We start from the raw sequence: 57,671 nt of genomic DNA on the forward strand, positions 1-57,671 counted from the left end.
GAGCAAGGTTCTGGTCATCGGCGCAGGCGGCGTCGGGTCTGTCGCGGTTCACAAGATGGCCCAAGTCAGCCTTACGAATCCTGATATTTTCAGCCATATCACCCTCGCCAGCCGCCGCCTCGTAAGTTGCCAGAAGGTCGCCGAATCGGTCAAGGCGCTGACTGGCGCGACCATCGACGTGGCGCAGGTCGATGCCGACAATGTCGCGGAAACGATCGCGCTGATCGAAAAGGTCCAGCCAAAGCTGGTCGTCAACCTCGCCCTGCCCTATCAGGATCTGGCGATCATGGACGCCTGCCTTGCGACCAGGACCGACTATCTCGACACCGCCAATTACGAACCGCGCGACACGCCCAAGTTCGAATATAGCTGGCAATGGGCCTACCAGGAGCGTTTCAAGGAAGCCGGCATCATGGCGCTGCTGGGGTCGGGCTTCGATCCCGGCGTCACCAGCGTCTTTGCCAGCTACATCAAGAAGCATCTGCTCGACACCATCGACACGCTCGACATTCTCGACTGCAATGGCGGCGACCATGGCCAGCATTTCGCCACCAACTTCAACCCGGAAATCAACATCCGCGAAGTGACCGCGCCGTCACGCCACTGGGCGAATGGCGAGTGGGTCGAAGGGCCGGCATTGAGCCACAAGCAGAGCTTCGATTTCGACCAGGTCGGCCCAAAGAACATGTACCTCATGTATCATGAGGAATTGGAAAGCCTCGCCAAATTCTATCCCGAAATCAAGCGTATCCGCTTCTGGATGACCTTCGGCGACGCCTATCTCAAGCATCTCGAAGTCCTCCAGAATGTCGGCATGACCCGGATCGACCCGGTCATCTATAATGGCCAGGAAATCATCCCGCTCCAGTTCCTCAAGGCCGTGCTGCCCGAACCGTCCAGCCTGGGCTCCACGACCAAGGGGAAGACCAACATCGGCGACATCGCCACCGGCCGGAAGGATGGTCAGGAAAAGACCGTCTATGTCTATCAAATCTGCGATCATGAGGAAGCCTATGCCGAAACCGGCAACCAGGCGGTCAGCTACACCACCGGCGTCCCCGCCATGATCGGCGCCGCGCTGATGCTGACGGGTGCGTGGAAAGGGGAAGGCGTGTTCAACATCGAACAGTTCGATCCCGATCCCTTCATGGACATGCTCAACAAGCATGGCCTGCCCTGGCAGGTGAAGGAACTGGACGCGCCGCTGAATTTCTGACGACTTTAGTCGTCACCCCAGCGAAGGCTGGGGTCTCGTGCGGCGTCGCCGTGCCCTCTCGCCTGAGACCCCAGCCTTCGCTGGGGTGACGGAGCTATTGTTATGGAAACCCGTGCCGGCGATCCCGCCGCCTTCGCCCGCTTCGACCTCTACCGCGTCCCCTCGCCCGCCTTCGTGGTGGACGAGGCCGCGGTGCGGCGGAACCTTGCCGTCCTGCGCGACATTGGAGACCGCGCCGGTATCAAGGTGCTGGGCGCGCTCAAGGCCTTCTCCATGTGGTCGCTCGGCCCCGTGCTCGGCGAATATCTGGACGGCGTCTGCGCATCGGGCATCTATGAAGCCCGCCTCGGCCGCGAGGAATATCAGGGCGAGGTCGCGACCTATTGCGCCGCCTACAAGCCCGATGACCTGGCCGAAATCCTCAAGATTTCCGACCATGTCATCTTCAACAGCCCCGGCCAGATCGCGCGGCTGAAGCCCGTCATCGACGCCGCTCGCGCCGATGGCCACATCTTCGACATCGGCCTGCGCCTTAACCCCCTCCACCCGGAGGGCGAGGTGCCCAAATATGACCCGTCGCAGCCGCACAGCCGCCTCGGCTTCCCCGTGAACCAATTGCGCCCAGAACATCTGGAGGGCGTCGACGGCCTCCACATCCATAATCTCTGCGAACAGGATCTACCCCCGCTGGAGCGCACCTGGGCGGCGATCGAACCCCATGTCATGCCCCATGTCGCGGGCCTGAAATGGCTGAATTTCGGCGGCGGCCACCATGTCACGCGCGCTGATTACCAAATCGACGATCTCATCGCCTTCCTCCAGCGGATCAAGGCGCAGACTGGCCTTACCCTCTACATCGAACCGGGTGAGGCGATGGCGCTCGATGCGGGTATCCTCATCGGCGAAATCCTCGACGTGATCGACAATGGCATGCCCGTCGCCATCACCGACATCAGCGCCACCTGCCACATGCCTGACGTGATCGAGGCGCCCTACCGCCCCGCCATGCTGCATGAGCCGGAGGAAGGCCCGCTCACCCGTCTCGGCGGCCCCTCCTGCCTCGCGGGCGACATTATCGGCGACTATCGAATCCCCGGCGGCGCGGAACCGGGCACCCGCATCGCCTTTCTCGACCAGGCCCATTATTCGATGGTGAAGACCAACACCTTCAACGGCGTCCCCCTGCCGGCCATCTGGCTGTGGCACTCGGAAACGGACGAACTCAGGGAAATCCGGTCCTTTTCCTACAGTGATTTCAAGGCTCGCCTCTCCTGACGCACGTTTCGTAGCGGGCGGCGCAACAAAATTTTCACATGCGCTTTACAGGGGGGACCCCTCCGCATATAGCGGCCGTCCGCTGCCCCATGGGACTTCCACCGCAAGGCAGCTTCTTCGCCCATGAACGACACTGGAGGTCCCTTGAATTGCACAAGCATCCTAGCGCGCTGGGGGTAGCAACCGCCCTCAAACCGGCAGCACCGGTAACGCTGATTCGTCCCGAAGCCGCTGCTCGGGCCGCCCGATTCTTCGTCGAGAAGTTTCCGGGCCGCTCGCTCTATGCGGTCAAGGCGAACCCCTCGCCCGATTTGCTTCGGACGTTGTGGGACGGCGGGATCACGCATTATGACGTGGCCTCCATTGCCGAGGTCCGCCTTGTTGCGGAAACGCTGCCGGACGCCAAACTGTGCTTCATGCATCCCGTGAAGGCCGAAGAAGCGATCTTCGAGGCCTATCACAGCCATGGCGTGCGCACTTTCTCGCTCGACACGATCGACGAGCTGGAAAAGATCATGCGCGCTTGCCGCGACGCCACCGATCTGGAGCTGTGCGTGCGTCTGCGCGTGTCGTCCGAACATTCGGAACTCAGCCTTGCGTCCAAATTCGGCGCAGAACTGGGCGAAACCCGCGAACTGCTGATGGCCACCCGCCAGGCGGCTGATGCACTGGGCATCTGCTTCCATGTCGGCAGCCAGGCGATGAGCCCCCGCGCCTATAGCGACGCAATTGAGCGCGTTCGCGCGGCGATCGTCGATGCGGCGGTCACTGTCGACATCATCGATGTCGGCGGCGGCTTCCCGTCCATCTATCCGGGCATGGAGCCGGTCGCGCTCGAAAATTATTTCGAAGCGATCCATCGCGGTTTTGAGAGCCTGCCTGTCAGCTATTCGTCGGAACTGTGGTGCGAACCCGGCCGCGCGCTGTCGGCGGAATATAGCTCGATCATCGTGCGGGTGGAGCGCCGTCGCGGCACTGAACTCTACATCACCGACGGCGCTTATGGCGCGCTGTTCGATGCGGCGCATATTGGCTGGCGCTTCCCCGTCGCCCTGTTGCGGGAAGACGAGAGCGAGGAGGAATTGACCGCCTTCTCCTTCTACGGTCCCACCTGCGACGACATGGACCATATGGTCGGCCCATTCATGCTCCCGGCGGACATCGGCGTGGGCGACTATATCGAAATCGGGATGCTCGGCGCCTATGGCGCGGCGATGCGGACCGGCTTCAACGGCTTCACCTCGGAAGCGACGATCGAAGTGGCGGATGAGCCGATGGCCAGCCTCTATACCGAAGTCATGCCCGTGCGCCGTCGCTCGAATGTCATCAAGCTGGGCTAAACCGAATCCGGTTCCCCGGAGAGGATGCCTGTTCCCGGCCGACCATAAGCCGGGACACAAAAAACTGAAAATCCCTCGCCGCTCCTCCCCCTGCGGCGAGGGTTTTTTATCTGCGGAAGATGCCGACCATCTCGACATGGGTAGTCCAGCGGAACTGACCCACCGGCTTCACACTATCCAGCCGATAGCCCGCCGCCGTCAGATGCGCCCCATCCCGCGCGAAACTCGCCGGATTGCAGGACACATAGGCGATGACCGGCACGCTTGATGCCGCCAGTTGCAACACCTGCTCCCGCGCGCCCGCCCTCGGCGGATCGAGGATCACCGCGGCAAAGCGATTAAGCTCTTCCGGCGTCAGCGGTCGCCGGAACAGGTCGCGATGATCCGCCGCCAGCCGCCGCTGCGCCCGCCCGGCCGCCAGCTTCAGCGCCAGTATCGCATCGCGCGCGCCCTCACCGGCATAGACCGGCCGCCCGTCGCCCAGCGCCAGCGCGAACGTGCCAAGGCCCGCGAAGAGATCAGCGATCGCCCCCGTCTCCGGCAGCGCATCGCGCACCGCCCCGACCAGCGCGGCCTCGCCATCGGGCGTCGCCTGCAAAAAGGCGAAGGGCGGAAAACCAACCGGCACGCCGCCAAAACTCACCGTCGCCGCCTCCGGCTCCCAGCGCGTCTGCGCGCCGTCGCCCTCATCGATGGTCAACCGCGCCAGGCCATGCGCCCGCGCAAAGTCGCCCAGCGCCTCGTCCGCTGCGAAGCCTTCGACCTTCACGCCTTCCAGCAGCAAATCGACGCCCTGGTCGATCAGCGACATCTTCACATGCGCCGCCCGCTTGTCGGGCAGAATCGTCGCCAAAAGCCCCCGCAGCGGCGACACCAGCGCAAACAGCTGCGGATCGAGCACCGCGCACATCTCCAGGTCGATCAGCCGGTGGCTGCCCTCCTCGGCAAAGCCGATGGTGACGCGCTTGCCCGCCCGCGCGGCCCGCAAAGCCGCCCGCCGCCGCGTCATCGGCGGGGAGATGTGCGGCGGCAGCACGGTGCCGGGCACCACACCCTGCCCCGCCAGCGCGCCGATCGCCCGCCCGGTTACGAACTCAGCGTAGCTTACCTCGTCCAGTTGCTGGATCTGGCACCCACCACAGGCTGGAAAATGGATGCAGGCTGGATCGACATGATGCGGCCCGGCGATGATCGCGCCGCCGGGGCCGATCCGGTCGCCCGGCGCGGTCAGCGGGAAATGGCGGCCGTCGGCCGTGATGCCGTCGCCCTTGGCGGCGATGCGGATGATGGTGTCTAGGTCGGTGTCTGTCACAATCGCGCGGCGATAGCCGCTGGCAGGCTCTCAAGCAAATCATCCGCGACAAAGGCCGCCCCGGCCCGCCGCGCCGCTTCGCCATGCAGCCACACCGCCTCGCACGCCGCCCGGAACGGATCGCCCGTCACCGCCAGCCGCCCGGCGCAAAGCCCGGCCAGCACGTCTCCGGTCCCGGCGGTCGATAGCCAGGGCGACGCGCCCGACGCCACCGCCGCCCGCCCGTCCGGCGCCGCGATCACGCTATCCGCCCCCTTGTAGACCACGACCGCGCCCGATCTGCGCGCCGCCGCCAGCGCGCGATCGATCTTGCTGCCGGGCAAGTCGCCGAACAGCCGCTGGAACTCGCCCTCATGCGGCGTCACGATAGCGGGTGAAGGCAAATCACCCCATCCCTTTTCCGCAAGCAACCACAGGGCACCGGCATCGGCGACCATCGGAACGCCTGCCTTGGCGGCGGCGGCCAGCCTCTCCCAAGCTGCATGGTCACGGCCAAGTCCGGGGCCGACCAGAACCGCCTTGGCGCGACCGAAATCCAAAGAAGCGTGTTGCACGATCGCATGGCTCATGCGCGGAACCGGTCCATGGGCGAGCAATCTGACATAGCCCGCCCCCGATCGCGCCGCCGCTTCGGCTGACAGGCAACTGGCCCCTATCATGTCGCCGGCAACCACAGCGACGAGCCCTCGCGTATATTTATGCGCCTGCGCAACCGGCGCAGGTAGCACAGGCGCGCTCAACCGATGCACTGTAGCGGGTGTCGCGATGCCGATATCCGCCAGCACTAGTCGTCCCATATGCCCCGCCGCAGGTTGCAGCACATGGGCGGGTTTATAAGCCCCCAATGCAATGCAGGTGCCGAAAAGCGGCACGGCGGACAGTATCGCACCGCTGTCGGTCTCGATCCCGCTGGGCAGGTCGATCGCATGGCTAATCGCCGCCGCCCCGGCCAGCGCGCACAGCCGCGCCGCCACCGCGTCATCCAGCCCGCGCGTCAAACCAGTGCCGAACAGCGCATCGACCAGTTGCGTCGCCGGCGCAGCGCGCATCACATTCTCGACCGGCCCGCCCCATGCCGCCCGCGCCCGCTGGCCCGACACGGTGCAGCTCTCGCCCAGGGCCGCCACCCGCACCGGCACGCCCCGGTCGCGCAACAGCCGGGCGATCACATAGCCGTCGCCGCCATTATTGCCTGGCCCGCACAGCACAAGCGCGTCCCGCTTATGCCCGGCCCGCCAGATGATCGCCGCCGCCGCCGCGCCAGCCGTCTCCATCAACCCATATTCGTCGATCCCCGCATCGAAAGCCGCCTGCTCCGCCGCGCGCATCTGCGCCGCCGTCAGGACCGGCCCGCCGGTCATCGCCCGGAACCGGCCATCCGCGCCGGCAGCCGATAGCGATCGTCGCCTGCGACCACCTCAATCCGCTTGTCGTCCAATATGCTGAGCTTCGCCGCCTCCGCGCCATCGGCAGCCGCCAGCCCGCGCCCGTCCGCCAACACGCGAAAGCGCCGGAATCCTCCATCGGGGTGCCGCAGCGTCAGCATCTCGCCTACGCGCTCGACCAGGCAGTCGCGCGCCCACTCGCCCGACCCTGCCAGCGCACAATCCGCCTTGCCGTCATCGACCGGCGCAGCATCCGCCACAGCGGTAGAGTTATCGTGCGAAGATGCCGCCTCGCCACCACAACCCGCCAGCAGCATCAAAGCCGCCACCCCCATTCCGCCACGTATCATGCCAATCGGCTCCTGCATGCCAGCACCACCGGCCCCAATATCGCTGCGAACCGCGCCTGTCCGGCGGCATCGCCAACCAGATCCTGCCGCATCTCCACGCCCAGATAGGGGATGCCATTGGCTTCGGCATGGCGGTTCATCGTCGCATTCAGCACTGTCCCGGCATAGGGTAATTGGTCGCCGACCCTCAGCCCCGCGGCCTCCAGCAGCGGAATGGCGATCCGCGCCGCGCGATCGTCCTGATTATACAGCACCCCGATATCCCACGGCCGCTGCTGCCCCGGATCGCTCGCCAATTGCGGCGTGAAACTATGGACCGACAGGATGAAAGGAGACGTCATGCGCTCCAGCAACGTCGCCACCCGATGATGATAGGGATGGTGAAAGCGCATCATACGCGCGCCTAAATCCGCATCGCGATTGCCAGGGATCGCATGGCCATCGCTCATCACAGGCAGCAGGCCCGGCGCGTCCTCCTCACGGTTCAGGTCGATCACCAGCCGCGACACGCCGCCCAATATCGCGGTCGCGCCCAGTTGCGCGGCCAGCAGCCCGCTAACCTCCGCCACGCCGATGTCGATCGCGATATGATTGCCCAGCAGCGCCGGGTCGATGCCAAGGTCGATATCCTCCGGCACATGCGCGGACGCATGATCGCCCACGATCAGCAGGTCCAGTCCGCCGCCCTCAATCTGTGTATAGGCTTCGCTCATGCGCGCCTGATCCGCGTTTCCATCACCCACCAATCGGGCTGCGCCTGCCGCACCGCCTGCGCCGCTGCCGCCAGGGCGCGGTCGCTACGAAACAACGCGAAACAGGTCGCGCCCGATCCCGACATGCGCGCCAGCAGCACATCCTCCTGCGCCGCCAGCATCGCCAGCACATCGCCAATCACCGGCGCGATCGCCAGCGCGGGTGCCTCCAGATCGTTTCGCCCGCTGTCTCTCAGCGCTGCAAGGCTGGAGCCATCCAGCGGCCCAAGATCGACCCGGTCCCACCCGGCGAATATCCGCGCCGTCGATACGCCGACGCCCGGATTGACCAGCAGCATCGGGCATGCGTCCAGCCCCTCGACCGCATGGCGCGCCAGCCTTTCGCCGCGCCCCCCGACCATCTGCGTCGCGCTAACCACACAGGCCGGCACGTCCGACCCCAGGTCCAGCGCCAGCGCCATCAACTCCCCGTCGTCGATCCGCACATCCCACAGCCGCGCCAGCAAGCGCAGCGTCGCCGCCGCATCCGCCGATCCGCCGCCAATGCCGGACGCAACCGGCAGGTTTTTGGTCAGCCGGATCGCCGCCCCGCGCTGCTCACCAAGATAAGCCTGCAACGCCCGCGCCGCCCGCAACACCAGATTGTCCGTGCCCGCGTCCAGCGTCGCCCCGAACGGCCCGTCGATCGTCAGGTCGATCGCGCCATCGTCGCTCGCCCATCCCTGCAATCGATCGCCATCTTCGGCAAAGACAAACAGGCTCTCCAGCGCATGATAGCCATCGTCCCGTCGCGCCCGAACATGCAGCGCGACATTGACCTTGGCGTAGGCAATCTCGGTTACAGGCGTCATCAACGCCTCACCATCCAGCCCGGTGTCAGGGTGCGGCATATTCGGGCCTCATCCCCATTGTACGTTTCGCCGCCAGCCGCGTGGCGACATCGCCCTCGGCAAAGACCGATGCAGCCGCCCAGGCGTAGCGCGCCTCATAGCGCCGCCCCGCAACCCACAGCGCATCGCCCAGATGCTCGTTGATCGTGCTGTCGGTCGGTGCCGCCGCCGCCGCACGCTCCAATACCGGCACCGCCGCATCGACATCGCCCGTCACGAACTGCGCCCAGCCCAGCGAATCGGTGATCGACGCATCCTGCGGCTTCAATGCGCTCGCCTTCTTCAGCAATTCCAGCGCCGCTGCGACATTCTGCCGCCGCTCGATCTGCGCATAGCCCAGATAATTGAGGATCACCGGTTCATTGGGCGCGATTTTCGCCGCCCGCTCCAGCACCGCACGCGCCTCGTCCCATCTTTTGCCCTGTTCCAGCGCGCTGCCCTCGAACAGCAGTAGCGTCCAAGGCAGTTGATCGTCCGCATAGCCCGCCTGCGCCGCCCGGAACGCCGCCGCCGCGCCATCAAAATCGTCGCGTTGCGCCAGCAAACGCCCCAGCCGCACCTGCCGCTCCGCCTCCGCGCCCGGCTCCGCCGCCTGCGTGCGGGCCAGCGCCAGCGCGCCATCCATGTCGCCCGCAGCCGCCAGCGCGTCGATCAGTTCGGCCTGCGCGAGTGCGCCATACCAGCCATTGGCCGGCACCTCGCCCGCTTCGGCGACGCCGCCCGCCGCATGGCCCTGCGCCGTCAGCAATCGGGCCGCGACGATATGGATTTCCGGGCCAGTGGGATCGGCGAACGTGGCGATCCGCGCCAGCCGAAGCCCCAGCGTCGAACTGCCGGAATCCGACGACACATCGACCGCCAGCCGCGCCAGCAACCGCGCAAAGCCCTGCGCCGGCGTCGTCGCAGCCCCGGCCGCTTTCAGCCCCTTACCCTTTTCAATGTCGGCGCGCGCCTGCGCGAAACTGGCGCTGCCCACCGGCAACAGGGTCAAGGCTTCCGTCTTCGCGCCGCGCGCCGCAAATTGCCCGGCAAAGGCCAGCCGCAACGCCGCGCCATCGCCGCTGCGCACCGCCAGCGCCCGCCGCGCCGCGGGTGCCGCCGTCGTCAGGTCCCCCCGCGCCAGCGCCTGCAACGCCGCATGTTCGTCGGCATAGCGCAGTCCCAGCGCTGCGAAACGATCCTTGCCGTCGATCACCGGCGGCGCATATTGCCCCTCGCCCAGCGAAATCCAACTGCGGATGATGGGCGTCAGAAAGGCGAAATTGCCTTCCTCCAACATCCGGTCGGTCAATGTCCGCGCATCGGCCCAATCCCTGGCCGCCAACGCCTCCCCGATCAACAGCAGCGTGCCGTCGCGCGGCAGCGATCCCGCCCCGTCCAGTAATGCCGCCGACTGCCGCGCCAGCAGCCGGTCCCCGCTCTCCAACGCCTGCACATAGGATCGCCGGGCAATCTCGATCCGCGCCGGGTCTTGCTTCAACGCCTCGCGATAGCTGGCCACCGCCAGCCCCAGCGCACCGTCCCCATCCGCCATCCGCGCCCGCGCATAGGCGTGGAGCGCGCCATTTCTAACCATGGCGGGATCGACCGACGCCCCCGCCATGGTCGGAACCACCGCCGGGGTCGTCAACATCAATAACAGGGTCAGGCGCTTACATGTTCGGATAATTCGGTCCTCCGCCGCCTTCGGGTACGACCCAGTTGATATTCTGGGTCGGGTCCTTGATGTCGCACGTCTTGCAGTGGACGCAATTTTGCGCATTGATCTGGAACCGGGGATTGCCCTCTTCCTGACCGACCACTTCATACACGCCCGCCGGACAGTAACGCTGCGCCGGCTCGTCATAAAGGGGAAGGTTGTAGCTGATCGGGATCGCCGGATCTTTCAGCTGCAAATGGACCGGCTGGTCCTCCTCATGATTGGTGTTCGACAGGAATACCGACGACAGCCGGTCGAAACTCACCACGCCATCGGGCTTGGGATAAGCGATCTTCGCGCAGGCGTCCTTGGGCCAGATCTTCTCATTGTCGGCCTTGTGCTTCATCGTGAAGGGCAGGCCGATCTTGAGCGTCCGCATCCACATGTCGATGCCCGCCAGCAGCGTGCCGATCGTGCCGCCGAACTTGGACAACAGCGGTTCCGCATTCTTCACCAGCTTCAGTTCGTCCGCAATCCAGCTCGACCGCAGGCGCAGCTCATAATCGTCCAGCACGTCGCGCGCACGTTCATTCTGGATCGCCTCGAACGCCGCCTCGGCCGCCAGCATGCCCGACTTCATCGCCGTATGCGTGCCCTTGATCCGCGGCACGTTCACAAAGCCCGCCGAACAACCGATCAGCGCGCCGCCGGGGAAGACCAGCTTCGGAATCGACTGCCAGCCGCCCTCATTGATCGCCCGCGCGCCATAGGACACGCGGCGCCCGCCTTCGAGGAATTTGCGGATCTCGGGGTGCTGCTTCCAGCGCTGGAACTCCTCGAACGGATAGAGATGCGGGTTGCGATAGCCCAGCCCCACGACGAAGCCCAAAGCCACCTGCCCATTGGCCTGATGATAGAGGAAGCCGCCGCCATAGGAATCGGTCAGCGGCCAACCTTGCGAGTGGATCACCAGCCCCGGCTGATGCATCGCGGGATCGATGTCCCACAATTCCTTCATGCCCAGGCCATAGACCTGCGGCTCACTGTCCGCATCCAGCGCGAACTGGCGCTTCAAAATCTTGGTCAGGTGGCCGCGCGCGCCTTCGGCAAAGAAGGTATATTTGGCGTGCAGCTCCAGGCCGGGCTGATAATCGCCCTTATGATTCCCCTCGCGGTCGACGCCCATGTCGCCGGTCGCCACGCCCTTCACGCTGCCATCCTCATTATAGAGGATTTCGGCCGCCGCGAAGCCGGGGAAGATTTCCACGCCCAGCGCCTCGGCCTGTTCACCCAGCCAGCGGCACAAATTGCCCAGCGACCCGGTATAGGTGCCCTTATTGTGCATCCAGCCCGGCGTCATGATGTGCGGCATGGCGACCTTGCCGGTCTTGGTCAGGAACCAATGCTGGTTGTCCGTCACCGGCACGTCGGCAAGGCTACAGCCCTGCGTCCGCCAATCGGGCAACAATTCGTCCAGCGCCTTGGGATCGATCACCGCGCCCGACAGGATATGGGCGCCGATTTCGGACCCTTTTTCCAGCACGCAAACCGCCAGTTCCTGACCCGTATCATTCGCCAATTGCTTCAACCGGATGGCCGCCGACAGACCGGCCGGCCCGCCGCCGACGATCACGATGTCATAGGGCATCGATTCCCGTTCGCTCATTCATCCCTCCATTGGGGCGATCGGCGGGCTGCACCCCGTCCTCTCCAATCGCCGCATTAGTCCAACACTTTACCATCCAAGGCGATGAAGCACCTTGACCCCCTCGTCAACCTCTGGCCCTAACTGTTCGTGATGCGGGGATTATTGCAGGATGATGCGGCGACCGCCGACGCCTATCTGGCGTGGTGGCAGCTTGCAGGCGTGGATAGCGCCATAGGCGAATCGCCGGTGAACTGGCTGCGCCCGGTCGCCGCGCGCCCCGTCACCATGACAGCGGCCGTGGTGGAGAAACCGCAAACCCTCGAATCGTTCCTTGCCTGGCTTGCCCATGATCCCGCCCAGCCCGAACGACGCTGGGCTGGCACACCCATCGCGCCGACCGGCCCGGCGCAGGCGACGCTGATGGTCGTCACCGACCTGCCCGATCCTGCCGATATGAGCGAAGGTCGCCTGCTGGCCGATCGCGCCGGATTGCTCTTCGACGCGATGCTGCGGGCCATCGGCCTCGACCGTGACGCCATCCACCTCGCCTCGCTCTTCACGGCTCGCCCGCCCGGCGGCATGGTGGAAGCGTCCGACCTCGCCCATGCGGCCGATCGCATGCGCACCCATGTCGCGCTGGCCCAACCACGCCGGCTGCTCCTGCTGGGTGACCGGACGATCCGTGCGCTGATGCCGACGGACGGAGCATCACCGGCGAATAGTTTACGCCAATTTAATCATGATGGCGGCATTGTGCCCGCTATCGCCACATTCCACCCCCGGCTGCTGCTGACCCAGCCTGCGGCCAAGGCGGAATGCTGGCGCACCCTGCAAAGCCTGATCGAGGAAACCCGTCCGTGATTCGCGCAGCGACCCAAATGTCCCGCCTCGCCCTGATCGCCATGGGCCTCGCCGCCGCGCTTCCCGCCCAGGCCGACACCGCACCCGTCCTGCCGACCCTCGCCACCGAAACCTCCCCGCTGCAACTGAGCGACGGCGACAAGGCCCGCTACCGTGCGCTGTTCGCCGCGATCCAGGCACAGCAATGGAACGATGCCAAGGCGATGATCGCCGCGCTGGACCCGCAGGATGCCGTCCGCCCGCTCGCGCTCTCCGAAATCTACCTGGCGAAGGGATCGCCGCGGGTCGAACTGTTCGACCTGCTGGACCTCGTCAACAAGGCCGCCTGGCTGCCCAAGGCGGATCAACTGTCCCGCCTGGCGCAAAGGCGCGGCGCAACCATCCTGCCGACCCTGCCGCAAATTCAGAAGATGGTCTGGCTCGGCGCCGCCCCCCGCCGCCAATATGTCGCCGCGACCAAGACCGATGCGCTGGCCCAGGCGCTCGCCGGCCAGATCCAGACCTATGTGAAGAATGACGATCCGATCGGCGCGGAAGGACTGCTCGCCACTGGCGAAGCGGGCCTGACGTCCGAAGGGCTGACTGAGGTGCGCCAGCGCGTCGCCTGGGCCTATTATATCGAAAATGACGATGTGAACGCCCGCCGCATGGCCACGCGCGCGCTCGAAACCCGCACCGGCGGCGATTGGATGGTGCAGGCGCACTGGACCAATGGCCTCGCCTCCTGGCGTCAAAATGACTGCCGCACCGCCGCCCCCGCCTTCGCCAATGTCGCCGCGCTCGCGGGCGACGCCGACATGCGCGCCGCCGGCGCCTATTGGGCCTCGCGCGCTTATATGGTCTGCGGCGAAGCGGAGAAGGTAGCCGCCTATCTGAAGCAAGCGGCCCGCTCTGACGAAACCTTCTACGGCCTGCTCGCCCGCGAATCGCTCGGTATGCCGATGCAGGTCGCGGCCCTGGTCAGCCGTTTCAGCGACATGGACTGGCGCGTGCTGAAGGACAGTCCCAACGTCCGCGCCGCCATTGCCCTCTCGGCGATCGGCGACAATGGCCGTGCTGACGAAATCCTGCGCTATCAGGCCAAGATCGGCGGCCCTGCACAATATGATGCGATCCTGCGGCTTGCCGGCGCGCTCAGCCTGCCCGCGACTCAGTTGTGGCTTGCCCATAATGGCCCGGCGGGCAAGCAGCCGGCCAGCTTCGCTCGCTTCCCCGCGCCGAACTGGCGGCCCGATGGCGGCTGGCGAGTCGATCCTTCCCTGATCTTTGCCCATACGCTACAGGAATCGGGCTTCCGCTCCGACGTCGTCAGCAGCGCGGGCGCGCGCGGCCTGATGCAGGTCATGCCCGGCACCGGCGGCGACATGGGACTGGCATCGGCATCGCAACTGTTCGTGCCGTCGACCAACATGGAATATGGCCAGCGCTATCTGGAAACCCTGCGTGACATGAGCGCGACCGGCGGCCTGCTGCCCAAGGTCATGGCCGCTTACAATGCTGGTCCGCTACCCGTCAGCCGCTGGAACACGCAGGTCCATGACAAGGGCGATCCGCTGCTCTTCATGGAATCGCTGCCCTATTATGAAACCCGCGCCTATGTGAACATCGTGATGCGCAATTACTGGATGTACCAAATCCAGGCGAAGGGCAGCGCCGAGTGCCTCACAGGCATGGCGCAGGGTATGTGGCCGACCTTCCCCAATGCCAAGGGCGTGAAGCTGGTGCGTATCAGCAAGGCGGACGGACGCGCTCTTTCTACAGCCTCTATGGGCGGCGGTTCCGACTGATGCCGATCGATGAGGGCCGGGCCTTCATTCCCGTTCGGATCGCCGTCCTCACCGTCTCCGACACGCGCGGCCTCGCCGAGGACCGCTCCGGCGACGCCTTGATCGAACGGCTGGAGGGTGCGGGGCATATCCTCGCCGACCGTTACATCGAGCGCGACGACCGGTCTGCCATCGTCGCCCGCCTCCACGCCTGGATCGACGATCCGCAGGTCGACGTTATCCTGACCACCGGTGGCACGGGCGTCACCGGCCGCGACGTCACGCCCGAAGCGCTCGCCCAGGTGCAGGACAAGGAAATCCCCGGTTTCGGCGAACTGTTCCGCTGGCTCAGCTACCAAAGCATCGGCACGTCCACCATCCAGTCCCGCGCCACCGCATGCGTCGCGCGCGGCACCTATATCTTCGCGCTCCCCGGCTCGACCGGCGCGGTGAAGGACGCCTGGGATGGCATCCTGGTCACCCAGCTCGACAGCCGCTTTCGCCCCTGTAACTTCGTCGAATTGATGCCGCGCCTGACCGAGCGATAAGATTGGGCATGAATTTAATTAGTTAGCTAATTAATGAAAATGAGCAATATGATTCTATTGTCGCACTTGTTGTCTCATTTGACATTTTGTTCCCTTCATGTTCTCATGCTCTATGGCGATCGAGAAAGGCAGAGGCGCAACGCTGAACGGCGACAGCCACCGTTTCAACCTGCCCCAGCGGGAGGCTGACGGCGACTGGCTCGATGCGGTCGAGCATCTGGACGGCCCCGTCCCCCGCCGCCGCACACAGGTCACAATCGAACATCCCCGCACCATCCTGACCCGCAACGCCAGCCCCGACATCGGCTTTTCCCAATCGATCAACGCCTATCGCGGTTGCGAACATGGCTGCATCTATTGTTTCGCGCGCCCGTCCCACGCCTATCACGACCTCTCGCCCGGCCTCGATTTCGAAACCAAGCTGTTCGCCAAGCCCGACGCCGCGAAACTGCTCCGCGCCGAATTGTCGAAGCGTAGCTATGTCGTCGCGCCGATCGCCATGGGCACCAATACCGACCCCTATCAGCCGATCGAAAAGGATTGGCGGATCACGCGGGACATATTGGAACTGCTGGTTGAAACCCGGCACCCGACCTTCATCACCACCAAGTCCGACCGCATCCTGCGCGACATCGACCTGCTCGCAGATCTGGCCCGCGACGGCCTGGTGGCGGTCATGCTCTCCGTCACCAGCCTGGACCCCGCCATCGCCCGCACCCTGGAACCCCGCGCGCCGCATCCGCTGCGCCGGATCGAGGCGATCCGCCAGCTATCGGCGGCCGGCATCCCCGTCACCGCCAGCATCTCACCGGTCATCCCGGCCATCACCGACCATGAGATCGAGGCCTTGGTCGCCCGCGTCGCACAGGCCGGCGCACGCGAGGTGACATTCATCCCCGTCCGCCTGCCGCACGAAGTCGCCCCTCTGTTCCGCGCCTGGCTCGACACCCACTATCCCGACCGCGCGGCCAAGGTGATGGCGATCATCAACGACCTGCGCGGCGGCCGCGACAACGACCCCGATTTCGGCACTCGGATGCGCGGTCAGGGCGTCTGGGCCGACCTCCTCCGCACCCGCTTCGTCAAAGCCCGCAAGCGCGCAGGCCTTGGCGCGGAACGGCTGACGCTGCGCACCGACCTCTTCCGCCCGCCGGAAGGCGCGCAGATGCGGTTATTTTAGGGCTCGTTCTTTTCGTCACCCCAGCGAAGGCTGGGGTCTCGTGCGGAGGCACGCGACCGTCGAACCTGCACTTCCAAAACCTATCGCGCCATCGCCTGAGACCCCAGCCTTCGCTGGGGTGACGGTCATCGGGCCTTCGCCTTCCGTAGGCCTGCCCGCCACCCGCCATCGAAAAATATCACCCCACCAACCGCATCGCCGTCCGCCGCGTCCGCGTCTTATACCCGTCCGCCTTCACGTCCATCCGCTCGAAGCTATGGATGCTCAGCCCCTTGATCGTAGAGATCGCGTCCACCTGATCCGCGCCCAAACTATATTGATCGCCCAGGAACAGCCGCGCCGCCTGCCCGGCGCTCACCGGCGCACGCAGGAACACCTCGCTCCGCCCGCCACTCGCCCCGGCCAGCAACGTCGCCAGCGCCTCGACCGCCTGCGGCGTCTCGACGTCGACCGTCAATTCCATGCGCGACGCGCTGGCGATCGCCCGGAACGGCTCGACCCCGCGCACCGTCACGCGCGGCGTTTCCTCGCCCGGCAATCGGTCCAGTTCCACCACCAGCAGCGCGCAATCGCCGTCCGCCGCCAGTTCCTCGATCGCCTTGCAAGCGCCCTCATCGAAACAGCTCGCCTGAAACTGGCCGCTCTGGTCGGAGAAGGTGGCGTTGGCATAGCGCGCCCCGCGCTTGGTTTCGCGCCAGCGCACATCCTCGACCATCGCCGCCATGATCGTCATCGCGCGCCCGTCCGCATTGGGCGCGGGCATCGGCGCCTGACACACCGCGCCATAGCTGCGCGCGCCCCGCGCTTCGGCCAAATGCTTGTAGCGGTCGACCGGATGGGCCGAGAAATAAAAGCCGAAAGCCTCCTTCTCCTGCGCCATGCGGTCCGCCACGGTCCAGGCCTGATGCGGCGGCACACGGACATCGGCGTGCGGCGTTTCGACATCACCAAACAGGCCACCCTGCCCGCTTTCACGCGCCGCCGCGTTGCTTGACGCGACCGATAATATGGTTTCCGCTGCCGCATGAACCCCCGCGCGATCGGTATATATGCCATCGAACGCACCCGCCGCCGCCAGGCTTTCCAACTGCCGCCGGTTCAGCAACCGCGGCTCGATCCGGTCGGCGAAATCGTCCAGCGACTTGAACGGCCCCGCCGCCTCGCGCTCGGCGACCAGCTGCTCCATCGCCTTCTCGCCCACGCCTTTCAGCCCGCCCAGCGCATAGCGCACGGCAAAGCCCAGCCGCTTGTCCTCACCCTCACAGGGCACGGCCTCGACCGTGAAGTCCGCCTGGCTGCGGTTGAGATCGGGCGCCAGGCATGTCAGCCCCATGCGCCGCATATCGTCCACGAACACGGTCAGCTTCTCGGTCAGATGAATGTCGAACGCCATCGACCCGGCGTAAAATTCTGCCGGATAATGCGCCTTCAACCAGGCCGTCTGATAGGCGAGCAGCGCATAGGCCGCGGCGTGCGACTTGTTGAAGCCATAGCCCGCAAACTTATCGATCAAATCGAACAGCTCATTTGCCTTGGCCGGCTTGATGTCGCTCGCGGCGCAGCCCTCCACGAAGCGGGATCGCTGGGCGTCCATCTCCGCCTTCACCTTCTTGCCCATCGCGCGGCGCAGCAGGTCCGCGTCGCCCAGGCTGTAGCCGGCCAGGATCTGCGCGGCCTGCATCACCTGTTCCTGATAGACGAAGATGCCATAGGTTTCTTCGAGGATCGGTTTCAGCAATATATGCGGATATTCAATTTCTTCCTGGCCGTTCTTGCGCCGACCGAACATCGGAATATTGTCCATCGGGCCGGGGCGATAGAGCGAGACAAGCGCAATGATATCGCCGAAATTGGTCGGCCGCACTGCCGCCAGCGTCTTGCGCATCCCTTCGGATTCCAGCTGGAACACCCCGACCGTGTCGCCGCGCTGGAGCAGGTCATAAACCGCCTGATCATCCCACGCCAACGTATCGAGATCGACGGTCACGCCCCGCGCCGCCAGCAACTGCACCGCTTTTTGCAGCACCGACAGGGTTTTCAACCCCAGGAAGTCGAACTTCACCAGCCCCGCGCCCTCGACATATTTCATGTCGAACTGCGTCACCGGCATGTCCGATCGCGGATCGCGATACAGCGGCACCAGCTGCTGCAACGGCCGGTCGCCGATCACCACGCCCGCCGCATGGGTCGAACTGTGGCGCGGAAAGCCCTCCAGCTTCATGGCATAGTCGATCAGGCGACGAACCTGCTTGTCATTGTCATATTCCGCCCGGAACTCGGCTACCCCGTTCAGCGATCGCTCCAGCGTCCACGGATCGGTCGGATGGTTCGGCACCAGCTTGGCCAGCCGGTCGACCTGGCCATAGCTCATCTGGAGCACCCGCCCGGTGTCCTTCAACACCGCGCGCGCCTTTAGCTTACCGAAGGTGATGATCTGCGCCACATGGTCGGCGCCATATTTCTGCTGCACGTACCGGATCACCTCGCCGCGCCGGGTTTCGCAGAAATCGATGTCGAAGTCGGGCATCGACACGCGTTCCGGGTTCAGGAAGCGTTCGAACAGCAGACCCAGTTGCAACGGGTCCAGGTCGGTAATCAGCAGCGCCCAGGCGACGACCGACCCCGCGCCGGAACCACGACCCGGCCCCACCGGAATGTCATGATCCTTCGCCCATTTGATGAAGTCGGCGACGATCAGGAAATAGCCCGGAAAACCCATCTGGATGATGATGTCCGTCTCGAACTTCAGGCGCTCGATATAGGGTTGGCGTACTTCATCCGCGATGATGCCCAGCTTCGCCAGACGCGCGTCCAGTCCAGCGCTCGCCAAATCGCGCAGCATCGTCGCCTCGCCCTCGATATCGCCGGCCAGGCTGGGCAGGATCGGCTTGCGCTTGGGCGCGGCCACGGCGCAGCGCTGCGCGACCACCAGCGTATTGGCCAGCGCTTCGGGCAGATCCTCGAACAGGCGCTTCATCTCGCCCGCCGGCTTCATCCAGGCATCGGGCGAACTCGTGCGCCGGTCGGGCATGTCGACATAGGCGCTGTCGGCGATGCACAGCATCACATCATGCGCTTCATGGAAATGCGGCTCGGTGAAACAGGTGGGATTGGTCGCCACCAGCGGCAGGTTGCGATCATAGGCCAGGTCGAGCAGATGCGGCTCCGCCTTGCCCTCAACCGGGTCGAGCCGGCGGCAAATCTCGACATAGAGCCGATCGGGAAACAGCGCCTCCAGCCGCTTGACATAGGCGATGGCTGCGTCGGGCTGATCCTCCGCGAACAGCCGCGCCAATGCGCCCTCTCCCCCCGCCGTCAGCGCGATGACGCCATCGGTCCGCCCGGCCAGCGCCTCCATCGTCACATGCGGCACTTCCTCGACCGGCCGATCCAGATGCGCCATCGATACCAGCGCGCAGATATTGTCATATCCTGCGGCGTCCTGCGCATAGAGCGCCAGCCAGTCATGCATCGGCGCATTGGCGGGCCGCCCCGGCCGCAACACGCCCAGCATCGCGCCGATGATCGGCTGCACGCCCTCATCCTTGCACCCGTCGGAAAAGGCCATCGATCCATATAGCCCATTGCGATCGGTGATCGCCGCGGCCGGAAAGCCCAGAGCCTTGGCCTGCTTAGCGATCTTCTTGGGATCGATCGCCCCTTCCAGCATGGTGTAGGAGGAAAAGACGCGCAGCGGTACAAAGGGAGCATGGGGCATGCCGACCAATCTAGGGGCGATGGCTGATTCGTCCCACCCCTTCGACGACGAAATCTGTGGGTAAGCCACAACGACCCAATGCTTAACAGATTACCAACCTGTCGCCGCTATCGCTGCTGCTATCATGCGTCTCTCCACGATCACCAACTGGGCTTATGGGGCCACCGTCGCCCTCACCCTCTTTTCCGGCGTCACCATGCTGATGGCGTCGAGCGCCGAGGAGCGTGAGCGCGCCGCGGTCGCGCAACGCGCGACCTTCGACCAGGCGACCGCCACGCTGGAGGAGGATGTCTATCGCCTGACCGAACAGGCCCGCGGCTTCGTCATCAGCGGCGATCCCAGCCATCTGATCGCCTATCGCCGCGAAAAGGAAGCGCTGCGTTCGGTCGAACAGCGGATCGCCCATCTGCGCGATGTCGGCGCCAGCGAAGCCGAACTGACCGCCCTGCGCCAGGCGATGCACTGGGCCGACGCCCTGACGGATGAGCAGGAAACCGCGATCCGGGCCGCGCAGGCCAGCGACGCCGGGACCGCCCGCACCATCTTGTTCGGCGACGAATATGGCCGGGAACTGGACCGTGTCGCGGCGCAAGTCGGCAAGTTCCAATATATGCTCGACCAGCGCACCGATCATGCGGTGACACGGGCGACCGACACCGCCCGGCAATGGCGCACCATGTCCGAAATCATGCTGGGCATGACCGCCCTGCTGTTCCTGTGCGTTCTTTATTTCGTGTTGAAACAGCGTATCCTGCGACCAGTGGTGCGGCTCAGCGACGTCGTCACCCGCCTCGCCGCGCAGGATTATGACGCCATCCCGCCCGATACCGCCCATGTCGATGAAATCGGCGACATGGCGCAGGCGATCCGTATCTTCCGCGAAAACGGGTTGGAGCGGCAACGGCTGGAGAAGGAACGCGACGCCGACCGCATGATGCGCGACCTGATCTCGCGCCTGACGCAACGGCTCCAGGGCTGCGACAATGTCAGCGACCTGGTCGACGTCGTGCGCCGCTTCGCCCCCGAAATCGCGCCTGATTTTCCGGGCCGGCTCTACATCCACGACAATCGACGCAACGCCATGACCCAGGCCTGCGGCTGGCTCTCCCCCGTTTATTCGCGCGGCGAATTTCCACCCTCGGCCTGCTGGGCGCTACGCCGCGGCCAGACCCACCGGCCGATCGGCGAGATGGTCGACATACCGTGTGAGCATCTGGGCGTGACGGATAGCGTCAGCACCATCTGCATCCCGCTTGCCGCGCAGGGGGAAAGCATCGGCATGCTCTATTATGAGGAACCGACGAACAGCAGCGCCGATCACCGGGAACGGACCGGCCAATATCTGGAGATGCTGGCGGAAAATATCGGCCTGGCGCTCGCTAATCTGCGCCTGCGCGATGCGCTGCGGGAAATGGCGATGGCCGATGCGCTGACCGGCCTGCCCAACCGGCGCCAGTTCGACGCCATGCTCCAGACCTTGGTGCAGGACGCCGATCGCCACGGCACGCCGCTGGCTTGCCTGATGGTCGATATCGACCATTTCAAGCGGTTCAACGACAGCTATGGCCATGATGCGGGCGACGCCGTGCTGCGCGCGGTGGGCAATGTGCTGGGCGACTCGCTGCGCGAACATGGCCACGCCTTCCGTTTGGGCGGCGAGGAGTTCGTTATCCTGATGCCGGGCTTCACCCTCGATCAGGCGTTGGGCCGCGCGATGCAGATCCAGCGGCGCATTCAGGATTTGCGCCTGGGCCATAATGGCAAGGAACTGGGACCGATCACAGCCTCCTTCGGCCTGTCCGCCTTCCCCGATCATGGGCGGCCCGACCGGCTGCTTCAAACCGCCGACGCCGCCTTACTACGCGCCAAGTCGGAAGGCCGGGACCGCATCCTGGTGGCGACCGTGCGGGATGGGGCGTCCGCGGCGGCTTAAGCGCCCTGCAACACGCCCTCGTGCAGCCGAACGACGCGGTCCATCTTCTGCGCCAGCCGCTCATTATGCGTCGCCACCAGCGCGGCGGAACCTTCCCCCCGCACCAGCCGCAAAAACTCCGACAGCACGACGTCCGCCGTGCGCTCGTCCAGATTGCCGGTCGGCTCGTCCGCCAGCACCAGCGCGGGCCGGTTGGCGAGCGCGCGGGCGACGGCGACGCGCTGTTGCTCGCCACCCGACAACTGGCTGGGCCGATGGTCGAGCCGATGGCCCAGGCCCAGCGCTGTCAGCAGCGATTCCGCCCGCGCCTTCGCGCTCGCCATCTCCACGTCGCGGATCACCTGCGGCAGGATGACATTCTCGGTCGCGTTGAAATCGGGCAGCAGATGGTGGAACTGATAGACGAAGCCCAGCGCATCGCGGCGCAACCGGGTGCGACCGTCATTGTCCAGCTTCGCCGCTTCCTCGCCGTCGATACGGATCGACCCGTCGAACCCGCCCTCCAGCAGGCCGACCGCCTGCAACAGCGTCGACTTCCCCGAACCGGACGGCCCCAGCAGCGCGACGATCTCGCCCGGCCCGACGGTCAGGTCGATGCCGCGCAGCACATCGATGGTGACCCCGCCCTGGGTGAAGCTGCGGGCAAGGCCCGTGACCTTCAGGATATCATTCATAACGCAGCACCTGGACAGGATCGGTATTGGCGGCCTTGAAGGCCGGATAGAGCGTGGCGAGGAAGCTGAAGACCAGCGCCATGATGCAGATCACGGTGATCTCCACCGGATCGGGCTGGGAGGGCAGTTCTGTCAGGAATCGGATCGAGGGGTCCCACAGATTCTGCCCCGTCACGAACTGGATCGCATTGACCAGGCTCTGGCGGAAGAAGAGGAAGGTGAAGCCCAGCACCATGCCCGCCACCATGCCCAGCGTGCCGATGGTGACGCCCACCGTCATGAAAATCTTGACCAGCCCCACCCGGCTCGCCCCCATCGTCCGCAAGATCGCGATGTCGCGCGTCTTTGCCCGCACCAGCATGATGAGCGATGACAGGATGTTGAAGACCGCCACCAGCACGATGATGGACAGCACGACGAACATCGCCACCCGTTCCACCGCCAGCGCTTCGAACAGCGATGCGTTCATCTGCCGCCAGTCGGTGATGGCCGCGCGACCGGCGACCTTGCCCGCCAGCGGCTCCAATATCTGTCCCACCTTGTCGGGATCAACCGTCTCGACCTCGATCATGCTGACGACGTCGCCCAGCAGCAACAGCGTCTGGGCGTCCTCCACCGGCATGACCACCATGGCCTTGTCATAATCATAGATGCCGACTTCGAAGATCGCCGACACCTGATAGGCGACCTGCCGCGGCACCGTGCCGAACGGCGTCGATCGCCCCGCCGGATTGATGATGGTCAGGCTGTCGCCCAGCTGGATGCCCAGATTTTCGGCCAGCCGCGACCCGATGCCGATCTTGCCCGCATTGGCAACCAGATTGTCCAGGCTACCGGCCAGAACCTTGCCCTTGAGCGTTTTATTGGCGCGAATGTCGGGCACGGTCATGCCCCGCACCAGCACGGCCTCCACCCGGCCATTGAACGTCGCGAGCAGCGGCTGTTCGATCATCGGCGTGGCGCTGGTGACGCCGGGCGTCGCTCTCGCCTGCTTCAGCACGGACTGCCAGTCGGGCAGCCGCCCGCCATAGCCCTGCACTACGGCATGGCCGTTCAAACCGACGATCTTTTCGAACAGTTCGGCGCGAAAGCCGTTCATCACGCTCATCACGATGATGAGCGCGGCGACACCCAGCATGACGGCGGCCAGGCTGATGCCGGCGACGAGGAAGATGAACCCCTCCCCCTTGCCCGGCAACAGGTAGCGCTTGGCGATCATGCGTTCGTAACGGGATAGAATCATGTGGCGCGAACGGCCCCTTGCAGGATGGTCTGCCTGACGCTCTAGGCATGGAGGCCTATAACGGCAAGCATTGCCCGATTGTTGCATCGTGGCAACAGCGACGAACGGAAAATAGCACGGCCCAGATTTTGGCCGTGACTCGGCTCCGCGTCGGTCATAGCAAGACAATCGAAGCACAGGTAAAAGGCCGTGGTTCAGGGATACTGCATCCCGCTTCGAGCTTAGGGGGCTGAGAAGCGGTTGAGGCAGGCCAAGGGGGAGACGAGCAATCGTCCATTAAACACCCGGATCGTGAAAACACGATCCGGGTGTTTTTTATTGCCCCTTCTTTACGGCATGATGACGGTGCGGGCGATGGGACAAAGCGTCCACCCCCTGCCTTTTGCAACTGCGGGTCGGGTCGCGCCACCCTCTTGAAACCCCGGATGATCAAACCATATCCGGCCTGTGCAGTCGCCTACATGGGACGGCACATCATAGCGCCGGACGCCTGATTCAGGGTTCGGTCCGTTCATTTTGCTCTTTGGGAGATTATGACAATGCGTGCTTTTGACCTTACCCCCTATCGCCGCTCCACCGTGGGTTTCGATCGTCTGTTCGACCTGATCGAAAACAACGCCCGGCTGGCGCAGGGTGACAATTATCCGCCCTTCAACATCGAACGCCTGTCGGAGGATCGCTATCGCGTGACCCTGGCCGTCGCTGGCTTCCGCCCGGAAGAGATCGACATCACCGCCCAGCAGAACCTGCTCCAGGTGATCGGTCGCAAGGATGAAGCCCCGTCGGCGGACCGCTCCAAATTCCTGCATGTCGGCATCGCCAACCGCAGCTTCGAGCGCCGCTTCGAACTCGCCGATTTCGTTCGGGTCGAAAAGGCTGACCTGGCCGACGGCCTGCTGATCGTCGAACTGGTCCGCGAAGTGCCCGAAGCGATGAAGCCCAAGAAGATCGCCGTCAATGGCGGCCAGTTGGTCGACATCAGCATCAAGGATCGCAACGCCGCCTGATCCCGGCATCGATGCGAAAATGAAGGGCGCGTGCCATAAGGCCGCGCCCTTTTCATATCTCGACCTGGCTGCCTAGTTCCACGACGCGGTTGGTGGGCAGTCGGAAAAACTCCATCGCGCTTTCCGCATTGCGCAACATCCAGGCGAAAATCTTCTCCCGCCACAACGGCATCCCTGGCTTGGCCGATGGCAGCAGGGTCTGGCGGGCCAGGAAGAAGCTGGTGTCCATCATCTTGAACGCCTGCCCGCAACCGGTGACATTCTTGAGCGCGGCGGGAACGTCGGGTTCCTGCATGAAGCCATATTGCAGCACCATGCGGAAGAAGCCCCGGCCCAGATCCTCCAGCTTGCACCGGCCGTCATCCTCGACCACCGGCACGTCCCTGATCTTGACCGTCAGCAATATGACCCGCTCGTGCAGCACCTTGTTGTGCTTGAGGTTGTGGAGCAGCGCATGGGGCACGCCATCGGGCGTTGACGTCATGAACACCGCCGTGCCGGGCACCCGCACCGCGCTATTGGCGGCGGACGCGACGAAAACGGGGATCGGCATCGCCGCTTCCCGCAGACGGTCCTGCACCAGGCGGCGGCCACGCGACCAGGTGGTCAGCAGGGTGAAGATGACGAAGCCGATCAGCAGCGGGAACCAGCCGCCGTCCGGCACCTTGGTCAGGTTCGCCGCCAGATAGGCGCCGTCCACGAGGTAGAAGATCGCCAGCACGGGCGCTGCATAATACCATTTCCAGTGCCACAGGCGGTACAGCACGACGGTCAGCAGCACATTGTCGATGAACATCGCGCCGGTCACCGCTATGCCATAGGCCGCGGTCAGGTTGGACGATGTCTTGAACGTCAGCACCAACAGGATCACCATCACCATCAAACCCCAGTTGATGAGGGGGATGTAGATCTGGCCCGCGGTCGATGCGCTGGTATGTTCGATTCGCAGGCGTGGCATGAAACCCAGCTGGATCGCCTGTTGCGTCACGGAAAAGGCGCCGGAAATCACGGCCTGCGATGCGATAATGGCGGCGAGCGTCGCCAGCACGATCAGCGGCAATTGGCCCCATTGCGGCGCCAGATTATAGAAGGGGCTATGCAGCGCGGCGGCACCCTCACGGAACAGCAGCGCGCCCTGCCCCATATAGTTCAGCATCAGCGCGGGCAGCACGAAGGCGAGCCAGGACACACGGATAGGGTTGCGGCCGAAATGGCCCATATCGGCATAGAGCGCCTCGGCCCCCGTCACCGCCAGCACGACCGACCCCAGCGCCAGGAAGGCCGGCAGCGGATCGGTGACAAAGAACATCACCGCCCAATAGGGGTTGAATGCGAAGAGGATGCCCGGCGTCTTGATGATCGAAAGGACGCCCAGCGCCGCGATCGTCACGAAATAGAGCAGCATGATCGGGCCGAAAAAGGCCGCGACCTTGTTGGTGCCCAGCCCCTGAATCCAGAACAGGCCGACCAGGATGACCACCGCCACCGGCAGGATCACGGGTGCCAGGTTTGGATTGTAGACGGTAAGCCCCTCGACCGCCGACAGCACGGACACAGCCGGGGTAATCATCGAGTCGCCATAGAAAAGCGCGGTAGCGAATACGCCCAGCAGCACGATACCGCGTGACCATCGCTGCGTCTTGGTCTGGCCGTTGATCAGCGCCAGCAACGCCAGGCTGCCGCCCTCGCCCTTATTGTCGGCGCGCATGATGATGCTGACATATTTCAGCGTCACCACCAGCATCATCGACCAGAACATCAGGCTGATGACGCCCAATATATGATCGGGGTCCAGCGTCAGCTTGTGATGGCCGGCGAAAGTTTCGCGAAAGGCGTAGAGCGGACTGGTGCCGATGTCTCCGAACACGATACCGATCGCGCCGACCACCAGTTTCAGCGTAGCCTTCTGCCGCGCATGACCATGACCGCCCTGATCCTCGTCATCGGAAGCCGGGGCAGTATTGGGAAGGAGGTCAGCCATGAAGGATCATGCTCTTATCGACACCCATAGGGGGGCGACGGCGGAATAGTCCGCTTGTCCCCTGTAAACCGCCGCGCCCTATCATGGCTCCGGGGGGCGCGCAATGCGAACGCTGCACTGCATCATGGCCGGGCCGGAGCACCCGCCGCCAACATCGAATCGATACGCGCGATATTGGCCTCCAGTTCCGCTTTCACCTTGCTCCCGGTCGGCGCGCTGGCGGCCAGCGGTGCCCACAGGTCGCGCGCCGCGTGCAACTGGCCATTGCGGGCCAGCGCCAGGCCATAGAAATAGCGTGGCGCCGGCCCTTCCGGGTCCAGCGTCAGCGCACGGCGATAGGCAAAGTCCGCGCCGGGCGACACCACGCCGTCGGCATGGGCGACCAGCGCATTGCCGAGCCCCAGCCAGAGATTGGGATCATTGGGCGTCGCGCGCAGGCCAGACAGCAGCACATTGGCCGCCTCGCGAGTCTTGCCCTGTCGACCCAGGCCATCGGACATCATCAGCCATTGGCCAGCCGGGCCATAGCGTTCGGCCAGCCCGCGGCGTTGTTCGGCCAGCTTCTCGTCGAACTTGTCGCCCGCGCTCTCCCTGCTGGCGCGCGGCGCGCCTGCCACCCCCGGATTACCCTGCCAGGCATAGCCGGCCAAGCCCAGCAGCAGCGCCGCCGCGCTGATCTCCCGCGTCGATCGCGGAATCCGGCCAATCACCAGCAAGGCGATAAATCCGACAGCGGCGAGTGCGAAGGCGATGAACCAGCCGGTCATGCCCGTTTCCTCCGTTTGATCCGTCCACGCAACAGCAGCAGGCCCAGGCCCAGCAGCAGCACCGGCGCAGCCCAGAGCGGCCACAGGATCGGCGCGGCGGTCGGTTCATAGCTGACCCAGTCGCCATAGCGGGCGATCAGCCAGTCGCGGATCGCTTCGGGCTGCTCGCCCGCCATAATCCGCTCGCGAATCTGCGATCGCATGTCGCCCGCCATGCTGGCGCCGGAATCGGCGATCGACTGGCTTTGGCATGTCAGGCAGCGGATGGTTTCCATCAGCGCCTTCGCCTTGCGCTCCAGCGCCGGGTCGGCGATCTGCCGGTCGGCATAGGGGGCAGGCGGCAGCGCGGTCTGCGCGCCAAGCGGCGTGACGAACAGCGCGAGCATAAGGGCGACGATCAGCCTCATTGCGCGTCCTTCAGCTTTTGCAGGATCATCGGCACGTCGTCGGCGCGGATGTCGCCGATATGCTGATGGGCGATCCGCCCCCGGCCATCGATCACGAAGGTTTCCGGCACGCCCGACGATCCGAGCGCCATCTGCACCGCGCTGCGGGCGTCCAGGCCGATGCGGGCATAGGGATTGCCGTTGCGTTTCAGGAAGGCGTCCACATCCGGCCGAGCGTCGCGGATGGCGATGGCGTCGATCTGCGCCCCGGCTTGTCGGAGCGCTTCGAGTTGCGGCGCTTCGGCGGCGCAGGGCACGCACCAGCTGGCGAAGATGTTGAGCAGCCGCGGCTTGCCGGTGGCGAGTTGGGCGCTGGTCAACGCCGGACGGTCGCTGGCCGCCGCGGGCAGGCTGAAGGCCGGGAGGGGCTGGCCGACCAGACGCGAATGAATGACGCGATCGTCGGGCTTGAACAGGCCGCTGGCGAACAGGCCAATGAAGCCCAGGAACAGCGCCAGCGGCAACCAGATCAGCAGCCTCCTCATCGCCGCGCCTCCCGCGCCCGCCATTTCATCAGCCAACCGCGCCGTTCGCGACCGACCAGCGCCAGCGCGCCGCCCAGCGCGATCATGATGCCGCCCAGCCAGATGAGCGTAACGAACGGCTTCCACCAGATGCGCAATTGCCAACGGCCGCCCTCCACTTCCTCGCCCAGCACGACATAGAGCTGGCCGTCCCAGCGGGTCAGCAGGGCCGCTTCGCTGGTCGTGGTCGGCGGTGAGGCGAAGAAGCGCGATTGCGGGCGGATCAGCACCGAAGACCCGCCGCGGCTGGCATCCATGTCCGCCTGCAACGCGGTCCAGTTGTCGCCCGCGATCGGTATGATCTGGCGGAAGCGGAGCGACCAGCCGGCTGTCTGGATCATGTCGCCGGGACGGGCGGCCACCAGCTTTTCGACCGTGAAGGCCGAATCGCAGGCCATGCCCGCTAGGCTGACCGCGCAGCCCAGATGGGCGACGACCATGCCATAGGTGAAGAGCGGCGTGCGCAGCAGCTTGCGCTTCCACAGCGGAGCAAGGCTGCTGACGCCCACCGCGACCGCGATGACGAGGCCGAGGAAGGGCAGGATGCCGATGCGACCCCAGGCGAAAAGAGACAGCGAGATGGACACCAGTAGCGCGATGCACAACGGGATCAGCAATCGTTTTCCAACAGCCCGCGCCTGATCCTTGCGCCAGCGGGTGAGCGGCCCCGCCGCCATCGCCACCATCAGCGCCAGCGCGATCGGCCCGGCGATCCGGTCGAAATAGGGCGCGCCGACCGACACTTTATGGCCGAAGGCCTCGGTCATCAGCGGATAGAGGGTGCCGATCAGGACCAGGCCCAATATGACCGTCAGCAGCAGATTGTTGACCACCAGCATGGTTTCGCGGCTGACCAGTTCGAACGGCGCGCCTTCACGTACCGATCCGATCCGCCAACCGAACAGCGCCAGTGCGCCGCCGATGTAGAGGGCGAGCAAGCCCAGGATGAAGCTGCCCCGCGTCGGATCGACGGCGAAGGCGTGGACGCTGGTCAATATGCCGGAGCGCACGAGGAAGGTGCCGACCATCGACATGGAGAAAGCGACCACCGCCAGCATCACCGTCCAGGCGCGCAAGGCGTCGCGGGTGGCCAGCACGGTGACGCTGTGGAGCAGCGCCGTCGCCGCCAGCCATGGCATCAGCGACGCATTCTCGACCGGGTCCCAGAACCACCAGCCGCCCCAGCCCAATTCATAATAGGCCCAATAGCTGCCCGCCGTGATGCCCAGCGTCAACAGCACCCAGGCCCCAAGCACCCATGGCCGCATCGCGCGGGCGAAGGCGGCGTCGACCTGCCGCGTGAGCAACGCGCCGATGGCGAAGGAGAAGGCGACCGACAGGCCGACATAGCCCAGATAAAGCGTAGGCGGGTGGAAGGCGAGGCCGGGGTCTTGCAGCAGCGGGTTCAGCCCCTGCCCATCCGCCGGTGCCGGATCGATCCGCGCGAAGGGATTGGAGGAGAAAAGGAGGAAGGCATAAAAACCGAGCGAAATCGCGGCCTGCCCCCCCAACGTCGCCATATGGGCGTTCCGCTGCAACGCGCGCTCGAACAGGGCTACGGCTGCGCCCGCCACGCCCATCACCGTCACCCACAGCAGCATCGAGCCTTCATGATTGCCCCAGGTGCCGGCGAATTTGTAGAGCCACGGCTTCATCGAATGGCTGTTGGTGACGACCAGCAGCACCGACATGTCTGAGCGCAGGAACAGCGTGATGAGCGACGCAAAGGCGATCGCGGTCAGCACGCCCTGCGCCACGGCGGCCGGACGGACGGCGGCGAGCAGGTCGGGCTTGCCGCCCTTGAGGCCCGCAAAGGCCAGGACGAGTTGGAGCAACGCTAGCGACGCGGCGAGCCAGAGCGCGGCGAGGCCGGTTTCGGCGATCATGGATGCGATGCCACGGCAAAACCACCCGTCATCCCCGCGAAGGCGGGGATCCATCTCCAGACCTCTGCACCATCAGGCACCGTCAGGAGATGGTTTCCCGCCTTCGCGGGAATGACGAAAAGGAAAAGAGCGCTCACCGTTCCGCCTTCATCTCATGCGTGCTTTCATTATAATTCATGCCTTCCAGTTCGCGGGGCATGTAGCGTTCGTCATGCTTGGCGAGCAGGTTGGTAGCGACGAAAGTGCCTTTGGCATCGAACGATCCCTCCGCCACGACCCCGCTGCCTTCCTTGAACAGGTCGGGCGCGATGCCGCTGAAGGTCGCCGGGACGGTCGCCTTGCCGTCGGTTACGTCGAACCGGATGGTGACGCCGTCGGCCGCGCGCTTGAGGCTGTTCTTGACCACCATGCCGCCCAGCCGGACGGCCTTGCCCGGTTCGACACCCTTCGTCCTGACGTCGTTGGGCGCGTAGAAATAAGCGGCCTCATCTTTGAGCGCCGATGCCGCGAGCAGCCCCGCCCCCACCAGCGCCACCAGCGCCGCGAGCGCCAGAATGAGTCTTTGATGTTTCGCCTTCATGTCCGGTCAGACACCTGATCGGCCCGCTTTTCAGCGCCACGCATCGCGCGCCAACTGACGACACTAACAATCGCCGTGCCCGCCAGCGTCACCGCATAAGCGGCGATCACAAAAGCCCATTGGTTCATCATTCTAACCTCTGGCCAGACGCTGCATCCGCGCCTCGACCTTGTTCTGCGCCAGGATCGCGCGCATCCGCATCAGCACGATCGCGCCGAACAACAGGGTGAAGCCCAGCAATGTCAGGCCGAGCGGCCAAAGCAAAGATCCGTCGATGCTCGACCCGCGCAGGGTGATGGACGGGCCCTGGTGCAGGCTGTTCCACCACACCACCGACCGATTGATGATCGGAATGTTGATCGCGCCGACCAGCCCGAAAATGGCGGTGACATTGCTGACGCCGCCTTGCTGCGCCTGCCGGGCGCTGGCGTTACCCAGCGCGATATAGCCCAGATAGAGGAAGAAGAGGACCAGCATCGACGTCATACGCCCGTCCCATTCCCACCACGTCCCCCAGGTCGGACGGCCCCAGATGGAGCCGGTCATGAGACAGATGGCGGTGAACAGCGCGCCCGGCGCGGCGATGGCGCGCCCGGCGACGGCGGCGAGCGGATGCTTCCAGACCAGTTGCATAAGTGCGGCGATCGCGATCCCGCTCCAGCCGCCCATGCCAAGCCAGGCGGCCGGCACATGGATATAGAGGATGCGCACCGTCTGCCCCTGAAGATAGTCGGCCGGCGTCACGAACAATCCGCAGGCCGATCCGGCGAGCAGCAGCAGCAGGCCGGGCCAGAACAGCCAGCCCGTCAGCGGACGCGCGATCTTCAGAAAGCGGGCGGGATTGGCGAAGCGGTGCATCAGGGCTGCGTCTTTAGCCGGGCGCGCAAGGCAACGCCAGTGGGGCATTTTGCCGATAGCAAAGCCCGCAAAACGCAGTCTTACCTCGGCCCATCACGCTTTTTTATGACAGGAGGGCGACAAAGCGGACGGAAGTCCCTATATGCGCGCCCAAAGACGGCCCTTGGGGCATGTCAGGAACGGCTATGGAACCGCTCGCACCCATGATTACGACAAACCCCTTCGACGACGACAAGTTGCGCGAGGAATGTGGCATTTTCGGTGTTTCCCGCGCGGAAACGGCGTCTGCCATCGTCGCGCTTGGCCTTCACGCCCTGCAACATCGCGGGCAGGAAGCCGCAGGCATCACCAGTTGGGACGGGCATGATTTCCATACCCACCGGGCGATGGGCCATGTGGCCGGCAATTTCGACCGGGACGAGGTGATTCGCGGCCTGCCCGGCGATACCGCCTGCGGCCATGTCCGCTATTCCACCACCGGCGAAACGTCACTGCGCAACGTCCAGCCGCTTTATGCGGAACTGAACTCCGGCGGTTTCGCCATTGCCCATAATGGCAATATCTCCAACGCGATGAAGCTGCGCCGCGAACTGATTCGCCGTGGCTCGATCTTCCAGTCGACCTCCGACACCGAAGTCATCATTCATCTGGTGGCGACGTCCAGCTATCGCACCCTGCTCGACAAGTTCATCGATGCGTTGAAGCAGGTCGAGGGCGCTTATTCGCTGATCGTGATGACGCCTGAAGGCATGATCGCCTGCCGCGACCCGCTGGGCATCCGCCCGCTGGTGATGGGCACGCTGGGTGAAACGACCATCTTCGCGTCGGAAACCGTCGCGCTCGACGTGGTGGGTGCCGACTATGTCCGCACCATCGATCCGGGCGAACTGGTGATCGTCACCAACGAAGGCGATATCCGGTCGCACCGCCCCTTCGGCGATGTGCATCCGCGCCCCTGCATCTTCGAGCATGTCTATTTCAGCCGTCCCGATTCGATCGTCGACGGCTCCAGCGTCTATTCGGTGCGCAAGGCGATCGGCGCGCAATTGGCGATCGAAAATCCGGTGGATGCGGATTATGTGATCCCCGTGCCCGACAGCGGCGTGCCCGCCGCGATCGGCTATGCCCAGCAATCGGGCATCCCGTTCGAACTGGGCATCATCCGGTCGCATTATATCGGCCGCACCTTCATCCAGCCGGGGGACAAGGTCCGCCATCTGGGCGTGAAGCTGAAACACAACGCCAATCGCGCGCTGATCCAGGGGAAGAAGATCGTGCTGATCGACGATTCGATCGTGCGCGGCACCACCAGCTTGAAGATCGTGCAGATGATGCGCGAAGCTGGCGCGGCGGAGGTCCATATGCGGATCGCATCGCCGCCAACCCGGCATAGCTGCTTCTACGGCGTCGATACGCCCGAACGCACCAAGCTGCTGGCGCACAAGCTGGACGTGGGCGGGATGCAGGATTTCATCCATGCCGACAGCCTGTCCTTCATTTCGATCGACGGCCTGTACAAGGCGCTGGGCGAAGCCAAGCGCGCCGACATCCGCCCGCAATATTGCGACGCCTGCTTCACCGGCGATTATCCCACGATGCTCACCGACCAGGATGACGTGGTGGTGACCAACCAGCTGGAACTGCTCGCAGAGCGCGTGGTCTGACGGCCCTGGGCGGTTCCTGACCGGGCCGCCCATTCCCTTTCATCCTTCATGCGGTTCCGATTGCGATCGGGACGACTAGGAATATCATGTCCGACCTTCCTCTTCCTGGCCCACTTTCCGGCAAATTGGCGCTCGTCACTGGGGCGAGCCGCGGCATCGGTGCCGCTACGGCCGAAGCGCTGGCCGCGGCGGGCGCGCATGTCGTACTGACCGCGCGGACCACAGGCGGACTGGAAGAGGTGGAGGATCGCATCCATAAGGCCGGCGGCCATGCGACCATCGCGCCGCTCGACCTGACCGATGGCGAGAGCATCGGCCGGCTGGCGCAGGCGATCGGGGGTCGCTGGCAGGCGCTCGACATTCTCGTGCTCAACGCCGCGACGTTGGGCGCGCTGGCCTCCGTCCCGGCGATCGACGCCAAGGAATTTGCCCGGCTGTTGACGCTCAACATCGCCGCGCCGCAGGCGCTGATCGCCGCCTTCGACACCATGTTGCGCGCCAGCGGCGATGCGCGTGTGGTGGCGCTCACCTCCTCGGTCGTGACACCCCGCGCCTATTGGGGTGCCTATGGCGCGTCGAAGGCGGCGCTGGAAACGCTGGTCGGGGCCTATGGCGAGGAGATGAAGAACATCTCCGCCATCCGCACCCATATCGTCGATCCGGGCGCGACCCGCACGGCGATGCGCGCCCGCGCCTTCCCTGGCGAAGATCCGGCGAGCCTCAAGGGGCCGGAGGTCGTGGCCAGCGCGATCGTCGATCTGGTGACGGCGGATACGCCGACCGGGCACAAAACTCGGGTTGAATAAAAAGAGGAGCGAGTAAAACTCGCCCCTCTCATTCAGAGATCGCGATCCAGCAGCAACGAACATCGATTTTGCGTCACTGAAGAGAAAGCTTCGGAGATAAAAATGTTCAGCGTTTCACAACCTATCGAACGCCTTGCAATCGCTCGTCAGGTGCAGGTCTAAATCGCAGCAAGGTACGTCGATTTTGATCTGCCTAACGAGTATGGAAGAATCGCAAATCAGGCACAATAGAAAAATGCCTGAACATCGATTATCTAGTTTTTGACCAGCGTCACCTGCGCTACGTCGATGCCGCCACCGCGAAAACCGCCTTCGCAATACATCAAATAATAGCGCCATAAGGCCACGAAATGCTGGTCGAAACTGGCGGGCAACTGGCCTTCCTCGATCGCCCGGTCGAACCGCTCGCGCCAGCGGCGCAGCGTTTCGGCATAGTCCTGGCCGAAACGGCGCACGTCGTGCCATTCCAGCCCCTGCTGCTCCGCCAGCGCACGAAAACGGCTTTCCGACATCAGCATCCCGCCGGGAAAGATATAGGCCTGGATGAAGTCTGCGCCGCGGGCATAGCGTTCGAAAATGGCGTCATCGATCAATATATATTGGATCGCGGCCTTGCCGCCGGGCTTGAGCAACCGATGGATAGCGGCGAGATAGGCGGGCCAATAGGCTTGTCCCACCGCCTCCACCATCTCGACGCTGGCGATGGCGTCATATTGGCCCTGCGCATCACGATAGTCGGTCAGCAAAATCTGCGCGCCCGATCCCAGTCGGTCGCGGGCATAATCGGCCTGTTCGGTCGACAGGGTCAGTCCACTATAGGCGATCGCGCACCGCTCCATCGCCTGCTCGGCCAGCCCACCCCAACCGCAGCCGATTTCCAGCAGCGACGCGCCGTCCGTCAGGTCCAGCCGGTCGAGAACCGCATCGACCTTGCGCCGCTGCGCCTGCTCGAAATCCTCATGTCGATCCGCAGAATTAAGGAACAAGGCACTGGAATAATGCATAGTTTCATCCAGCCAGAGCCGGTAGAAATCATTCCCCAGATCATAATGATAGGCGATGTTGTGCCGCGATCCGGTTCGGCTGTTACGCCGCAGCCAATGCGTCGCGCGCCCGATCCAGCGCACCGGACCCCGCGGCCGCGCCGCCTGCCCAAGTGCCGCCGCGTTGCGCATGAACAGGGCGAAGAGCGGCACCGGATCGGGGCTGGCCCACTCCCCCGCCGCCCAGGCGCGATACCAGCCGGCCGATCCGCCCACAGCCAGCCGCACCAGCGCCCGCCAGGAACGCAGGTCCACCTCGCAATGCGGTCCCGGCACCCGGCCGCCCAGCAGGCGGCGCGTACCGTCGGGGAGCGAGGCTTGCAGTCCGCCTTCCGCCAGACCCTGATCGATCCGGTCGAGCAGACGATGGAACAGCGGCGCCAGCGCGCGCGACGCCAGGCCGGGTGCGCCCGACCGCGGCGGATGCTTGACTGATAATGCGCGCCGGCCGCGCCGGGGAGTGATAGCGTTCATGACGCCAATCCTGCCGCAAGCCGCCCGTCGCTGCAATCACCCGCTGCAATCACCCCTTGCTATGACGATAGGCAGCCAATGCCCGTTCGCGCCCCTCGCGATGGTCGATGATCTTGGCAGGATAGGCGGCCGGGCGTGCACCATGGGCATCGGGATCATGAATCGCCCCGTCGGGCAGGCCCGCCAGTTCCGGCACCCAAGTCCTTATATAGTCGGCCGCGTCGAACTTGTCGGACTGGGTCAGCGGCGCCATGATTCGCGTGAACAGATTGGCGTCCACGCCGCTGCCCGCGACCCATTGCCAATTGACGCTGTTATTGGCGTAATCGGCGTCGACCAGCGTGTCCCAGAACCAGCGCGCCCCATGCCGCCAGTCGATCAGCAGGTGCTTGATGAGGAAGCTGGCGGCGATCATGCGCACGCGGTTATGCATCCAGCCGGTCGTCCACAGCTGCCGCATGCCAGCGTCCACGATCGGATAGCCGGTCCTGCCCGTCTTCCACGCGGTAAAATCGCCCCCCGCCTCCCGCAGGTCGCGCCACGCCAGCGCATCGAAATCCCGTCGCGCATTTTCGGAGCCATAGACGGGCAATTCGCAAATCTGGACATGCGCATAATCGCGCCAGATCAGTTCCTTGAGGAAGATCGTTGCATCATGGCCTGAAGATTCGATCCGGTGCCACAAATAGGCCGGGGACACTTCCCCGAAATGCAGATGCGGCGACAGGCGCGACGTCCCCTCGATCGAGGGCAGGTTGCGGGCGGTCGGATAATCGCCGACCTCGTCCAGAAAATCCGCGACATTGGCGCGCGCGCCCTGCTCGCCCGGCGTCCAGTCCGCCGCGAAGCCCTGCGCCCAGTCCGGCTTCGTCGGCAGCAAGGCCCAGTCTTCCAGCGAATCGCTCGTCGGCCAGTGCGCCGGCCCGTCGATCCGATGCGGCGCAGGATGCGGCGCGGCGGGAGGCATATGCTCCATCACCGCGCGGGAAAAGGGCGTGTAGATGCGATACATGCCGCCCGCCCCGGTCCGCACCGCCCCCGGCGGCAACAGCAGGCCGCCGTCATGCAGGCAAAGGTCGAGCGTCTTGCCCACCGCCTTTTCCGCGTTACGCCACCAAGGTTCATAATGACGCAGCGCGTGGACGCGCGACGCCCCCGTTTCCTCCGCCAACGCAGCCAATATCTCCGCGCTGCGCCCGCGCCGCAGGATCAGGCGCGATCCTTTGGCGCGCAGGCTTTCATCCAGCCGCGCAAGGCTATGGTGCAGCCACCAGCGCGCCGCGCCACCCATCGCCCACTGGCGCGGGGCTTCATCATCCAAAATATAGACCGGTATCACTGGCCCTTCGCTGACGGCGGCGGCTAGCGCCGGCTGATCGGACAGGCGGAGATCCTGGCGGAGCCAGAGGATAAGGGGGGCAGACATATCGAGGCAATGCGCCGCACCGTCGCCGGTTCCAAGCGGCTATTGGGGCATATTGCCTTCATCCCATCGTTCATCGCCTTTTCCAACGTCTCACCACAAATCGACAGGCGAATGATTCGACCGATGGACGCGGAGCCTTCCGCTGCCTATTCTGACCCAAGCGTCGGGAAGCGGCGCCAATGGCGGTCTTTGCGGCGAACAACGCCCGAAACCGGAATCTTTTGGGCCGAAATCTTTTGGGGATCACATGGCTTCGATGCCGAACGATACAGAATTGCCATACCGCCCCTGCGTCGGGATCATGCTGGTGAATATGGACGGCAAGGTGTTCGTCGGCCAGCGCCTGGATAATGTGGTCGAAGCGTGGCAGATGCCGCAGGGCGGGATCGACGAAGGTGAGGAGGCCAAGGCGGCCGCGCTGCGCGAATTGCAGGAAGAAACCGGCATCCGCCCCGACCTGGTCGAGATCATCGCCAAGGCGAAGGACGAGCATTTCTACGATCTGCCGCCCGAACTGGTCGGCAAATTATGGGGCGGCAAATATCGCGGCCAGCGCCAATATTGGTATCTCGCCCGCTTCATCGGCCAGGACGGCGATATCGATATCCAGACCAGACACCCGGAATTTCGGGAATGGAAGTGGGCGGCCCCCGACACGCTGCCTGACCTGATCGTGCCATTCAAGCGCAAGCTGTACCGCGACATATTGCAAGAGTTCCGCGCGCTTATCTGAACGGACTGGCGTTTGGGGGCTTAAAATCCCCGGTCGGTTGGCTATGACGGGGCTATGCATGCCCGCCTGATCCCCCTGTCGTTGCTGATCGCCGCCCTGCCCGCCACGGGCCAAGCGGCCGAATCGGCGCTGTTGCCGCCGGCCGTCCGCGAGATGATGGAGGCGGCGATCGCCAACGGCAATGAAACGGACATCGCCACCGTTTCCAAAATCGCCAAGCAGACCAACCCCGGCTCGTCCGATGAAATCCAGCGCATGGTCAACAGCTGGAAGGAACGGACCAAGGCGACCCACGACACGGTGATTCGCGAGGCGCGCTTCAACGAATTATGGACCGGCCGGGTCGAAGCGGGCGGATTTCGATCGACTGGTTCGACCAGCGAACTGGGCATAACCCTGGCGGCCACAGCGACTCGCGCCGGGCTGCAATGGTCGCACAAGCTGACCGCCGCCGCCGATTATCGCCGTGCCAATGGCGTCACCTCACGCGAACGCTATTTTGCGGGTTACGAACCCAAATATGAATTTGATCCGCGCGGTTTCATCTATGGCTTGGCGCAATTCGAACGGGACACGTCGATCGGCTATGACGAGCGCTACACCACATCGGTCGGCGTCGGTTACAAGCTGATCGTCAGCAAGCCGGTCGATCTGTCGGCCGACATCGGTCCATCCATCCGCCACGTTAAATATATGATCGGCGAGCGGGAAACCAAATTGGGCGTCCGCGGATCGATGGCGCTGGCCTGGCGCGCGACGCCGACGCTGACGTTCAAGCAGACCGCATCGGGCTATGCCGAAAGCGACGTCTATACGCTCAACGCCCTGTCCTCGGTCGAAACCAAGGTCAGCACGCGGCTGTCTGCGGCTTTCTCCTACAACGTCCAATATGAATCAGAGACATTGCTCTCGACCCGCGACCTCGACACGCTGAGCCGTTTGACCTTGACCTATGATTTCTGAACCACGCAATTTTATTGCGGGGGTGGAGACGCGCGCGGCGCTCTGATAGATCAGGGCGGATGACGGATTTTTCATCGCAGGAACGGATGCTGCTCGACCGCGCTGCGGCCGCGCCGATGTTGGCGCAAACGCAGGCGTGGGCGGCGATTAACAGCGGAACGCGCAATCTGGCCGGGCTGGCCCGGATGGCGGATGTTCTGGCGGACGCCTTTTCCACGCTGCCCGGCGCGATCCGCCTGGCCGATCCCGCCCCGGTCGAAAGCGTATCACCGGACGGGCGTGTCCAGACCATCGATCATGGCCGCCATCTCCATCTGTCGGTGCGCCCCACAGCGCCCATCCGCCTGCTCCTGACCGGGCATATGGACACGGTGTTTCCCGTCGATCACCCCTTTCAGCAGCAGCGCTGGCTGGAGCCGGGCGTCCTCAACGGCCCCGGCGTCGCCGACATGAAGGGCGGGATCGCGGTCATGCTGGCGGCGCTCCATGCCATCGAGGGATCGGACGCCGTCGCCACGCTCGGCTATGACGTCATCATCAACAGTGACGAGGAAGTGGGCAGCGCATCATCCGCGGCACTGTTGCGGGAAATGGCGGCGGGCAAGCTGGCGGCCTTCACCTATGAACCCTCCGCCCTACCCGACGGCACGCTGGCCGGCGCGCGCGCGGGAAGTGGCAATTTCTCGATCGTCGTCACGGGCCTGAGCGCTCATGCCGGACGCAATCCCGATGACGGCCGCAACGCCCTGCTCGCCGCCGCCGACCTGGCGTTGCGGCTGAAAGCGGGGAGCGGCGTGGGATTTTCCTGCAACCCCGCGAAGATCGATGGCGGCAGCCCGAACAATGTCGTACCCGACCATGCCGTGCTGCGCGTCAATTTCCGGCCGCGCACGCCGGCGGACGAGATCGCAGCCCGCGCCCTGATCGACCGGGCGATGGCCGATGTCGCGCGCGACCATGACGTCAGCCTGCACCTGCACGGCGGCTTTGGCCGCCCGCCAAAGCCGATGGATGCCAAGGCGCAGGCGCTCTTCGGGCTGGTGCGGCAATGCGGCGCGGACCTCAGCCTCGACATCGGCTGGCGCGATACCGGCGGCGTGTGCGACGGCAATAATATCGCGGCCTGCGGCGTGCCGGTGGTCGACACAATGGGCGTGCGCGGCGGCAGCATCCATAGCGACGCGGAATTTCTGCTGACCGACAGCCTGCCCGAACGGGCGCAATTGTCGGCGCTGGCGCTGTGGCGGATCGCCCAGGGACAATTCAAAAGAGAGGGGATCACCGCTTGAGCTTCATCATGCGCATCGCGCGCGCCGACGATTTACAGACGCTCTATGAGATGGCGAAGCTGACCGGCGGCGGCTTCACCAACCTGCCGCCCGATCGCACCGCGCTGTCCGCCAAGCTGGAGCGCACCGAACAGGCGCTCGCAAGAGACAGTGAAGGCATCGAGGACGAACTGATCGTCATGGTGCTGGAAAATGTCGAGACGGGCCAGGTCCGCGGCACCTGCCAGATATTCTCGACGGTGGGGCAAAGCTGGCCCTTCTACAGCTACCGCCTGGGCACGCTGACCCAGCATAGCCGGGAACTCGGCCGCACTTTCCGCGCGCAGATGCTCTCGCTCACCACCGATCTGGAAGGATCGGTCGAGGTCGGCGGCCTGTTCCTCCACCCGCGCGAGCGGGCCGAGGGGCTGGGATTGTTGCTGGCGCGCAGCCGCTATCTCTATATCCGCAGCCATCGTGCGCGCTTTGGCGACAAGGTGATCGCCGAATTGCGCGGCGTCATCGACGAAGCGGGCGGATCGCCCTTCTGGGACGGGCTGGCCGGGCGTTTCTTCGGCATGAATTTTCAGGAGGCGGACGAGTTCAACGCGGTGAACGGCAACCAGTTCATCGCCGACCTGATGCCCAAGACGCCCATCTACACCGCGATGCTGACCGACAGCGCCCGCGCCGTCATCGGCCTGCCCCACCCCAATGGCCGCGCCGCGATGCGGATGCTGGAGACGGAGGGGTTCGACAATGCCGGCTATGTCGACATATTCGACGGCGGTCCGACCATGGTGGGGCAGGTCGATCAGTTGAAGACGATCGCGGCGGCGCGCGACGTCACCCTGTCCGCCACCCATGAAAAGGGCGGGGACAAGATGCTGATCGCGACCGGCAAACTGGCCGATTATCGATGCACCTGGGGTTTCGTGCAGGAAGATGATAATGGCGCGGTATCGATGGATGCAGCCAGCGCGGCGCGCATCGGTCTCGATATCGGCGGTTCCTTCACCATGGCGGGGCGGGCATGAGCGTCAGGGAAATCAATTTCGACGGGATCATCGGTCCCAGCCACAATTATGCGGGCCTGAGCCTCGGCAACCTCGCTTCCGCGCGCAATGCTGGCGCAGTGGCCCACCCCCGCGCGGCGGCGCTTCAGGGGCTGGAGAAGATGCGCGGCAATATCCGCCTCGGCCTGGCCCAGGGCATCTTCCTCCCGCAATGGCGCCCTGACGTCGCTTGGCTGACGAAGCTGGGCACCGATGTCGGCGACGCCGATCCGCATATCCGGGCGGCCGCCATGTCCGCCTCCTCCATGTGGGCGGCCAATGCCGCCACCGTCTCGCCCGCCAGCGATACGGCGGACGGGCGCACGCACCTGACCGTCGCCAATCTGGTGACGATGCCGCATCGCAGCCATGAATGGCCGCAAACGCTGGCGCAGCTGCGCATCGCCTTTTCCGACGCGCGCGCCTTTTCCGTGCACGATCCCATCCCCGCCCCCTTCGGCGACGAAGGCGCGGCCAATCACATGCGCCTGGCCGAACGGCACGACCAGCCGGGCGTGGAGGTCTTCGTCTATGGTCGGTCGGGCGGCGCCTTCCCCGCCCGCCAGCATAGGGAGGCGAGCAAGGCCGTCGCCCGCATCCATGGCCTCAACCCGGCCCGCACCCTTTTCGTGGAGCAATCCGAAGCGGCGATCGCAGCCGGTGCCTTCCACAACGACGTCGTCGCGGTCGCAAACGAGCGCGTGCTCTTCACCCATGAACAGGCCTTCGCCGACAAGGACGCTTTCTACGCCGATTTGCGCGCCGCCCTGCCCTGCGTCGAGATTGTCGAGGTGCCCGCCAGCGCGGTCAGCCTGGCCGATGCGATCAAATCCTATCTGTTCAATGCGCAGCTCGTCACCCTGCCTGATGGCGGCCCCTCGACTTCGCTCGGGACAGGCATGGCGCTGATCCTGCCGACCGAGGCGCGGGATACCCCTGCGGTCTGGACCTGGCTGGAACAGATGATCGCGGGCAACGGGCCGATCCGCCGCATCATACCTGTCGATGTGCGTCAATCCATGGCCAATGGCGGCGGCCCCGCCTGCCTGCGGCTGCGCGTCGTCGCCGATCCCCTGGACATCGATCCCCGTTTCCTGGTGGATGAGGCGCAGTTGGATAATATTGCGCAGATCGTGTCCCAATATTGGCCAGAATCGATCGCACCCCAGGATTTGAGCGACACACGGCTGATTGCCCGCATCGAGCAATCATGGTTAACGCTTGTTGACCATTTGCAGCTGTCGGGCGATCTTTCGCCCTGACGGCGGGGGCAACGCCGGATGGAATCGATATGGAACGGATCAAGAGCCTCTTCATCATCAAGACCAAGTTCGAGGCGTTCCTGGTGATCTATGCCCTGGCGCTGGGCGCGGCCGAGCGCGGTCATGTCTATATGCAGCAATATCCCGGCACCGGCGGTCATCTGCTGGCGCTCGCTTGTTCGGGCGCGGTCTTCATGGCGGGGGGCAAGATCCTCGACGCACTGGACTATCAACGCGGCATATAACGCCGCGCTTGTTCCGAAATGGATCGAACTCGACCACTATAACCGGCCTCCCTGCATTATCCTTCCTCCGTTCACGATGAAGGAGTGACGACACATGCTGGACGATCGACGCAGGCGCAGCGTGCCCGCCGCCGAACTGGTGCGCAATTTCGCCCATTGGCGCGAAGTCGGATCGCATGAGCCAGTGATGGTGACCCATCATGGTCGGGAAACCCATGTCTTCATCGGGCTCGACCGGTTCCGCACGATGACGGTCAACGACGAAGGCGCGGTGGCGCCCGACCGTACCTTCGAAATCGCCGCTCGCATCCATCAGGGCCTGGTCCTGTGCCGCGCAGACCTTTCCATCGACTATGTCAATGGCGTCGCGCTTGCGATGGCCAAGCGGTGGGACCGGCATCTGGAGGGACAGTCGCTGTGGGACGCCTTCCCCGAACTGGCCGGCACATTGACGGAGGCGCATATCCGTCACAGCCTGGCCTCTGGCGAGGCGAGCGCGGCCGATATTCCCTCCCCCTTTCGCGACGATGTCTGGCTGCATGTCCAGACCTTTCCCTTTGCCGGCGGGGTCGCGCTGCTGCTGCGGGACATCACGGCCGACATGCAGCGCCACCGGCTGGCCGACGTCAAATCGGCCATCCTCAAGGCGATGGGCGTGCATGGCGGGGTCGGCTATGTGCGGGTATCGATGCGCGGCTTCATCGATGTGGTGAACGACAGCTTCTGCGCGATGGTCGGCCTGACCGCCGATCGACTGGCCGACGCGCCGGTCGCCGACTTGGTGGCGCTGCCCGTCCGCCCCCATTTCCGTGAGCAGATGGAGCGAGTGCTCCGCGGGGAAGGCGACATGCGTTTCGCGACGCAGTTGCTGACCAACGATGGTTCGGTCGCGCCGATCGACGCGGCGATCGCCCGGTTGCACGGCATTTACGGGACGGAGGGCGCGGTGATTGTCATTACCCCCACGAACGCCCCCTGAATGTGCGACAACAACGTCCATATCGGAGGATGCCGGGCGAATCTGCGCAAGATTTACCGGAAAGGGCGGCTTTCTGCTCCTGAGCGCCGCGCCTGGCCATGTAAAACCCGCCAACCACGGACTTGGCGCAGCACACCCGAAATTGAACAGCGCCCCGTAGCATCGTCGTCATGTCCCACGATAACGCCCGCTCCACCGCCCGATCGCGTCGACCGCTGGCCGCGCTGCTGCGCCATCAGGCGGGCAGCAGCCTGATCGAGGCGGCCTTCGCCCTGCCGCTGCTCATCCTACTGCTGATGGGCATATTGGCCTATGGCAGTTGGTTCATGACCGCCCACAGCCTCCAGCAGGCGGCGAATGATGCCGCCCGCGCGTCAGTGGCCGGGCTGAACGCGACCGAGCGCCGAACCCTGGTCGATCAAAGCGTCGTCGCCGCCCGCGCCGCCTTTCCGGTCCCCGGCGCCCAGACGATCGGCGTCAGCACCGGCGAAAGCAGCGGCTATTATACCGTGACGCTGCGCTACACCCTCGCCAGCGCGCCCCTGTTCTCGGCGATGCCCTTCCCGATGCCCGGCAATGTGCTGGAACGCACCGCCGTCGTGCGGATCGCCAGCCAATGACCGGCGCGCGCTTCCACCGGGCGCTGGAGCGGGACCGGCGCGGCGGCGTGACCGTCATCCTTGCCGGATCGCTGTTCATGCTGGCGGGTGCCGCCACCGTCGCGGTCGATCTGGGTTCGGTCTATCTCGCCCGCCGCCAGTTGCAGGGCGTGGCGGACGCCGCCGCGCTGGCCGCCGCCGATGGCGGACGCACCGCCGCCGAACAACTGGTAGGGCGCAGCGGGATCAGCGGCGCGGCGCTCGCGACCTACGACAGCGGCAGCTATATCGCCGACTCCTCCATGCCAATGGACCAGCGCTTCCGCGCGGGCGATCCCAATGGTGGAGCGATGCGCGTCGAAGTACGCCGCCGCGCGCCTCTGTTCTTCGGCCGCTTGCTGGTCGGCCGCGACGGCATAGATCTCAGCGCCCGCGCCACCGCCGCCCGCACCGACGCCGCCGCCTTTTCCCTGGGCACCGGCCTTGCCTCCATCAGCGGCGGATTGCCCAACATGCTGCTGTCCAATCTTGCCGGCACCGAACTCAACCTGTCCGTGATGGACTATAACGGGCTGGCCAGCGCCAATCTCGACCTGCTGCATATCGCCGATGCGCTGCGCGTGCGGACCGGACGCGATGGGGAAGCCTATGGCGCGCTGTTCGATCGGCAAATTCCGTTGTCCGACTTGCTCGGCGCAATGGCGGACAGCGCCGGGACCAGCCCCGCCGCCGCCACGCTGCTGGCGCTGTCGAGCCGCATACCCGGCCGCTCCATCCGCCTCAGTGACATTGTCGACCTTGGCCCGATGCGCGGCGCGGCCAATGCGACCGGACAACCCAATATCCTGCTCGACGCCTTCTCCATGCTGCGCATGCTACTCAGCCCGCCATCGGGGACGAGCGTGCCTATGGACCTGCGCGTCACCGTGCCGGGCCTCACCAGCACCCGCCTGATGCTGGTCACGGGCGAGGGACAGGCGCGATCGCCGCTAATGAGCATCACCGCCAAGCGCGACGTGGTGCTGCGCACCGCCCAGACGCGCATCTATCTGGAAAGCACGGTCGCCACTATCCTGTCCGGCATAGCCTCTGTGCGCGTGCCGCTTTATGTCGAACTGGCAGCGGCGGAGGCGCGCCTGTCGGATATCCAGTGCGGCGCCAACGGCGGCGTCACCCTGGCGGTCACGCCCTCGGTCGGCACCGCGGCGTTGGGCGACGTCGATATGAATGCGCTCACCAACTTCTCGGTCCCCGCCAATCCGCGCGCCGCCCTGCTCGCGCAGACGCTGGGCACGCGCGTCACCGGCTATGCCAATATCAGCCTGGGCGGCACCCAGACCCACAATGTCCATTTTTCTCCGTCGGAGATCAGCGCGCAGCAGGCCAAGACCGTCAGCACGCAGGATCTGACGCAGGGCATCGCCGCCAGCCTGGCCAGTCAGACCCAGATCCAGGTGTCGCTGCTGGGCATCACCATCGGCAACAGCCCGCTCAGCCCGCTGGTCGGCGCCGTGCTGGGCACCACCGCGCCGCTGCTGGATGGCATCATCAATAGCGTCACCGCCACGCTGGGCGTCAGGGTGGGGTCCGCCGACGTGCGCGTGCACGAACGCCGCTGCGGCATGGCCGCTATCGTAGCCTAACCCTTGCCTTCGCGGCGCTCCCCCGTCAGGAGCGATCCATGGGCGCTATCATGTTGCAGGGAACCGGATCGGACGTCGGCAAATCGGTGCTGGTGGCCGGGCTATGCCGCGCGCTGCTGCGCCGGGGCTATCGGGTGCGCCCGTTCAAGCCGCAAAATATGTCCAACAACGCCGCCGTCACCAGCGACGGCGGCGAGATCGGCCGGGCGCAGGCGTTGCAGGCGATCGCCTGCGGCGTGCCCCCGCATACCGACATGAACCCGGTGCTGCTCAAGCCCCAGGCCGACCGCACGTCGCAACTGATCGTCCATGGCCAGGTGCGCGGCACGCTGGGGTCGGGCAATTTCCGCAGCGCGCGCGGGCAGTTGCTGGGCGCAGTGCTGGAAAGCTATGAACGGCTGCGCGACCAGTGCGACATCCTGGTGGTCGAAGGGGCGGGATCACCGGCGGAGATCAACCTGCGCGCCGGCGACATCGCCAATATGGGTTTCGCCCGCGTGGCCAATGTGCCCGTCATACTGGTCGGCGACATCGACCGGGGCGGCGTGATCGCGGCAGTGGTCGGCACCCGCGCGGTGATCGACCCCGACGACGCGGCGATGATCCGCGGCTTCCTCATCAACAAATTCCGCGGCGACCCGGCGCTGTTCGAGGATGGCTATGCCCAGATAGAGGCGCTGTCGGGCTGGCGCGGCTTTGGCGTGGTGCCCTGGCTGGACGCCGTCACCCGGCTGCCCAGCGAAGACGCGGTGGTGCTGGAACGGCGTAGCTTCTCGACCGCTGCGCCTTTGATCGTCGCCTGCCCGGTACTGCCGCGCATCTCCAATTTTGACGATCTCGACCCGCTCAAGCTGGAACCGGGGGTAGACCTACGCATGATCGGGCCGGGCCACGCGATCCCCGGCGATGCGGCGCTGGTGATCCTGCCCGGATCGAAGGCGACGGTCGCCGACATGCGCGCCATGGTCGCCCAAGGGTGGGACATCGACATTCGCGCCCATCACCGGCGCGGCGGCGCGGTATTGGGCCTGTGCGGCGGCTATCAGATGCTGGGGCGCATGATCACCGATCCCGAAGGGCTCGAAGGACCGGCTGGGTCCGTCGCGGGTCTGGGCCTGCTGGACATAGAAACGCGCCTGTCCGGGGCCAAGACGCTGGAGCAGGTGCAGGGCCGTGCGCTCGATGCCGACTTTACCGGCTATGAAATGCATATGGGCGCAACCCACGGCCCGGACTGCGCCCGCCCCTTCGCCCTGATCGACGGCGCGCGCCCGGATGGGGCGATCAGCCGCGACGGGCGCGTGATGGGCAGCTATGTCCACGGCCTGCTCGCCAGCACGGCGCTGCGCAATGCGCTGCTGCGGCGGCTGGGCGGCGCATCGGCGGGCGTCGACTATGACCAGTCGGTCGAGGATGCCCTGCACGAAGTGGCCGTACTATTGGAAAGCCATGTCGATATCGACGCCATGGTGGCGCTGGCGACGGCCTGACCTTCATCACAAAAAAGGCGGCCAGACGCCGCCTTTTATTCGATCATAATATGGTGCACCCAGAGCGATTCGAACGCCCGACCCTCAGATTCGTAGTCTGATGCTCTATCCAGCTGAGCTATGGGTGCGAAGAAAAGACAATCGGACCGCGGCTATAAGCCCGGACCAAAAGCCCTTCTGAAACTATGGTGCACCCAGAGCGATTCGAACGCCCGACCCTCAGATTCGTAGTCTGATGCTCTATCCAGCTGAGCTATGGGTGCGTGGAGACGCGCAGATAGAAGCGCTTGGCCGATTGGGCAAGCCCCTTTTTTGCACTTTTATGGCCTAGCAACCTTTATCCCCCATCCCTCGTTCAGTGGGGCAGGAGGACGCCATGATGAGCTTCAATCTGAACGAGGTTGCGTTACTGCTGGTGGTGCTGGTCATCGGCTGGCTGCTGGGCTTGATGATGAGCGGGCGCGGCAAATATCGCCGCCTGTGGCAGGACGAACAGGCGGTGCACCGCAGCGCGATCAAGGACCGCGACGCCCGCATCGAAGCGTCCAACGCGCGGATCGCCGAACTGGAGCGGCACTCGGCCGCCCCGATCGCCGCCGGCGCTACCACGACGGCCGCGGGCGTAACCCACGGCCGCGACGATCTGAGCCGGATCGGTGGCGTAAGCCAGGCGCAGGAAATCGCGCTGAACGACGCGGGCTATCATCGCTATGGTCAGATCGCCGCGCTCAATGCGGAGCAGGAAGCGACACTGGAGGCGCGACTGGGCCTGAAACCGGGCACCATCGCGCAGGAAGATTGGCGTGGCCAGGCGCTGGCGCTGGAACGGGACGGCAGCAAGCCCGGCCTGCTCAGCCGCCTGACGGGATCGCACTGAAACGAAAAAGGGCGGGGTTAATACCCCGCCCTTTTGCTATCCCTTCCTGGCAAGCGCCGCCTGCGCCGCAGCCAATCTCGCGATCGGCACGCGATAGGGCGATGCCGACACATAATCCAGGCCCGTCGCCTCGCAGAAGGCGATCGAGGCCGGATCGCCGCCATGTTCGCCGCAAATGCCGAGCTTAATGCCCGGACGGGTCTTGCGGCCACGCTCGGCGGCGATCTCGATCAGTTCGCCCACGCCTTCCACATCGATGCTGACGAAGGGGTCGCGGGCGAAGATGCCCTTGTCCACATATTGCGTCAGGAACCGGCCGGCGTCGTCGCGGCTGATGCCGATCGTCGTCTGGGTGAGGTCGTTCGTGCCGAAGGAGAAGAACTCGCCGACTTCCGCAATCTCACCAGCCTTCAGAGCCGCGCGCGGCAGTTCGATCATCGTGCCGACCAGATATTCGACACTCTCGCCCTGCTCCTTGAACACGTCGGCCGCCACGCGATCCACGATCGCCTTCATCAGTTCCAGTTCTTTCCGCGTGGCGACCAGCGGGATCATGACTTCTGGGATCGGCGCTTCGCCGCCCCGCGCCTTGACGATCAGCGCGGCTTCGAAGATCGCGCGCGCCTGCATCTCGTAGATTTCGGGATAGGTCACGCCCAGGCGGCACCCGCGATGGCCCAGCATCGGGTTGAACTCGTGCAGTTCGTTCGCCCGGCGCTTGAGCGTATCGACGCTGACGCCCGCCGCCTTGGCCACGTCCTCAAACTCCGCTTCGCCATGCGGCAGGAATTCGTGCAGCGGCGGATCGAGCAGGCGGATGGTGACGGGCAGGCCGGCCATCACCATGAATATCTGCGCGAAATCGTCCCGCTGTTCCGGCAGCAGCTTGTCGAGCGCCAAGCGGCGGCCCTTCTCGCTGTCGGCCAGGATCATTTCGCGGACCGCGGTGATGCGCGCCGCGTCGAAGAACATATGTTCGGTCCGGCACAGGCCAACGCCTTCCGCCCCGAACTCCCGCGCGACCTTGCAATCCTGCGGCGTTTCGGCGTTGGCGCGCACCTTCAGGCGGCGGACCTTGTCGGCCCACACCATCAGCACGCCGAAGTCGCCGGCCAGCTCAGGCTGTACCGTCGGCACTTCGCCCGCCATCACTTCGCCGGTCGACCCGTCGATGGTCAGGATGTCGCCTTCCTTCAACTCACGGCCGCCGACGCGCAATATCTTGGTCTTGTTTTCGATCGATATGCCGCCCGCGCCCGAAACGCAGGGACGGCCCATGCCGCGCGCCACCACGGCGGCGTGCGACGTCATGCCGCCGCGTGCGGTCAGGATGCCCTTGGCCGCATGCATCCCGTGAATGTCTTCCGGGCTGGTTTCGACGCGCACCAGGATGACGGCGTCGCCCATTTCTGCGCGCCGCTCGGCGGTATCGGCGTCGAACACGATCGCACCCGAAGCCGCACCCGGCGAAGCGGGCAGCCCCTTGGTCAGCACGTCGCGCGGTGCCTTGGGATCGAGCGTGGGATGCAGCAACTGGTCAAGCGCCGCGGGATCGACGCGGGCGACCGCCTCTTCCTCGGTGATCAGGCCCTCATGCGCCATATCGACCGCCATCTTGAGCGCGGCCTTGGCGGTGCGCTTGCCCGACCGGGTCTGGAGCATCCACAGCTTGCCTTGCTGCACCGTAAATTCGATGTCCTGCATGTCGCGATAATGGGTTTCGAGGATCTGGAAAACGCCTGCCAGTTCGGCATAGGTTTCCGGCATCGCCTCTTCCATCGACAGCGGCTTGGCCCCTGCCCGTTCGCGCGCCGCGAGCGTCAGATATTGCGGCGTACGGATGCCCGCGACGACATCTTCACCCTGCGCGTTGATCAGAAATTCGCCATAATAGACATTTTCGCCGGTCGACGGATCGCGCGTGAAGGCCACGCCCGTCGCGGACGTTTCGCCCATATTGCCGAACACCATCGCCTGCACATTGACCGCGGTGCCCCATTCGCCGGGGATATTGTTCAGGCGGCGATAGACTTTCGCGCGCTCAGACTGCCACGATCCGAACACGGCCGAAATCGCGCCCCACAACTGGTCATGCACATCCTGCGGGAAGGGCCTGTTCCACAGCTTCTCCACCAGCGCCTTATATTCGGCCACCAGCATTTTCCAATCGGCGGCGGTCATCTCGGTGTCCAGGCTATAGCCCTGGTCTTCCTTGGCGATTTCCAGCGCTTCCTCGAACGCGCCATGGTCCAGTTCCAGCACGACGTCCGAATACATCTGGATGAAGCGGCGATAGCTGTCCCAAGCGAAACGCTCGTCGCCGCTGGTCGTGGCCAGGCCGATGACGGTTTCGTCGTTCAGGCCCAGGTTCAACACCGTGTCCATCATGCCCGGCATCGACGCGCGCGCACCCGAACGGACCGACACCAGCAGCGGATCGGCCGCATTGCCGAACGTCTTGCCGGTGATCCCCTCGATATGGGCAAGGCCGGTGGCCACTTCGGCCCGGACGCTATCGGGATAGACGCCGCCATCTTCATAATAGCGAGTACACATGGCCGTCGTGATGGTGAAACCCGGCGGCACCGGCAGGCCGATCGCGGCCATGCCGTCCAGATTGGCGCCCTTGCCGCCCAGCAGGTTGCGGTCACCCTGCCCGCCATCATCCACACCGCCGCCGAAACGATAGACATAGCGCGTCGCGGTGCTGTTCATGATGGCCTCTTGTGTCTTAAGCATATGATCCGGCTCTCCCTGCACTGATTGCCGTGGATATTGTGCGCTGCAACAGTCTGTACAAAAGACAGGCGAATATTGCACCTGCCTTTATTGGGATTTCGTCGTCATATCGTCATTTTTATGGACAGATATGTCCGACTTATCCCTCAGCCCGTAATTTTCGAAAAGTCCGCGACGCCATGCACCGCCACCCGCAACCGGTCGAGCAGCGCGAGACGCGCCGCCCGCTTTGCCGGATCGGCGTCATTGACCATGACGGAATCGAAGAAGGCGTCGATCGGCGCGCGCAGCGTGGCAAGCGCGGTCATGGCGTCCTCGAACCGTTCATCGGCCACGGCCTGCGCCGCGCGGGGTTCGGCCGCGTCCAGCGCGGCGAGCAGCGCGGCTTCGGCGGGTTCGGGGGTGTAATCCCAAACCCCGTCATTCCCGCGAAGGCGGGAAGCCATCTCCGGCGCTGCGTCTCGCTGCTCGGCTGGGAGATGGGTCCCCGCCTTCGCGGGGATGACGGTAGTGGGTTGGACGCCAGCCCCTTCCTTCTTGAGGATATTGGCCGCCCGCTTGTATCCGGCAAGCAGGTTCGCGCCATCATCGGTCGCGACAAATGACTGCAACGCATGGACGCGGGCGAGCAGGCGAACGAGATCATCCTCGCCCCCAAGCGCGAACACCGCATCGATCAGGTCGTGACGGACCCCCGCTTCCTTCTGCTGAACCTTGAGACGGTCTGCGAAAAAAGGTGCAATGTCATTAGCTTCAACACGAAACAAATCTTGGCCTGCCGCATAATGTAAGCCGTCAATCGAGCAACGGAGATTATTTGCCAATATCAATTGAATAATGCCTAGCGCGGCACGCCTAAGAGCAAACGGATCTTTCGATCCGGTCGGCTTCTCCCCGATTGTGAAAAAGCTAACAATACTATCCAGCTTATCCGCCAAACTCACCGCCACCGTCACCGGCGCGGTGGGCACGTCGTCGCCGTGCCCGACCGGCTTATAATGGTCGCGGATCGCATCCGCCACTGCATCGGGCAGCCCTTCGGCGCGGGCGTAATAGCCGCCCATGACGCCCTGCAATTCGGGGAACTCGCCGACCATTTCGGTGACCAGGTCGGCCTTGCACAGGCGCGCGGCCTGTTCGGCTAGATCGGCCAATTCTTCCCCGGCACGGGGAGGGGGACCAGCCGAAGGCTGGTGGAGGGGGCTATCGGTTGAGGACGACGTCGAGAGGCCAGCGTCAGGACGCGCCCCCCCTCCACCACTCGCTTCGCTCGCGGTCCCCCTCCCCGTATCGGGGAGGATTATCCCCTCTTCCACCAGCCACCGCGCCAGCTTGGCGACCCGCTCGACCTTGTCCGCAACCGTGCCCAGCTTCTCGTGAAACGTAATCCGTCCCAGCTTCTTGGCATGGTCCTCAAGCCGCGTCTTGCGGTCCTGTTCCCAGAAGAAGCGCGCATCGCTCAGCCGCGCGGCCAGAACCTTGCGGTTGCCCGCGATGATCGCCGCGCCGCCATCCTTCGCCTCGATATTGGCGGTGCAGATGAAGGCGGGCGCCAGTTTGCCGGCCGCGTCGTGCAGCACGAAATATTTCTGGTTGATCCGCAGCGTCAGTTGGATGACTTCAGGCGGCACTTTCAGAAAGGCCGGGTCGAAATCGCCCAGCAGCGGCACCGGCCATTCGGTCAGCCCCGCATTCTCCGCGACCAGCCCCTTGTCCTCGATCACGGTGTAACCATGCGCCGCAGCAGCCTCCGCCGCCTTTTCCGCGATGATCGCCTGCCGCTCCTGATGGCTCACGATCACATGGCAGGCGCGCAGCTTTTCGACATAATCGTCCGCGCCGCCGATGGTGATGACGCCGGGATGGTGAAAACGATGGCCCAGCGTCGCATAGCCCGACCGCACATGCTCGACCGCGATGTCGACCAGTTGCTCGCCGAAGATCGCGACGATGCCCTGCAAGGGGCGTACCCAGCGCAGACTTTCGGTCGTCTGGCTGGCCACCCCCCAGCGCATCGCCTTGGGCCAGGGGAAGGCGCGGATGACGGCGGGCACGGCCTGCGCCAGCACATCCATGGTCGCGCGGCCGGGCTTGTTCACTTGCCCGAACCAGACACCGTCCCGGTCCTCCAACTGATCTTGGGTCAGGCCGGTCTTGCGTAAAAAGCCTTCAAGCGCCTGCGGCGGCGCGGAAATGCGTGGCCCCTTGAACTCCTCGCTCACCGCCGCGGTTTCTTGGCTCAGGCCTCGCGCGATCAGCGCCAGCCGACGCGGCGTCACGAAACTGTCGATCGCCGCGGGCTTCAGGCCAGCCTTGGCCAGCTCTTCCGTGAACAGGCGAGCCAGGTCGTCGGACGCCTTGACCTGCATACGCGCGGGAATTTCCTCGCAGCGCAATTCGAGGAGGAAATCAGTCATATTTCATTTTTCCGTTCGTCTCGAGCGAAGTCGAGAGACGTGGAGGACAGGCCGCGCGAGCGTGTCTCGACTTCGCTCGACACGAACGGCTGTTGGGTGCAGGTCGACCCGCTCACGCCACCCACCCCGGAAATTTGGCGCTCCATGCGTCGCTATTGCTGGCGATCCACGCCTCGCAACTTCCCTTCGCCATGTCGCGCACCTGGCCCATATAGCTGGCGCGTTCCTGCACGGAAATCACGCCGCGCGCCTGGAGCAGATTGAACACATGGCTGGCCTTGATCGCCTGGTCATAAGCGGCCAGCGGCACGTTCGCCTCGATGCATTGCGCATATTCGGCCTGGCAATCCTTGAACCAGCGGAACAGCTTGTCGGTGTCGGCGACCTCGAAATTCCATTTCGACATCTGCTGCTCGTTGGCCAGGAACACGTCGCCATAGGTGACGCCGGCGTCATTGAATTTCAGGTCGTATACGCTGTCGACGCCCTGAATATACATGGCGAGCCGCTCCAACCCGTAGGTCAACTCCCCCGCGACCGGCTTGCAGTCGTAACCGCCCATCTGCTGGAAATAGGTGAACTGCGTGACTTCCATGCCATCGCACCACACTTCCCATCCCAGGCCCCAGGCGCCCAGCGTCGGGCTTTCCCAGTCATCTTCGACGAAGCGGATGTCGTGGACCAGCGGATCGATGCCGATCTCCACCAGGCTCCCCAGATACAGTTCCTGCAAGTTCGCGGGCGATGGCTTCATGATCACCTGATATTGGTAATAATGCTGCAACCGGTTGGGATTTTCGCCATATCGGCCGTCCGTGGGCCGCCGGCTGGGCTGGACATAGGCGGCGTTCCAGGGCTGCGGCCCCAGCGCGCGCAGCGTGGTCGCGGGGTGGAATGTGCCTGCCCCCACTTCCATGTCATAGGGTTGCAGGATGACGCAGCCCTGTTTCCCCCAATAGGCATGGAGGGTCAGGATCAGGTCCTGGAAGGAAAGCGCTTTGCCTTCGGCCACGAAACGTCCTTATCGAAAGTGCTGATTTACGTGGCCGCGCCTTGGCCCATGGGGCCGATAGGGTCAAGGGCCAAGGGTTAGGGGCCAAGGGTTACGGGCCAAGGGTTAGGGGAAAGCCGCCGTAAACAGGGTTAAGCGGCTTGCCCTCCCGCCGCGCGCTCCCCATTGAAGGGGCCATGACATTGCTTCCCACCCTGTTGCGGGCGTTTGGCGCCGCCTGGCTGCTGATCGGCGGCGTCCCTGCACATGCCCAGCCTACCGCCGCCACCCCGGCGCTGTGGGCGGTGCGGGATGCCGACACCACCATCTATCTGTTCGGCACCGTCCATGTGATGAAGCCGGACATCGACTGGTTCCACGGCGACATAAAACGCGCCTTCTACCGCTCGGACGAGTTGGTGCTGGAGATTATCGAGCCGGACGATCCAAACGCGATCGGCGCGACCATGACGGGCATGGCGCTGGCCAAGGACGGGGTAAAGCTGTCCGACCGGCTGACCCCGGACGCGCGAGCGAAATATCAGGCGGCGATGGACGCCAACAGCCTGCCCTGGCGCACGTTCGACCTGTTCAACCCCTGGATGAGCGGCATGGCCCTGTCAGTCGCCCCGCTCGCAAAGCTAGGCTATAAAAACGACCTGGGCGCGGAGAAAATCCTGCGCAGCGCGGCGGAAGGCGCGGGCAAGAAAGTCGCCGCGCTGGAAACCGTCGAGCAGCAGGTCGGCTTCTTCGCCAGCCTGCCGATGGCGCAGCAGGTGCAATTCCTCAACGCCACCGTCGACGGCCTGCCGGATATGGAGAACGAGTTCGGCGACCTGCTGCGCTACTGGCAGGCGGGGCAGCCGGACAGACTGGCAAAATCGATGAACGAATCGCTCGAAGCGACGCCGGAACTCGCGCAGGTGCTGCTGACCGGCCGCAACGCCAATTGGGCCAAGTGGATCAAGGCGCGGTTGGATCAGCCCGGCACCGTCTTCGTCGCCGTGGGCGCGGGCCATCTGGCCGGCAAGGGCAGCGTGCAGGATCAACTCGAGACATTGGGCTTGCGCGCCCGCCGCATAAAGGACGTAAAACCATGATGCGCGTCGTCACCCGCCTCCTCGCCCTGTTCGCGCTGACTATGGTCGCGGCCTGCGGACAGAATGACACGCCCACCGCCAAGGCGCAGGGCGGCCCGGCCCTGTGGCAAGTGCAGCGCGGCGAACTGAACGGCTGGCTGTTCGGCACCATCCATGTCCTGCCCAAGGGGCTGTCCTGGGACACGCCGACGATCACCGAAGCGATGACCGCGTCCGACCGGCTGGTGCTGGAAGCCGCGGACTTGCAGGACGAGCAAAAGACGCTGTCGCTGTTCGAGAAAATGGGCCGCAGCGCCGGCCTGCCGCCGCTGGAACGGCGCGTGCCGGACGAGGAAAAGACGGCCCTGGTCAAGGCGATGGCGGACGGCGGCACCAACAGCCAATTGCTGTCCGGCTATGAAAGCTGGGCCGCCGCGATGCTGCTGTCCGCGTCCAGCCAGCAGGGGCTGGGCGTCAGCCAGGATGACGGCGTCGAACCCGTGCTGATCGAGCGCTTCAAGAAGGCCGGCAAGCCGATCGGCGGGCTGGAGACGGTGGAACGGCAATTCGCCGCCTTCGATACGCTCCCCGAAGCGGCGCAATCGCGCCTGCTGGTGCAGACCATCCATGAAGCCAAGGGCATGAAAGCGCTGTACGACCGCATCCTCACCGCCTGGGGCAAGGGCGACATGGACGCGATCGCCAAGGAAGACCAGATCGGCGAGCAGCCCGACCCGATGGTCGAGGAAGCCGTGCTGGTCGCCCGCAACCGCGACTGGGTGAAGGCGATCGAGCCGATGCAGGGCCGCCCCTTCATCGCGGTGGGCGCGGGTCACCTGACCGGCCGGGAAAACCTCATCGAACTGCTCAAGGCCAAGGGATTCACGGTGACGCGGGTGCAGTGATTCACCATCAACGGCCGTTCGTCCTGAGTAGCCATTGAGCGAAGTCGGAGTCAAAGACGACCGAAGGGCAAATGGCGTATCGAAGGATAGGTTTGCCTACATCCTTCGATACGAGGCTTCGGCAAGCTCAGCCTCTACTCAGGACGAACGGATGTTGCTCGCGCCCCACCCTTGCATTCCCGCCCTTTTCTGCTAAAGGGCCGCCTTCCCGCTATGGTCATCCCTGGAGGCGTGGTGGGAACGTACATCAATTTTGCTTTTGGAGACACGCAATGAGCGAGCAGCTTACGCTGTCGGCCGAGGCACGCGATCGGGCAGGCAAGGGAGCCTCCCGCGCCCTCCGCCGTGAGGGCCGCGTACCCGCCGTCATCTATGGAATGAACGAAGAACCCCTGTCGATCCACGTCGAGGAAAAGCTCCTAAACAAGCAGCTCGGCACCGGCCACTTCTTCAATTCGGTCATCATGGTCGAAGTCGGCGGCAAGACCGTCCGCACCCTCGCCAAGGACGTGGCCTTCCACCCCGTCAGTGACCGTCCGCTGCACGCCGATTTCCTGCGCGTGTCCGAACATGCCACCGTTCACGTCCATGTGCCTGTGCGCTTCGAAAATGAAGACGCCTCGCCGGGCCTGAAGAAGGGCGGCGTGCTGAACGTCGTCGCGCATGACATCGAACTGGAAGTCGACGCCGCCGAAATCCCCGACGAAGTCGTGGTCGACCTGACCGGCCTGGAAGTCGGCGATTCCATCCACATCAGCGCCGTGACCCTGCCCAAGGGCACGAAGGCGCTGCACGCGGACACCGACTTCTCGATCGCGACCGTCGTCGCCCCGTCGGCGCTCAAGAGCGCCGAAGGCGAAGCGGAAGACGAGGCTGGCGAGGCCGAATAAGCCTCTAGCGCCTCAACCTCTTAAACCTCCGTTCGTGCTGAGTATGGACTGAGCTTGTCGAAGGCCCGTATCGAAGCATTGGTCCCAAGGACCGATCCTTCGATACGCCATTTCGACTTCGCTCAATGTCTACTCAGGATGAACGGAGGTTTTTGATTCGGGAAGAAAAGCCATGCAAATCTGGGCGGGCCTGGGCAATCCGGGGCAGCAATATGCGATGCACCGGCACAATGTCGGCTTCATGGTCGCGGACCTGATCGCGGACCTGCATCGCTTCTCACCACCCAAAAAACAGTTCCAGGGCTGGGTGCAGGAAGGGCGGATCGGGCCAGAAAAGATCATCCTCCTGAAACCCGCCACCTTCATGAACGACAGCGGCCGGT

General features: G+C 64.7%; 49 protein-coding genes and 2 tRNA genes (2 of these 51 only partly in view). 26 read left to right on the plus strand and 25 right to left on the minus strand.

Translation table 11 applies throughout. From position 1 onward, the window contains the following. The 3 genes from HHL08_RS16190 to HHL08_RS16200 all read left to right on the plus strand — a co-directional run. Positions 1-1,216, plus strand: partial view of a saccharopine dehydrogenase family protein gene (locus HHL08_RS16190; RefSeq protein ID WP_169574102.1) — the 3' portion only. The gene continues 2 nt to the left of window position 1, outside the view; 1,216 of the gene's 1,218 nt are visible here — the last part of the coding sequence; the start codon is cut by the window's left edge — 1 of its three bases falls inside, at position 1; it ends in the stop codon at positions 1,214-1,216. Positions 1,217-1,318: 102 nt separating this feature from the next. After that, a complete protein-coding gene (locus HHL08_RS16195) occupies positions 1,319-2,491 on the plus strand; it encodes a carboxynorspermidine decarboxylase (RefSeq protein ID WP_169574103.1) in 1,173 nt (390 codons plus the stop codon). Positions 2,492-2,640: 149 nt separating this feature from the next. Then, entirely contained in the window at positions 2,641-3,831 is a 1,191-nt protein-coding gene (locus HHL08_RS16200; RefSeq protein ID WP_169574104.1) for a type III PLP-dependent enzyme, read from the plus strand. Positions 3,832-3,937: 106 nt separating this feature from the next. On the opposite strand, the gene HHL08_RS16205 is transcribed toward HHL08_RS16200, so the two are convergent. The 7 genes from HHL08_RS16205 to HHL08_RS16235 are packed head-to-tail and all read right to left on the minus strand — an operon-like array spanning position 3,938 to position 11,786. Continuing rightward, on the minus strand, positions 3,938-5,143 hold the full coding sequence (locus HHL08_RS16205; protein WP_169574105.1) for a class I SAM-dependent RNA methyltransferase: 1,206 nt from the start codon (positions 5,141-5,143) through the stop codon (positions 3,938-3,940). Then, complete coding sequence (locus HHL08_RS16210) at positions 5,140-6,504, minus strand: NAD(P)H-hydrate dehydratase (protein WP_169574106.1); 1,365 nt, start codon at positions 6,502-6,504, stop codon at positions 5,140-5,142. The genes HHL08_RS16205 and HHL08_RS16210 overlap by 4 nt, the downstream gene beginning before the upstream one ends. Continuing rightward, the gene (locus HHL08_RS16215; RefSeq protein ID WP_169574107.1) at positions 6,501-6,878 is read right to left on the minus strand and encodes a hypothetical protein; all 378 of its coding nucleotides are present in this window, start codon (positions 6,876-6,878) and stop codon (positions 6,501-6,503) included. The genes HHL08_RS16210 and HHL08_RS16215 overlap by 4 nt, the downstream gene beginning before the upstream one ends. Beyond that, positions 6,875-7,591: an N-formylglutamate amidohydrolase gene (locus tag HHL08_RS16220; RefSeq protein ID WP_169574108.1), complete on the minus strand. Its 717-nt coding sequence runs from the start codon at positions 7,589-7,591 to the stop codon at positions 6,875-6,877. The genes HHL08_RS16215 and HHL08_RS16220 overlap by 4 nt, the downstream gene beginning before the upstream one ends. Then, positions 7,588-8,481, minus strand: a complete 894-nt coding sequence (locus HHL08_RS16225; protein WP_169574109.1) for a 4-(cytidine 5'-diphospho)-2-C-methyl-D-erythritol kinase — start codon at positions 8,479-8,481, stop codon at positions 7,588-7,590. Before HHL08_RS16225 ends, HHL08_RS16220 begins: the two co-directional genes overlap by 4 nt. Next, the gene (locus tag HHL08_RS16230) at positions 8,468-10,114 is read right to left on the minus strand and encodes a tetratricopeptide repeat protein (protein ID WP_169574110.1); all 1,647 of its coding nucleotides are present in this window, start codon (positions 10,112-10,114) and stop codon (positions 8,468-8,470) included. The genes HHL08_RS16225 and HHL08_RS16230 overlap by 14 nt, the downstream gene beginning before the upstream one ends. Before the next feature lie 19 nt (positions 10,115-10,133). Continuing rightward, entirely contained in the window at positions 10,134-11,786 is a 1,653-nt protein-coding gene (locus tag HHL08_RS16235) for an electron transfer flavoprotein-ubiquinone oxidoreductase (protein WP_169574111.1), read from the minus strand. A gap of 132 nt (positions 11,787-11,918) precedes the next feature. Between HHL08_RS16235 and HHL08_RS16240 the strand changes: the two genes are divergently transcribed. The 4 genes from HHL08_RS16240 to HHL08_RS16255 all read left to right on the plus strand — a co-directional run bounded on the left by HHL08_RS16240 (position 11,919) and on the right by HHL08_RS16255 (position 16,123). Further along, positions 11,919-12,629 (plus strand): uracil-DNA glycosylase family protein, encoded by a 711-nt coding sequence (locus HHL08_RS16240; RefSeq protein WP_169574160.1) that lies wholly within the window; start codon positions 11,919-11,921, stop codon positions 12,627-12,629. Next, positions 12,626-14,416, plus strand: coding sequence for a lytic transglycosylase domain-containing protein (locus HHL08_RS16245; protein WP_169574112.1), 1,791 nt, complete (start codon positions 12,626-12,628; stop codon positions 14,414-14,416). Before HHL08_RS16240 ends, HHL08_RS16245 begins: the two co-directional genes overlap by 4 nt. Further along, positions 14,416-14,943 (plus strand): molybdenum cofactor biosynthesis protein B, encoded by a 528-nt coding sequence (gene moaB, locus HHL08_RS16250; protein WP_169574113.1) that lies wholly within the window; start codon positions 14,416-14,418, stop codon positions 14,941-14,943. The genes HHL08_RS16245 and moaB overlap by 1 nt, the downstream gene beginning before the upstream one ends. 112 nt (positions 14,944-15,055) lie before the next feature. Next, positions 15,056-16,123 carry a PA0069 family radical SAM protein gene (locus tag HHL08_RS16255; RefSeq protein ID WP_169574114.1) on the plus strand — a complete coding sequence of 356 codons (1,068 nt, stop codon included), beginning with the start codon at positions 15,056-15,058 and terminating at the stop codon, positions 16,121-16,123. A gap of 178 nt (positions 16,124-16,301) precedes the next feature. Here HHL08_RS16255 and dnaE read toward each other — a convergent pair whose 3' ends face one another. Continuing rightward, complete coding sequence (gene dnaE, locus HHL08_RS16260) at positions 16,302-19,841, minus strand: DNA polymerase III subunit alpha (RefSeq protein ID WP_169574115.1); 3,540 nt, start codon at positions 19,839-19,841, stop codon at positions 16,302-16,304. A gap of 124 nt (positions 19,842-19,965) precedes the next feature. Between dnaE and HHL08_RS16265 the strand changes: the two genes are divergently transcribed. Then, a complete protein-coding gene (locus HHL08_RS16265) occupies positions 19,966-21,774 on the plus strand; it encodes a diguanylate cyclase (RefSeq protein ID WP_169574116.1) in 1,809 nt (602 codons plus the stop codon). On the opposite strand, the gene HHL08_RS16270 is transcribed toward HHL08_RS16265, so the two are convergent. Together HHL08_RS16270 and HHL08_RS16275 are read right to left on the minus strand one after the other, a co-directional pair. Further along, a complete protein-coding gene (locus tag HHL08_RS16270; RefSeq protein ID WP_169574117.1) occupies positions 21,771-22,448 on the minus strand; it encodes an ABC transporter ATP-binding protein in 678 nt (225 codons plus the stop codon). The two genes, HHL08_RS16265 and HHL08_RS16270, sit on opposite strands and share 4 nt — an antisense overlap. Next, positions 22,441-23,691 (minus strand): lipoprotein-releasing ABC transporter permease subunit, encoded by a 1,251-nt coding sequence (locus HHL08_RS16275; RefSeq protein ID WP_169574118.1) that lies wholly within the window; start codon positions 23,689-23,691, stop codon positions 22,441-22,443. The genes HHL08_RS16270 and HHL08_RS16275 overlap by 8 nt, the downstream gene beginning before the upstream one ends. Before the next feature lie 533 nt (positions 23,692-24,224). Here HHL08_RS16275 and HHL08_RS16280 point away from each other — a divergent pair. Then, a complete protein-coding gene (locus HHL08_RS16280; protein WP_206377922.1) occupies positions 24,225-24,698 on the plus strand; it encodes an Hsp20 family protein in 474 nt (157 codons plus the stop codon). A 52-nt stretch (positions 24,699-24,750) separates the two neighbouring features. On the opposite strand, the gene HHL08_RS16285 is transcribed toward HHL08_RS16280, so the two are convergent. From HHL08_RS16285 to ccmC, 8 genes are all read right to left on the minus strand, one after another. Continuing rightward, positions 24,751-26,679, minus strand: a complete 1,929-nt coding sequence (locus tag HHL08_RS16285; RefSeq protein ID WP_169574120.1) for a potassium transporter Kup — start codon at positions 26,677-26,679, stop codon at positions 24,751-24,753. A gap of 122 nt (positions 26,680-26,801) precedes the next feature. After that, positions 26,802-27,446 (minus strand): tetratricopeptide repeat protein, encoded by a 645-nt coding sequence (locus tag HHL08_RS16290; protein WP_169574121.1) that lies wholly within the window; start codon positions 27,444-27,446, stop codon positions 26,802-26,804. Beyond that, the gene (locus HHL08_RS16295; RefSeq protein WP_169574122.1) at positions 27,443-27,853 is read right to left on the minus strand and encodes a cytochrome c-type biogenesis protein; all 411 of its coding nucleotides are present in this window, start codon (positions 27,851-27,853) and stop codon (positions 27,443-27,445) included. Before HHL08_RS16295 ends, HHL08_RS16290 begins: the two co-directional genes overlap by 4 nt. Continuing rightward, on the minus strand, positions 27,850-28,377 hold the full coding sequence (locus HHL08_RS16300) for a redoxin family protein (protein WP_206377923.1): 528 nt from the start codon (positions 28,375-28,377) through the stop codon (positions 27,850-27,852). Before HHL08_RS16300 ends, HHL08_RS16295 begins: the two co-directional genes overlap by 4 nt. Then, positions 28,374-30,302: a heme lyase CcmF/NrfE family subunit gene (locus HHL08_RS16305; RefSeq protein WP_169574124.1), complete on the minus strand. Its 1,929-nt coding sequence runs from the start codon at positions 30,300-30,302 to the stop codon at positions 28,374-28,376. Before HHL08_RS16305 ends, HHL08_RS16300 begins: the two co-directional genes overlap by 4 nt. Positions 30,303-30,435: 133 nt before the next feature. Next, on the minus strand, positions 30,436-30,882 hold the full coding sequence (gene ccmE / locus HHL08_RS16310) for a cytochrome c maturation protein CcmE (RefSeq protein ID WP_169574125.1): 447 nt from the start codon (positions 30,880-30,882) through the stop codon (positions 30,436-30,438). Beyond that, positions 30,879-31,013 carry a hypothetical protein gene (locus HHL08_RS25965; RefSeq protein ID WP_268932723.1) on the minus strand — a complete coding sequence of 45 codons (135 nt, stop codon included), beginning with the start codon at positions 31,011-31,013 and terminating at the stop codon, positions 30,879-30,881. Before HHL08_RS25965 ends, ccmE begins: the two co-directional genes overlap by 4 nt. Before the next feature lies 1 nt (position 31,014). After that, the gene (gene ccmC, locus HHL08_RS16315) at positions 31,015-31,740 is read right to left on the minus strand and encodes a heme ABC transporter permease CcmC (protein ID WP_169574126.1); all 726 of its coding nucleotides are present in this window, start codon (positions 31,738-31,740) and stop codon (positions 31,015-31,017) included. Between the two features lie 203 nt (positions 31,741-31,943). Between ccmC and purF the strand changes: the two genes are divergently transcribed. After that, positions 31,944-33,404 (plus strand): amidophosphoribosyltransferase, encoded by a 1,461-nt coding sequence (purF, locus tag HHL08_RS16320; RefSeq protein ID WP_235955095.1) that lies wholly within the window; start codon positions 31,944-31,946, stop codon positions 33,402-33,404. An 86-nt stretch (positions 33,405-33,490) separates the two neighbouring features. Beyond that, the gene (locus HHL08_RS16325) at positions 33,491-34,210 is read left to right on the plus strand and encodes an SDR family NAD(P)-dependent oxidoreductase (RefSeq protein ID WP_169574128.1); all 720 of its coding nucleotides are present in this window, start codon (positions 33,491-33,493) and stop codon (positions 34,208-34,210) included. Between the two features lie 254 nt (positions 34,211-34,464). Here HHL08_RS16325 and HHL08_RS16330 read toward each other — a convergent pair whose 3' ends face one another. Beyond that, positions 34,465-35,727 (minus strand): SAM-dependent methyltransferase, encoded by a 1,263-nt coding sequence (locus HHL08_RS16330; RefSeq protein ID WP_169574129.1) that lies wholly within the window; start codon positions 35,725-35,727, stop codon positions 34,465-34,467. 49 nt (positions 35,728-35,776) lie between these two features. Beyond that, entirely contained in the window at positions 35,777-37,153 is a 1,377-nt protein-coding gene (locus HHL08_RS16335; RefSeq protein WP_169574130.1) for a cryptochrome/photolyase family protein, read from the minus strand. A 247-nt stretch (positions 37,154-37,400) separates the two neighbouring features. Here HHL08_RS16335 and HHL08_RS16340 point away from each other — a divergent pair, with 247 nt between their 5' ends. The 10 genes from HHL08_RS16340 (at position 37,401) to HHL08_RS16385 (ending at position 47,390) form a co-directional block, all read left to right on the plus strand. Further along, the gene (locus HHL08_RS16340; RefSeq protein ID WP_169574131.1) at positions 37,401-37,886 is read left to right on the plus strand and encodes an RNA pyrophosphohydrolase; all 486 of its coding nucleotides are present in this window, start codon (positions 37,401-37,403) and stop codon (positions 37,884-37,886) included. A 54-nt stretch (positions 37,887-37,940) separates the two neighbouring features. Continuing rightward, a complete protein-coding gene (locus HHL08_RS16345; protein ID WP_169574132.1) occupies positions 37,941-38,849 on the plus strand; it encodes a DUF481 domain-containing protein in 909 nt (302 codons plus the stop codon). A 59-nt stretch (positions 38,850-38,908) separates the two neighbouring features. Then, positions 38,909-40,138 (plus strand): hydrolase, encoded by a 1,230-nt coding sequence (locus tag HHL08_RS16350; RefSeq protein WP_169574133.1) that lies wholly within the window; start codon positions 38,909-38,911, stop codon positions 40,136-40,138. Continuing rightward, complete coding sequence (locus HHL08_RS16355) at positions 40,135-41,154, plus strand: arginine N-succinyltransferase (RefSeq protein ID WP_169574134.1); 1,020 nt, start codon at positions 40,135-40,137, stop codon at positions 41,152-41,154. Before HHL08_RS16350 ends, HHL08_RS16355 begins: the two co-directional genes overlap by 4 nt. Beyond that, positions 41,151-42,434 carry an N-succinylarginine dihydrolase gene (locus HHL08_RS16360; RefSeq protein WP_169574135.1) on the plus strand — a complete coding sequence of 428 codons (1,284 nt, stop codon included), beginning with the start codon at positions 41,151-41,153 and terminating at the stop codon, positions 42,432-42,434. The genes HHL08_RS16355 and HHL08_RS16360 overlap by 4 nt, the downstream gene beginning before the upstream one ends. Positions 42,435-42,463: 29 nt before the next feature. Beyond that, a complete protein-coding gene (locus HHL08_RS16365; RefSeq protein WP_056693773.1) occupies positions 42,464-42,679 on the plus strand; it encodes a hypothetical protein in 216 nt (71 codons plus the stop codon). Between the two features lie 94 nt (positions 42,680-42,773). After that, positions 42,774-43,658 carry a PAS domain-containing protein gene (locus HHL08_RS16370; protein ID WP_169574136.1) on the plus strand — a complete coding sequence of 295 codons (885 nt, stop codon included), beginning with the start codon at positions 42,774-42,776 and terminating at the stop codon, positions 43,656-43,658. Positions 43,659-43,828: 170 nt separating this feature from the next. Further along, positions 43,829-44,278: a TadE/TadG family type IV pilus assembly protein gene (locus HHL08_RS16375; RefSeq protein WP_169574137.1), complete on the plus strand. Its 450-nt coding sequence runs from the start codon at positions 43,829-43,831 to the stop codon at positions 44,276-44,278. Continuing rightward, positions 44,275-45,900, plus strand: a complete 1,626-nt coding sequence (locus tag HHL08_RS16380) for a pilus assembly protein TadG-related protein (RefSeq protein ID WP_169574138.1) — start codon at positions 44,275-44,277, stop codon at positions 45,898-45,900. Before HHL08_RS16375 ends, HHL08_RS16380 begins: the two co-directional genes overlap by 4 nt. A 38-nt stretch (positions 45,901-45,938) precedes the next feature. Next, on the plus strand, positions 45,939-47,390 hold the full coding sequence (locus tag HHL08_RS16385) for a cobyric acid synthase (protein WP_169574139.1): 1,452 nt from the start codon (positions 45,939-45,941) through the stop codon (positions 47,388-47,390). Between the two features lie 51 nt (positions 47,391-47,441). Here HHL08_RS16385 and HHL08_RS16390 read toward each other — a convergent pair. Both HHL08_RS16390 and HHL08_RS16395 read right to left on the minus strand, forming a co-directional pair. Then, positions 47,442-47,518 (minus strand) — tRNA-Arg (locus HHL08_RS16390). 58 nt (positions 47,519-47,576) lie between these two features. Then, positions 47,577-47,653: transfer RNA gene (locus tag HHL08_RS16395), tRNA-Arg, on the minus strand. Positions 47,654-47,769: 116 nt separating this feature from the next. Here HHL08_RS16395 and HHL08_RS16400 point away from each other — a divergent pair. After that, positions 47,770-48,267 carry a hypothetical protein gene (locus HHL08_RS16400; protein WP_169574161.1) on the plus strand — a complete coding sequence of 166 codons (498 nt, stop codon included), beginning with the start codon at positions 47,770-47,772 and terminating at the stop codon, positions 48,265-48,267. 36 nt (positions 48,268-48,303) lie between these two features. On the opposite strand, the gene ppdK is transcribed toward HHL08_RS16400, so the two are convergent. The 3 genes from ppdK to HHL08_RS16415 all read right to left on the minus strand — a co-directional run bounded on the left by ppdK (position 48,304) and on the right by HHL08_RS16415 (position 54,435). After that, positions 48,304-51,006, minus strand: a complete 2,703-nt coding sequence (ppdK, locus tag HHL08_RS16405) for a pyruvate, phosphate dikinase (protein ID WP_169574140.1) — start codon at positions 51,004-51,006, stop codon at positions 48,304-48,306. A 146-nt stretch (positions 51,007-51,152) separates the two neighbouring features. Next, complete coding sequence (gene glyS, locus HHL08_RS16410) at positions 51,153-53,423, minus strand: glycine--tRNA ligase subunit beta (RefSeq protein ID WP_169574141.1); 2,271 nt, start codon at positions 53,421-53,423, stop codon at positions 51,153-51,155. 112 nt (positions 53,424-53,535) lie between these two features. Next, positions 53,536-54,435, minus strand: coding sequence for a glycine--tRNA ligase subunit alpha (locus HHL08_RS16415; RefSeq protein ID WP_088182199.1), 900 nt, complete (start codon positions 54,433-54,435; stop codon positions 53,536-53,538). Between the two features lie 176 nt (positions 54,436-54,611). On the opposite strand from HHL08_RS16415, the gene HHL08_RS16420 reads away from it, so the two are divergent. The 4 genes from HHL08_RS16420 to pth all read left to right on the plus strand — a co-directional run. Continuing rightward, positions 54,612-55,514, plus strand: a complete 903-nt coding sequence (locus tag HHL08_RS16420; RefSeq protein WP_169574142.1) for a TraB/GumN family protein — start codon at positions 54,612-54,614, stop codon at positions 55,512-55,514. Continuing rightward, on the plus strand, positions 55,514-56,398 hold the full coding sequence (locus tag HHL08_RS16425) for a TraB/GumN family protein (RefSeq protein WP_408021784.1): 885 nt from the start codon (positions 55,514-55,516) through the stop codon (positions 56,396-56,398). The genes HHL08_RS16420 and HHL08_RS16425 overlap by 1 nt, the downstream gene beginning before the upstream one ends. Positions 56,399-56,670: 272 nt before the next feature. Next, positions 56,671-57,288 (plus strand): 50S ribosomal protein L25/general stress protein Ctc, encoded by a 618-nt coding sequence (locus HHL08_RS16430; protein ID WP_169574144.1) that lies wholly within the window; start codon positions 56,671-56,673, stop codon positions 57,286-57,288. Between the two features lie 172 nt (positions 57,289-57,460). Continuing rightward, positions 57,461-57,671: the start of an aminoacyl-tRNA hydrolase gene (gene pth / locus HHL08_RS16435; protein ID WP_169574145.1), read on the plus strand. 359 nt of this gene lie beyond the right edge of the window; 211 of the gene's 570 nt are visible here — the first part of the coding sequence; its start codon is at positions 57,461-57,463; its stop codon lies off the right edge, out of view.

This window comes from Sphingobium psychrophilum (assembly GCF_012927105.1).
Lineage (GTDB): Bacteria > Pseudomonadota > Alphaproteobacteria > Sphingomonadales > Sphingomonadaceae > Sphingobium > Sphingobium psychrophilum.

Coding starts and splice junctions, on each gene's coding strand:
- HHL08_RS16195 (WP_169574103.1), top strand. CDS start 1,319: ATGGAAACCCGTGCCGGCGATCCCGCCGCCTTCGCCCGCTTCGACCTC.
- HHL08_RS16210 (WP_169574106.1), bottom strand. CDS start 6,504: ATGACCGGCGGGCCGGTCCTGACGGCGGCGCAGATGCGCGCGGCGGAG.
- HHL08_RS16215 (WP_169574107.1), bottom strand. CDS start 6,878: ATGATACGTGGCGGAATGGGGGTGGCGGCTTTGATGCTGCTGGCGGGT.
- HHL08_RS16220 (WP_169574108.1), bottom strand. CDS start 7,591: ATGAGCGAAGCCTATACACAGATTGAGGGCGGCGGACTGGACCTGCTG.
- HHL08_RS16225 (WP_169574109.1), bottom strand. CDS start 8,481: ATGCCGCACCCTGACACCGGGCTGGATGGTGAGGCGTTGATGACGCCT.
- HHL08_RS16230 (WP_169574110.1), bottom strand. CDS start 10,114: ATGTTGACGACCCCGGCGGTGGTTCCGACCATGGCGGGGGCGTCGGTC.
- HHL08_RS16235 (WP_169574111.1), bottom strand. CDS start 11,786: ATGAGCGAACGGGAATCGATGCCCTATGACATCGTGATCGTCGGCGGC.
- HHL08_RS16240 (WP_169574160.1), top strand. CDS start 11,919: ATGCGGGGATTATTGCAGGATGATGCGGCGACCGCCGACGCCTATCTG.
- moaB (WP_169574113.1), top strand. CDS start 14,416: ATGCCGATCGATGAGGGCCGGGCCTTCATTCCCGTTCGGATCGCCGTC.
- HHL08_RS16255 (WP_169574114.1), top strand. CDS start 15,056: ATGGCGATCGAGAAAGGCAGAGGCGCAACGCTGAACGGCGACAGCCAC.
- dnaE (WP_169574115.1), bottom strand. CDS start 19,841: ATGCCCCATGCTCCCTTTGTACCGCTGCGCGTCTTTTCCTCCTACACC.
- HHL08_RS16265 (WP_169574116.1), top strand. CDS start 19,966: ATGCGTCTCTCCACGATCACCAACTGGGCTTATGGGGCCACCGTCGCC.
- HHL08_RS16270 (WP_169574117.1), bottom strand. CDS start 22,448: ATGAATGATATCCTGAAGGTCACGGGCCTTGCCCGCAGCTTCACCCAG.
- HHL08_RS16275 (WP_169574118.1), bottom strand. CDS start 23,691: ATGATTCTATCCCGTTACGAACGCATGATCGCCAAGCGCTACCTGTTG.
- HHL08_RS16280 (WP_206377922.1), top strand. CDS start 24,225: ATGACAATGCGTGCTTTTGACCTTACCCCCTATCGCCGCTCCACCGTG.
- HHL08_RS16285 (WP_169574120.1), bottom strand. CDS start 26,679: ATGGCTGACCTCCTTCCCAATACTGCCCCGGCTTCCGATGACGAGGAT.
- HHL08_RS16290 (WP_169574121.1), bottom strand. CDS start 27,446: ATGACCGGCTGGTTCATCGCCTTCGCACTCGCCGCTGTCGGATTTATC.
- HHL08_RS16295 (WP_169574122.1), bottom strand. CDS start 27,853: ATGAGGCTGATCGTCGCCCTTATGCTCGCGCTGTTCGTCACGCCGCTT.
- HHL08_RS16300 (WP_206377923.1), bottom strand. CDS start 28,377: ATGAGGAGGCTGCTGATCTGGTTGCCGCTGGCGCTGTTCCTGGGCTTC.
- HHL08_RS16305 (WP_169574124.1), bottom strand. CDS start 30,302: ATGATCGCCGAAACCGGCCTCGCCGCGCTCTGGCTCGCCGCGTCGCTA.
- ccmE (WP_169574125.1), bottom strand. CDS start 30,882: ATGAAGGCGAAACATCAAAGACTCATTCTGGCGCTCGCGGCGCTGGTG.
- HHL08_RS25965 (WP_268932723.1), bottom strand. CDS start 31,013: ATGATGAACCAATGGGCTTTTGTGATCGCCGCTTATGCGGTGACGCTG.
- ccmC (WP_169574126.1), bottom strand. CDS start 31,740: ATGCACCGCTTCGCCAATCCCGCCCGCTTTCTGAAGATCGCGCGTCCG.
- purF (WP_235955095.1), top strand. CDS start 31,944: ATGATTACGACAAACCCCTTCGACGACGACAAGTTGCGCGAGGAATGT.
- HHL08_RS16325 (WP_169574128.1), top strand. CDS start 33,491: ATGTCCGACCTTCCTCTTCCTGGCCCACTTTCCGGCAAATTGGCGCTC.
- HHL08_RS16330 (WP_169574129.1), bottom strand. CDS start 35,727: ATGAACGCTATCACTCCCCGGCGCGGCCGGCGCGCATTATCAGTCAAG.
- HHL08_RS16335 (WP_169574130.1), bottom strand. CDS start 37,153: ATGTCTGCCCCCCTTATCCTCTGGCTCCGCCAGGATCTCCGCCTGTCC.
- HHL08_RS16340 (WP_169574131.1), top strand. CDS start 37,401: ATGGCTTCGATGCCGAACGATACAGAATTGCCATACCGCCCCTGCGTC.
- HHL08_RS16345 (WP_169574132.1), top strand. CDS start 37,941: ATGCATGCCCGCCTGATCCCCCTGTCGTTGCTGATCGCCGCCCTGCCC.
- HHL08_RS16350 (WP_169574133.1), top strand. CDS start 38,909: ATGACGGATTTTTCATCGCAGGAACGGATGCTGCTCGACCGCGCTGCG.
- HHL08_RS16360 (WP_169574135.1), top strand. CDS start 41,151: ATGAGCGTCAGGGAAATCAATTTCGACGGGATCATCGGTCCCAGCCAC.
- HHL08_RS16365 (WP_056693773.1), top strand. CDS start 42,464: ATGGAACGGATCAAGAGCCTCTTCATCATCAAGACCAAGTTCGAGGCG.
- HHL08_RS16370 (WP_169574136.1), top strand. CDS start 42,774: ATGCTGGACGATCGACGCAGGCGCAGCGTGCCCGCCGCCGAACTGGTG.
- HHL08_RS16375 (WP_169574137.1), top strand. CDS start 43,829: ATGTCCCACGATAACGCCCGCTCCACCGCCCGATCGCGTCGACCGCTG.
- HHL08_RS16380 (WP_169574138.1), top strand. CDS start 44,275: ATGACCGGCGCGCGCTTCCACCGGGCGCTGGAGCGGGACCGGCGCGGC.
- HHL08_RS16385 (WP_169574139.1), top strand. CDS start 45,939: ATGGGCGCTATCATGTTGCAGGGAACCGGATCGGACGTCGGCAAATCG.
- HHL08_RS16400 (WP_169574161.1), top strand. CDS start 47,770: ATGAGCTTCAATCTGAACGAGGTTGCGTTACTGCTGGTGGTGCTGGTC.
- ppdK (WP_169574140.1), bottom strand. CDS start 51,006: ATGCTTAAGACACAAGAGGCCATCATGAACAGCACCGCGACGCGCTAT.
- glyS (WP_169574141.1), bottom strand. CDS start 53,423: ATGACTGATTTCCTCCTCGAATTGCGCTGCGAGGAAATTCCCGCGCGT.
- HHL08_RS16420 (WP_169574142.1), top strand. CDS start 54,612: ATGACATTGCTTCCCACCCTGTTGCGGGCGTTTGGCGCCGCCTGGCTG.
- HHL08_RS16425 (WP_408021784.1), top strand. CDS start 55,514: ATGCGCGTCGTCACCCGCCTCCTCGCCCTGTTCGCGCTGACTATGGTC.
- HHL08_RS16430 (WP_169574144.1), top strand. CDS start 56,671: ATGAGCGAGCAGCTTACGCTGTCGGCCGAGGCACGCGATCGGGCAGGC.